The organism is Afipia birgiae 34632 (assembly GCF_000308295.2).
Taxonomy (GTDB): Bacteria; Pseudomonadota; Alphaproteobacteria; order Rhizobiales; family Xanthobacteraceae; genus Afipia; species Afipia birgiae.
This window is the reverse complement of sequence record NZ_HG326652.1, coordinates 677,420-733,761: the sequence shown is the minus strand read 5'-3', so window position 1 is coordinate 733,761 and position 56,342 is coordinate 677,420. Positions and strand designations below refer to the sequence as shown.

Below are 56,342 nucleotides of genomic sequence, written 5' to 3'. Positions count from 1 at the left end.
CCCGGAGCCCTATTCTTCTGGTGACGTCATGAACGATGCATCGATTTTCAATCGCGTCCGCGGAACGATCGCGCACTTCCGCGATGCGCAAGGCGGCAACGTCGCCGTGATGTTCGGCATCGCAATCGTACCAATCCTGGGCTTCGTTGGGGCCGCCGTCGATTACGCTCGCGTCAACAACGCCCGCACCGCCATGCAGACCGCCCTCGACACCACTGCCCTGATGATCTCCAGGGACGCGTCGGGCCTCACGACCGACCAAATCAGCCAGAGGGCACAAGACTACTTTAACGCGCTCTACAAACACCCGGAGGCGCTCAACGTCGCGGTGACGGCCGGTTATTCCAAGAGCACCAGTCAGGGATCCAAGGTCGTCCTGACGGGGTCGGCCACCATGAAAACCGATTTCATGAAGGTCGTGGGGTATCCGAACCTCGATTTCGGCGCGAGTTCGACGACAGTCTGGGGTAACACCAGGATGCGCGTCGCCATGGCACTGGACATCACCGCATCGATGAACCGCGTCGGCAAACTCGACGCCATGAAAACGGCAGCCAAGAAACTGGTGGACACACTCAAGTCGTCGGCGAAAACCGTCGACGATGTGTATCTGTCAATCATTCCTTTCAACGTGATGGTCAATGTCGGCACCGCCAACAAGAACGCGGCCTGGCTTGATTGGGACAAAAGTTATGGCAGTTGCAGCCAATCGTCCAAGACGACGAAGAGTTCGTGTGTCGCAGCCGGCAAGGTATGGACCGCCAGCAATCTCAACAACTGGAAAGGTTGCGTGACAGATCGCACCCAATCTTATGACACGACCAAGGACGCGCCGACCACCGCCACCCCGGGGACGCTGTTTCTTGGCGAGAGTTATAACGACTGCGCTTCGTCGATCCTGCCGATGACGTCAGTGTTTACCGCCAACGAATCCGACGGATCGACGGACGACAGCACCATCAAGGGCAAGATTAATAATCTCGTCGCGGTCGGCTACACCAACCAGAGCATCGGCATGCAGTGGGCGTGGATGCTGCTGCAATCGACAGATCCGTTCCCGACGCCCGCCAAGGATGCGAACTACAAGTACACCGACGCGATCATCCTGCTGTCGGACGGAGCGAATACGCAGAATCGCTGGTACTCGTCGGCATCACCGATCGATGCGCGGCAGAAAATTCTCTGCGACAATATCAAGAACAAGACGAACGGAGCAACCGTGGTCTACACTATTCAGGTCAACACCGATGGCGATCCGGAATCCACCATTCTGAAATACTGCGCCGACAGCGGCAATTTCTATTCTTCGACCAGCGCAAGCGGCATCGCAGCCGCGTTCGATTCAATCGGAAACTCACTGTCGAAACTGCGTATCGCCAAGTAACGAACGGCGGATCATTCATCGCAATAAAAAAGCCCGGCGTTGAGCCGGGCTTTTTCGTGAGTGGAGAGAGCCTTGAATTAGTGAGCGGTCACCTTCGCGACCAGACCTTCGAAGGGCTTGAAAGCCTGCTTGGCGAGATCGGTGTAAAGCTCGCCGATCTTCTGCGACTCGGCAACGAACGTCTCGTATGACGTCTTGGCGTATTCGGTCTGCAGTTCGACCGCCTTTTCGATCGACTTCACGCCCGACAGCTTCTCAACGAAGCTCTTGGTGTCTTCGAACGACCTCTTGGCATACTCGCCGTAGGCATTCGCAATCGACTGAAGGCCGCTCGAGAACGTGTTGGCAGACGCAACTGCGGCATCGAACTGCTCTTTGCCGTACTGCTGAAATTCTTCAACCTTGACCATTACGGAGTGTCCTTTTCCCAGACTGTTGTCCTGCGCCGGGAAGTACCCGGCTCCCTAACCACGACTTTGGTAGTACTGCATCGCACAAATAAGTCAAGAATATTGTGCGTCGCACAATCGTCTTAAATCCGTGACAAAAGCTGCAAACTCCGGAAACCCTTGCTTAACCCTTTCGAAACCGTCGCGACCTAATTTGATTCCCTGCGCTTTTCACGTTCTCGAACGAATACGAAAAGCTGCGCGGTTCCAATACCTTAGCCGGATCACCGACTGTCCGGCTCCGGCCCTTTGGAGCCGCAGTTTCGCATGGACGACGCAGCCAGAAGATTGGCTGCGGCCGGACCAAATTTGGCCTCAGAACGAGGCGAATAAACTGGGAATCGGACGGGGAAATTCATGCTTGGGGTCAAATCGTCAGCGTCATCACGCACGCTTCGCCTTTGCCTTCTCGGCGTCGCCACCATCTCCGTGGCCGTAGCCTTTACCGTCGACACCGCAGACGCCCGGCGGCGTCACAAGCGCCACCACGCCGCAGTATCGAGTTACAGCCCCGCCTTCTCCTCCATCATCGTCGATGCCAACTCCGGCAGCACGCTCCAGGCCACCAGCGCCGACAGCCTGCGCCACCCCGCCTCGCTCACCAAGATCATGACCCTCTACATGCTGTTCGAACGGCTGGAGAGCGGCAAGCTCAAGCTCGATACCCCAATGGACGTATCAGCTCATGCATCTCAGCAGGCTCCGACCAAGCTCGGCCTGCGGCCAGGTCAAACGATCCGCGTCGAAGACGCGATCAAGGGTCTCGTCACCCGCTCCGCCAACGACGCCGCCGCTGTCATCGCTGAAACGATTGCCGGCGACGAGGATGATTTCGCCAAGTTGATGACGCGCAAGGCGCGCGCGCTCGGCATGAGCAAGACCATTTACAAGAACGCGTCTGGCCTTCCGGATAGTGAGCAGGTCACCACCGCGCGCGATCAGGCCACGCTCGGCCGCGCCATTCAGGACCGCTTCCCGAAATACTACCGCTACTTCGCGACCGAGGCGTTCAACTACAAGGGCCGCTCGATCCGCAACCACAACAAGCTGCTCGGCCGCGTCGAGGGCGTCGATGGCATCAAGACCGGTTATACCCGCGCCTCCGGCTTCAACCTCGTGACCTCGATGAAGCGCGGCAATCGCTATGTGGTTGGCGTCGTGATGGGCGGACGCAGCGGCGGCTCCCGCGACGCCATCATGCGCAACCTGCTCGCCGAGCATCTCGATGAGGCGGCAACCCGGCGCACTGTTGCAGCCATCACGGAACGCGGCAGCGACACGCAGGTCGCCAGCGCTGACGATTCCGAAGAGACAAAGATCGAAGCGAAAACCCGCGCCGCGCCGGTGGTTCAGGTGCAGGGCGCGATCAAGGTCGCATCGACTCCGCCGGAACCCGTCCCGCTTCCGGCGCCGCGCGCGCCGGTTGCACCGGTAAAGGTTGCGGCCGAAGCTCAGAACAAGCCAGCGCCGGCACCGCTCACCAGCGGCGTAATCGCCTCGCAGACTTTTGCCGCTATCCCGGGTTCCGCCGAACCGATGACTCCCGTGCGCGTGAAGACGGTTCAGGTTCGCATGGGTCAAACGAAGGTTGCGTCTGCTGCACCGGGTGCTCCCGCTCCGGTTGCCACCAGCGCCATTCCGGCGCCGCAAAGGGCCGAGGTCGCCGAGACTTCAAAGACTGTTGTCGCCAAGGCTGAAACCAAAGTCGAAACCAGGGTTGAGCCCAAGGTCGAATCCAAGGCCGATCGCCGCGCGGAACCATGGCCGGTCGCCTATAATCAGCCGCGTAGCGACTTCCCGGCACCGCTTCCCGCACAGCCCAATACCAGCAACGGCATTGGACAGGGCATCATCGGCTCCGCTCCTGCCCCTACCCCATCGACTCCGCAAGCGCAGACGCTGGCCTATGCAGACCCCGCACGCGGCGCACCGCCCACGACCCTGGGAGCACAGGCCGTCGCCCTTCAGACATCCGCGGTACCGCAACAGCAGCCGGCTCCGCAGCCGATACAGCAAGCCACCTTGCCGCCTGCGCAGCCGATGCAAACGATCCAGCACAACGGCGCGATCAAGACCGGCGCCCGCTCAGGCTGGATCATTCAGGTTGGCGCACTCGAAAGCGAAAACGAAGCCCGTCAGCGCCTCAGTGCCGCACGCGGCAGCGCCAGCAAGCTGCTCAGCGATGCAGAGCAGTTCACCGAGACGGTGTCCAAGGGCAACAAGACGCTCTATCGCGCACGCTTCGCCGGCCTCAACCAGGATTCCGCTGAAGCGGCATGCCGCACGCTAAAGCGCTCCGACATTTCCTGCATCGCTATTAGAAACTGATCGCAAGGCCATCCAGTCCGGATGAAGCGAAGCCCGCGGCGAAGCCGCGGGCTTTTTCTTTTCGGGTGGGGCCATGGGGTAACTTTTTGCGGCTCCACGCGCGCATGCAACCATTTTTCAAGACTTGGTCTCTAAAACATTAACTGCAGGATCGACCACGCCGGATAACGGCGGGCGTCCGCAGGGGCATTCAATACAGAGACGGAAAGGCTGCTCGCAGTTTGTAGCGTGATGTTGCGTGCTGGAGTCAGCGATGATTGCGAAGAAGAGTGTCCTTGGCCTCGTTCACACGGGCAGCGAGGTACGTCGAGCCCCCTTGGTCGGGATGAAGTTTCTTCATGAGCCCACGGTGCGCCCGGCTGATCTCATCACGCCCTGCGCCCGGCTTCAGGCCAAGGATCTGATAGGCCTCCTCCGCCGTCATTTTTCCGCTCGGCGCCGCACGGCGATCCTCGCCTCCACCCCGGCCTGCCCCTTCGCCCTGCGCGTGCTCACGCCAGGCGGGAAACCGGCGATCCAGATAACTTTCCAGAAGAGCCCAGCTCTCGGCATCGAACCCCCGCGCCAGAGCAATGAGTTCATCAAGCGTGAAGTCGTCCAGTACGCGCCCCGCTTCGGGGCCGGCGGTAATAAGCCCCTCAAGCGCCCCGGTGTCGTGGTCGAGCGTCATCTCTATAAACTGGGATCGTACCTTGGACTTCTGCCCGTTTGATTTCCACGCGCCGGGGCCGTAATTGCCCCAGGCCGAACCGAGCTGGGCGCCGAACGGCGACCAGCCCAGCAGGCCGGCGCCGAAAATTCCGAGCGGAATAGCCACAGCAAGCTCACCCCTCGCGCCGATAAACAGCGCCGCGGCCAGCGTGACAATGCCCCCGCCAGCGCGGACGACTTTCGCAAGCCACTTCGGATCGGCGCCCTTGACAATATTGAGGGCGACGTAGAGCAGCGCGACGGCGACGATGCCTGCGATCAGGGTCGGCATGGGTCAATCATTCTTCATGTTCAAGCGCGGTTCGCACGCGAAGGTGCGGCCTGACCGGTCAAGGTTCATGTAGGTGTCTAGCGTGCTTTGAGGAATGCCGACATCCGCGAATTTTTGCCGCTGGCGTTGGGGCAATGCCCCCGGCGAACCACCCTCGAGCGCTGCCGTGCATCCGCTACTTCATCTGCCCGAGCAGAGCCGCCGCTCCTGAGCCGTTCCTCGCCAGCCGCATCAACGCATCTCGCCCGCCGGCGGCATAGGCGGCTGCCGCGCGGAGAAGTTCGCGCAACTGCGCCGCCGAACCCATGTCGAAGCGGCACCACGCGCCGCCGGTCAGCCGCGCGATCTCACGGAATGCCGCCTCCGCCGTTGGATCATTGCCTTCCTGGAACATAAAGCACGGCACCTTCAGCAAGCCGAGTTCGCCCGCGGTGGCGCATAGCGCATCCACGCTCTCTTCCATCGCGTCGCCAACGAACACGATGGCACGCACGCCCGATGCGACAGCCTCGCGCCGTGCATCCGAGAGTACGCGGCCAAGCTGCGTCTGCCCGCCCCGGCAATCGATTTTGCCCATCAGCGTGGCGAGGTGCGCGGTATCGGATATCCATTGGCTGGCACGACACTCATTCAGACCGCGATAGTAGACGAGGCGAACTGAAAGGCCGCCGATACTTCCCGCCTCCCGGAACATATCCGCCTGAAGCTGGCACGCCATGTCCCACGTCGGCTGGCGGCTCATGGTGGCATCGAGAGCGAAGATCAGGCGGCCTGTCCCGGCCTTACCCGGCGTCATCGCACGAGCTTTTGCGACAAACGCCGCAATGTCCGCGGAGGCTGACGTCTGCGTGTCCGGCACGGTACGGGCGCGGCCTGAGACAGGCTGTTCGCCGGTTTTTGGAATGGTCGGATCGCGCGTCATCTTTGCTCGCGGTTAGTTGCGAGTCTTATGTGGAGCGCGGAGGACAATTGGTCAATTCATTCACCCCCCGAAAAGGCGATGGCCACCACCCTATTCGATTGGCACCGCGAGCCTTCCTATGAGCTGTGCTACCTCGCTCAACCGGCGATCGTCATGTTCGGCAACGGCACGCGCCAGACGCGACAGGCACTCGTCATCACTGACGACAGGCGGTGTCCGATGATCCGCCGATGGCGCGAGCGTGGGAGATCGGGAGAAACTACTGATGTCCATGACCGTCACCTCGTGGATTGAGTGATCTCAAGCGAGCAGAAAGTCATGCCACCAGCGTAATGTGGCGGTTTGAGGTAAGTCGACAGCTACCAACCGTTCTCACGCAAACGTGCAACCCGCCGGAAACAAACCCGGCGTGGACACCCGCGGTCAGAGGTTAGTTAATGGGGGGAGCAATCTGAGCCACAGAACCCGGATTCGGCACCACGATCTTCTTGGTGTCGACTGGTGCAAGCTTGCTCTCGGTCGCCAGGAACTTGTCGAGGACGCCCTGAATCGATGTCTTCACATTATCAGGTCCGCGATCGCTCATGTCTGTGTGCTGGAAGCCCGTGTTGACGACGGTGATCCCCGACTGCTCACATGTGTCATCATCCGGCACGACGCCGGGATCGGCCTTGAACACAGGATCTTTCGAACGGAACGACAGAATCTTGAATTTGCCCTCGGTGAGGAACGGCACGCGAAGATTATCGAGCGTGACGATCTTCTTCACATGCTCCGGATACATCTTGGCGAAGTACATCGAGATGTCGCCGCCATTGGAGTGTCCAACCAGCGTCAGATGATCATAGTCCGCATTCGGCTGGATCTTCGTCATCTGCTTCACGGTGAATTCGATATTCGCCACGCCGCGCTCATAGACAGGCAGGCGTCCGACATACAACTCGCCCACCTTGGTGACCAAGGGAGCATCGGTCGCCAAATCATGCTGGATGCTGGCGACAAAATACCCGCGAGCAGCGAGCACGTTGGCGAGAAAGGAGTACTCGGTGAATTTTACGGTGTTGCCGTGATTGACGATGGCAACAGGCAAAGTGAGCATGCCGGCGTTTGCCTGCATTTCCTTGTCACGGCGCACAGCAACCGCGACTTCAATCGGACGATCACGCGTTGAATCGTAGAGCGTCAGCGTCTCGTGACGGATCGCCCATTTGGTCGCGGTGAAGTATGCGACGACAACGATCGCAAACAGACCAAGCAGGATGAAAATTCCACGTTTCATCGCATCCTCGAAGTTGCCAGATCAGGCCAGAACCCCTCCGGGCCGCTCTGTCACAATACAGTGTTTTAGAATCCTTCGTACTTGTCCAGTTAGATGATGACAGGCGAGCGACAAACCAGCTTAATTTCCCGTCATGTGTCTGACATAGACCGGTTATTTGTGCGATGCATCAAATGTGCCAAAGCACCGGAAACGCATCGTTTGGTCTATGACGCGTGAATAACAAAGCGCGTAAACGGCAATAAGTTCACATTTTCAGCAAAGAATTGCTCGCTCGCAGTGGAACCGGCTCAGGAGCCGCCGAGGAACCAGGCTGCGATAGCCCTAAATCTAGGCTGTGAGACCGTGATTTTCCAGTGGACGGTCGACCTGGGCAAACCATTCGGCCCGAGTCGCGGCCCGGCGGCGGCCCCGTTCATCGATCGGGAGCTTCAGGTGGCGCAGCAGGCTCGTCACCTCCTCGCGGGCCGTCACGTGGGCCATGTTCGGACGGGTGCCCAGTGTGGCCTCGTCCAGGTCATCGAGCGCCGTCAGGCCACGCGGGAAGAACTCGCGGTAGACCACGCGCTCGGCGAAGCCATCAACCGGCCGGAAACCGAGCCGGAACGAGAGTTGGTCGAGTCCTTCCGCAATGAGCTGCTTGTTTCGCGACCCCAGCATCGACAGGCGATTTCGTACGACGATCCAGTCCGTGGTCGCGCCATCGAGATCGCGGCGCTGCTTGCGCGCGACCTTCACCATGGTTGCGTAATGGCTTTCGCCAATCACGGAATAGGTCGCCGGGTCCACAGAACCAAGCACGTCGAAATCGAGGAAGCTGTCGTTTATCGGCGTAACCAGCGTATCCGCCATCGAATGCGCCAACCGCATCAGGTAGCTGTCGGTGCCCGGCGTATCGATAACGATGAAGTCGTAGGTCCGCTCCACTGCACTGACCGCCGCGGAGAACTGCTCGAATTCCGACATCTCGTTGTCGTCGATCTGCATGCTCGAGCCCAGAGCGACACAGCAATGGTGCGGCACCTCAAGAGAGAGCCCGGTGCGCTGGACCCAGGCCCGCCGGTTCTCGATGTAGCGGGTGAAGCTCTTCTGGCGGGAATCGAGGTCGATGGTGGCGACGCGCTGCCCGGCCTTCAGCAGCGCAACCGCAACGTGAAGCGCTGTGGTGGACTTGCCCGACCCACCCTTCTCGTTGCCCAGCACGACGACATGCGCCGACCCGGACTGCCCCTGACTCGTCTGCAAAAGCATGCAAATCCCCTGTGGATATCTTCAGCCAAGTCCAGAAAGAATCAAGTGAAATTCGAATGGGCTGTGACTTCATGATGAATCTGCAGTCCGATGGGGTGCAAAGCCGTGCGTGGTCGTTGGCGCACACCACCGCCTTTGTTAAGACTGCGACCCACCTGACAATCACCCGTTGCAGACATCGGCACGAATGACCCGTTCCCCCATCATCGCCCGCACGCTTTCATCCCTTCACCGCGCCCGCGCCGAACTTGGCAAGCGCAATGCCACACTCGCACTTGTGCCGACCATGGGAGCGCTCCATGACGGCCATGTGTCGCTGGTCCGTCTCGCCAAACGGCGTGCACAGAAGGTCGCCGTATCGATCTTCGTGAACCCTACGCAGTTTGCGGCGCACGAAGATCTCGGCTCCTATCCGCGTACATGGAAGGAAGACCTCGCGCGCCTCAAGGCAGAGGGTGTCGATCTGATCTGGAATCCGGATGTGAAGACGATGTATCCGGACGGTTTCGCGACCCGCATTGCTCCCGAAGGTCCGGCGCTTGCAGGGCTTGAGGATAAGTTCCGCCCCCACTTCTTCGGTGGCGTGGCAACCGTCGTCGCCAAGTTGTTCACGCAGGTGCAGCCGGACATGGCCCTGTTTGGCGAGAAGGATTTTCAGCAGCTCAAGGTCGTCACCCGCATGGCGCGCGATCTCGATCTCGGCGTCAAGGTAATTGGCGGCGCGATCATCCGCGAGCGCGATGGCCTCGCGATGTCGTCACGCAACATTTATCTCTCGCCGGATCAGCGCCGGACGGCACCCGTGCTGTTTCGCACGCTCAAGGCGGCAGCGAAGCGGATGCGCGCTGGTGATGGCTTCGAGGTCGCGCTGTCCGATGGGGCGGACCACATTCGTCAAGCGGGATTTGCGCTTGATTATCTTGAGGCCCGGCACGCCGAGACGCTTGCGCCGATCGCATCCTTGAACGAGGGGCCGGTCCGGCTGCTGGTGGCGGCAAAAATCGGAACGACTCGCCTGATCGACAACATCAAGGCGTAGGGCGTGATTTTCTGAATAGTCACGCCCACACAAAAACTAGCCAAAGCAAGCCCAACTCACAGCAGGCCCAGCTCGCGCAGTTCGCGTCGCAGCGGCTCAGGCATTGCGGCCACGCTGGCAGCAGCCTTGCCGAGGTCCGGTGGCGCGCTCTTCGGATCGAGATAGCGCCAGCCCTGGAATGGCCGCATCGGCCGCGGTGACACCGCAATCAGCTTGGGCTCCATCACGAGGCGGCATCGCCCGATGCCATCCTTGTCGCGAAACGGCTCGATGCCGAGGATTTTTTCGCGCGCGGCGATTTCACCCTTGATGACCCAATAGATTGATCCACCGTCGAGAAGTTCATCGACGCGCTTGGGTGACATCCGGGTCACATGGATGTGGCGTGGCGGCAGGCCCTTCGCCTTGGCCTGCCTTACGCGCTCGGCGATCCAGCCCCTGAGATCCTTGATGGACGTGGCACCGACGCTAAGCTTGACGAGATGAAGCGGCATATTCGGGATCGCCAGCGCGACGCCACGGCATCACGCTTCAAATGGAGGAAGAGCGATCAGTTATCATCGCTCGCCGCGGGCGGTGCAAGCTGCACGGGTGCTTGTGCACGCGATTTCTGTGGCTGTGGCGGCGCGGCCTTTTTCGCGGCAGTGGGTGCCGGCTGAGGATTTATCACAGCAGCAGGCGCACTACGCGCAGGTGATGCAGCGGCAGGTTCCGATGGACGCCGTTCGGCCTGCGCGCCTTGCGCAGCCGGCTCAGGCGTCATGATGTTGATGGGAGGGATCGACGCTGCACTCGGAAAATCGCCCGACACAGGCTTCCCGGGCAGTGGCAGGGTACCCAGCACGGGGGCAGCTGCAGCACCAGCGGCCGTGACGACCGGCGGTGCATTCCACGACGAAGCATAGCGGCCGACAAAGTTGTCGTAGAGATTTTCGCTCATGTTGGACGAGATTTGTCCCGAGTTGGTGAGCGACTGAAAGAAAGGACAGGCCGCCGTCAGCGTGCAGCCCTCCCGCGTCTTGAGGACCTGGGCGACCAGTCCGTAGCGATCGCGCTCGATGGTCCGCCGCAAGGCGTTCAATTCAGGCGTCATCACCTTATTGGCGGTGGCGGCATTGCCGAAGGAGGCAAGCCGCGAAACCTGAGCAGCGGTGTAGGACACGCCGGCGGCGATTGAGTCAGCAGATGCGAACAGCGCTTTCTCACAGGCCGCCTCGACGCTCTCGCCGGCAAGCCCGTCAAGACATGCCAACGCCGGAAGCGACGCATTCGATTGTACGGCGGACTTGATGTCCCCGGAGATGGCACTGCTCCCAGCCGCGCGCATCATCGCAGTCACTGCAATGCCGATCGCCAGCAACGTGATAACAGTCAACGCGCCGTTTGCGACCGATCGATCGGCGCGAAACAGCGTGACCAGGAGAATGATTGCGAAGAAACCCGCTGCAGCGATGGTGAGCCACATCGGCAGGTTCGCCGATTGCCAAAAATTCTCGATCGATGATGCCCAGGCGCGGTCCATGCGAGGTCCCCTTCACAACGAACCAGACCAAGCGCCGCAACCGCGGCGAAATTCCGTCGCGGAAATATCTTAGGCGACGGCGAGTTGGCTTTCTTTCGCCACGCGCTCGAAGGCTTCGGTCGAACTCTTGATGCGGTACTGACAGTCGTCACCGTCTGTCGGCAGCAGGCGGATCACCTCGTAGGTTCCGCTCGCAGCTGGTCGCGCCACGTTGCTTGCCGTGAAATAGACAGTCTCTCCAACGATGTACTTGTGCTTCAACACCCACTCCATCACGCGATACGCGCATTTTGGCGGCCTGCCGTTGTCACGGCAAAACCAGTTTGACGCCCTGCGACGGTATAGCATGCCGGACCTCGATTTGCCAGATAAACCAACACACGGGAAGCGACACAATCCGTGTTATATTTCAATACCTTATAGCCATTTCTGAGGCCTTGCGTAGGCATCAAGGCAGGGTCCAGCGGTGTGCAACGCCGCAATTTTGCCTTCACTGCCGCTCCGAACAATTTCCCGGCAAGTTCAGTGTGTTAGTCTGGCAAGCTCACGCCGTGCGCGGCAGCGTACCTTGGGGGCTCGCTTGATCCACCGCCGTCGGTAAAACCTGAGCCAGGACGGTCGAAAGCTGGTCGACCGGGATGCCGAAGCGGGTGGCAAGTTTCCTGACGGTATCGTTCCCCAAAACGTCCTGCAGTTGCTGCGCACTGATCGGCAGATTGCTGCCAGTACCGATCCACGATCTCACCTGATCGCCAAATCCAGCTTGCTGCAGTTTGGCGACGATGGCGGTTAATCCGCTGTCGCTTCCACTGCCGAGAACCTCGCTCAGGATCACCGGAATAACAGCCGGGTCCAAGTCTCTTGCCGCCCTCGCCGCCATGACGCTGGTCAGCATGTCCAGAATTCCCATGGAGCAGTCCCTCGGCTCAGTCGACTTCGAACTTCTCGATGACCAGTGCTTCGGCCAGCGCAGCGCTGGTCCATTCCTGAAAGGCAGCATTCGCCAGCATCGTTTCCATGTACGCACGAACCGGCGGCGCTACGTCAATGGCATAAGTCCGGAAACGATGGACGACCGGCGCGAACATCGCGTCCGCGCCGCTGAAGCTGCCGAAGAGATACGGACCCTGCCCGCCGTGTTGCGCCCGGCACTCGGTCCATATCTGCTGGATGCGCGCGATGTTGGCCTTGGCATCGTCAGAGAGCGATTTCGAGCGGATCGGGCGATGAATGTTCATGCCGCATTCGTTGCGCAGCGCCATGAAACCGGAATGCATTTCCGCGGATATGGAGCGCGCGTGTGCGCGCGCGGCGACGTTCTGCGGCCACAGACGCGCGTCCGGAAATCGCTCGGCCGCGTACTCGATGATGGCAAGCGAATCCCAGACCGTGACATCGCCATCGATCAGCGCCGGCACCTTGCCCGACCGGGTCACGTCGAGAATGCGCTGCTTGTCGGCGTCGCCTGTGTAGAGCGGAATGACGATCTCATCGAAGGCAATTCCGGCCGCTTTCAGTGCCATCCACGGCCGCATCGACCACGAGGAATAATTCTTGTTCCCGATAACAAGCGTCAAAGCCATTGATTGAGATCTCCCTGCGGCACCGACCTTGCCATGACGGGCGCGCCGCAGGCAACCAGCCCTTGGGGAGCATCAAAACCGCTTCGCACCAGTCAGCTTCCTGTTCTATCGTATCCGGCATCCTTCGGAAGGCATCGAGTCGTGAACCTGTTTGCAACTGCCGACCTCGTGGCGATCGCATTCTTCGTCCTGGCGTGGATGGTCTACGCGATCACGCTTGAGCGCACAGGGCACGGACGCAACAGCCTCAACGCCCGCATGAGCATCTACCGTGAGGTCTGGGTGCGGCGCATTCTCGACCGTGAAACGCGGATGGTCGACATGCAGATCATGACATCGTTGCAGAACGGCACGGCATTCTTTGCATCGACGACTTTGCTGGCCATCGGCGGCGGATTGACGCTGCTGCGATCGACCGAGGAGGCCATGTCGGTACTCGCGACCCTGCCGTTCGGCATACGAAGCTCCCCTGCTTTATGGGAGATCAAATGCGTCGGACTCACCGTGATCTTCGTCTATGCGTTCTTCAAGTTCTCTTGGTCCTATCGCCTGTTCAACTATGTCGCCATCCTGCTCGGGGCAATGCCGTTCTCGGACAAGCGCGACACGCCCGAAGCGCAGTCGCATGTCATGCGAACCACGAAACTGTTCCAGTCGGCAGGCCGGCACTTCAATCGCGGCCAGCGGGCCTTCCTGTTCGCGCTGGGTTATCTCGGCTGGTTCATCAGCCCGTGGGTGCTGATCGCAACCACATTGGCCATCGTGATCGTGATGTGGCGCCGGCAGTTCGATTCCGACGCCTATCGGTCCATGTCGAAATAGGGCCTAGTGTCCTGAATTCGAAGTTCGCCTCATTGCGGTAGAAATGATGCGGACTTGCGAACCACCACACCAGCACGCTTGCCGCGCGGGCGGCGATGCGTCATGGCATGGGCATGAACAAATCCGATTCGAAGATCGCCGATGGCGGATCGCTGGACGACGCAATCCTCGCCGTGCTGGCACGGGCCGGCGCAAAGACCCTTAGCGCCCCTGAGATCGCTCACGCGATCGCTGCCGAGGACGAATGGCATGGGTTGCTGGTGCCGATCCGCAGGTCCGCCGTAGCGCTTGCACAGGCCGGCCGTCTCGTGATCTATCGCAAGGGCAAACCAGCCGACCCGAATGACTTTCGCGGGGTCTATCGGCTTGGATTGCCAAGGCACGATTAAGACCGGGCCTGATCTGGTCCGAAAACCGGTGCCCACTTTTCGGGGTCATGCCTAATTGGCTTTGCGCGGCCCCGGAAACAGCTCGCTGCTGCGACCTGTCGCCCAATAGGCGATCAGTCCGACCCACTCGTGAGCGGCGACGTCAGTGCGGGCGAGCCCCGCGCTTAATGTCGTAAAGGGCATCGTGGCATCGCTCCAGCCGCGCGTGCGCCAGTCCACCGGATGGGCTTCCACATCGAACCCCGCTTTTCGGAACGCGCCGATAGAGCGCGGCATGTGGAATGCCGAGGTCACGAGCAGCCAGCGCTCGCCTGGCTGCGGTGAAACCAGCTTGCGTGTGGAGGCCGCATTCTCGGCTGTGGTGCGGGAGCCGCTTTCCAGCACGATGCGGGCACGCTGCGTCCCGAAGTCCTCCAGCAGATCACCGGCAATTGGCGCTTCTGGCACAGGTTCTTCGAGCAGATTCGGGCTACCCCCGCTAAACACAATACGCGCTGAAGGAAAGCGGCGCGCAAGCTGCAGCATCGTGACGATCCGCTCGGCTGATGCGTCCATCTCGAGCGATCCCCGCGCCTGGCTATGCTCGGGATCTATCGAGCCTCCAAGGACGACAATGCCGTCCGGCGTCCGACCTCCCGCGCTCCACGCAGGAAAACGTTCGGTCAGCGGCAGCAGCAACAGATTGCCGAGTGACGAGTAGCCGCAGACCAGCAACAGCACGACGCCAGCAGCAAGAATGCGCGATCCGGCTTTACGGAAACGCGTCGCGAGCAGCACGGTACCCAGCGCGCAGAGTATCGCCACCGCGTTCGACGGCACAACAAAGAAACCGAGTATCTTGGACAAGGTGAAAAACATGAACGTCCTGAATGGGCGATCATCACGGGAAGATCAAGACGCCCTCAATCCCATTTGGGTGCGAAACCGAAATCGGTGATGCGGCCGCCGCGCGTCCCCATCGCAAAGATCTCGCCCATTTCATCATCGGTCAGGTTGAAATCGAAGACATCGAGATTCTCCGACAGGCGCTCGACTTTTGATGTGCGCGGAATCGCGACCACGTCTTGCTGAATCAGCCAGCGCAGGCAGACCTGTGCCGCAGTTTTTTCATAACGCGCGCCGATGCGGTTCAGCGCCTCCGCATTCTTGACCCGCCCTTTTGCGACCGGGCTGTATGCGACAAGCGCAAGGCCGTTGGCGCGACAGGCCGCCAGCACCTTATGCTGCTCCAGATAGGGATGATACTCGACCTGATTGCAGACCAGCGGCGCCGCAGCCTTTGCGACCGCCTCCTCCATCAGAGCCACTGTGAAATTCGACACCCCGATATTCCGGGTGAGACCAAGCTTCCGGGCCTCGACAAGCCCGCCCAGCGTCTCTTCCAGCGGCACCTGCGGATTAGGCCAGTGCAACAGAAGCAGATCGATGTCCGTCATGCGCAAACGCGCGAGGCTTTCCTTGGTCGATCGCAACAGATCATTTGGGGCGAAATGCGTCGTCCAGACTTTGGTCGTCACGAACACATCGGAGCGCTTGATGCCGGAGGCGCGCACTCCCTCGCCGACCTCACGTTCATTCTCATAGACCTGCGCAGTGTCGATATGACGATAGCCGAGACGCAATGCCTGTTCGACAAGACGCGCGCAAGCGCGCCCACGCAATTCCCATGTCCCGAGACCTATCGCCGGAATGCTGGCGCCATTCGCCTCAACCGTCTGCATGTCATGCCTCAGCGCGTCTTCCCGTCGTTGGACTCTGTGGAGATACCGTGAGCCGCACAGCAGCGGTTCAATCACTCCCTTCGCGCGAGCGCGGCAAAAACCATGTCAGGCTCATGCGCAATCACAGTCAGCAGCGCCCGCGCCGGCCCGCGTGGCGAGCGCTTGCCCTGCTCCCAGTTACGAATGGTCTCAAGAGGAACGCCGAGACGCGTGGCGAATTCGGCTTGCGTCAGTTTGGCGCGAAGGCGCAGATCGCGCACGGCTGGCACAGCAGTCGCTTTGAGCAATGGCGCGCTGTCGGGCATGTCGGGGACCAGCGGCGTTTCCCGCCCGTCCAGCAGCTCGACAATCCGCCCATCCGCCTTCAGCCGTAGCCGCTGCATGTGCACCCCTCCGCAGTTCAGGAGGGTCGGCCCAACGTGGTTAATCGCAGGTTAACAAAGAAGCCTTGCCGTCCGGAAAGTCGATCCCTCCGGACGGCTTGAGCCGGTAAGGCTATCGCATGCGGGCGGTGGCTTCGCGCCATGAACGGCGTCCGCCACCGTGGGCGAACCGCAGGCCCATTTCGCGGCCGCCGCCTGGATCGTAAGAAATATGGACGTGCTTCACCCGCCCTGCGTCGGTCGAGTAGCCGCCATCCCAGCCCTTGAGTTGCGCGTAGATGCAGCCATACGGACCGCGCACGTCGACGGCCTTGCCTTGAGCATGGAGCGACATCCGTCGCGTCCCCGCGATCCGCGTATGCCGGATGCCAGAGATCGCGTGCGTGCCCGGACATGCTGCCTGAATCGACGCGAGCTTGGCCTGCAACGGGCCGACGAGGCCTGAGGAGTATCCTTCCGATGCATGGGAGGCGCGTTCGGCCACTCGCGGTGACCGCTCAACGTTGCGCTGCGCGCGCTCAAGCGCCCGCTGCTGCCGCCTGCTCAAGCGAGGCGCGGCCGATTCCGCCGTGAAATATGCCGGTGCGGATTTGCGCTGGCTGCGCTGACGCGCGTGGACCGGATTGTCGACTCCGATGCATGGCATCGTGATGTTGCATTCGGGCGAAACCGCCGGCGTGCGAACGCGCGCTTCGGCGATTGACGACAACGCGCAAAGCGCCGCCACAGCGGTAACTGTTCTAATCAAAATTCTTAACTCCGGAGATTTTGCGTCGGGCCGGCCACGCACGGCACATCGCCCTGATCGCGATATTGTAAAAAGCCGCTGAAACATAGGCGTTTCGCGGCAAGCGACTCAGCGTGTTTTATTGGGGCAGATGGCGATAATGAGGCACAGATGTGGCCAGCGACCCGCTGAGCGCAGGGAACCTATGCGAAAAACGGGCAGCGTGAATCGTCATTGGAAGAAGCACGCCGCCAATAAGACTGTATCAGCGCAATCGAAGTCTGCCGAATTGCGTGTGCGTTTCCGCCATTGCGTAATCGACATAATCGAACGCAATGCTAAATGTGCGGCGCGCGAATATCGCATCCGGGAATTTGTCATGATCGTGCCTAGAATCGTGCTGCTCTCTCTCATCGCGTCGATATCGGTAGCCAACGCCGCCGACTGTCCGCGCAAGGACGCGCTCGGCACCTCCCGTGTCATGACGGTCGACCCGCGGGCATTTCCGCGTGTCGGCTTCAAGAGCTTCCCGCAATCCCTGCCACTGGCAGACAGGGAAGTCGTGCTGACGTTCGACGACGGCCCCTTCCCGCCGACAACGGCAAAGGTCTTGGCCACACTGGCCAGCGAATGCGTTCAGGCAACATTTTTTCTGATCGGCAGGAACGCAGAAGCCAATCCCGACATCGTCAAACGGATTGCAACTGCTGGCCACACCATCGGCCATCACACATGGTCGCACCGGCCACTCGATCGGATCGGCGAGTCACAGGCGATCGAGGAGATCGACCGCGGGATCGCTGCCGACGAAATGGCGCTGCACGGCGTAGCCCGGCGAATACCCTCCACGCCATTCTTCCGCTTTCCAGGCTTCGCCTCAACGCCCTCCCTGTTGAGCAGCCTTCAGTCACGCGGGATCGCGGTTTTCGGCGCGGATCTGTGGGCCAGCGACTGGAATCCCATGACTCCGGAGCAGCAATTGAACCAGTTGATCGAACGCCTCGACAACCGGGGCAAGGGGATCATTCTTCTCCATGACACCAAGGCACAGACAGCCAAAATGTTGCCCGCGTTCCTGCAACATCTCCGGCGCAACGGCTACAAGGTCGTTCATCTGGTCGCGCCGCGGCCGGTCAGGAGTTCCTTGAATGACCGATAGCTTCCGGGGCGCCCGAATTAATACGCTGTTCACAGACCTGACGGTAAGCCCGTCAGTCTCACGCCGTGCCCACAGGTTTTCAATGCGCCGAACCACCTCCGGAATCCGCACCGCGATCCTGACGACGGTCATCACTGCCGCAGCTTGGCTCGGCACCCCGCCGGCTCACGCTGCAGACTGTCCCGGCAATCCAACTGCGCTCGGCACGTCGCGCACTATTGTCGTGGACCCGAAAGAGCACCCGCGTATCGGCACCATGCAGTATGGCGAAACGCTGCCGCTCGAAGACCGCGAAGTGGTCCTGACCTTCGACGACGGTCCGCTTCCGGCTCACACCAATGCCATCCTCGACGCTCTCGCCGCACAATGCGTGAAGGCGACGTTCTTCGTGGTCGGCCGCATGGCCAAAGAGTTTCCGCAGGGCGTTCGGCGCATCCACGACGCCGGGCACACCATTGGCACGCACAGCGAGAACCACCCGTTCCAGTTCGGCAAGCTGCCACCCGAGCGCATGACTGCCGAAATCGATGACGGCATTGCCCACGTGGCCGCTGCCCTCGGCGATCCCTCGCTGCTTGCGCCGTTCTTCCGCGTTCCCGGGCTGCGCCGGAGCGCCTCGGTCGAGGCGGCACTCGACAGCCGCGGAATCATGAACTGGAGCGCCGATTTCCCCGCTGACGACTGGCGTCGAATTTCGCCGGCACAGGTTGCCCATTTCGCACTGTCGCGGCTTGAGGCAAAAGGCAAAGGCGTTCTGCTGCTACACGACATCCAGGCGCGAACCCAAGCCGCCCTGCCCGTGATCCTCCAGCAACTGAAAGAGCGCGGCTATCGCATCGTTCACGTCGTTCCCGCGACACCGGACCGGCCAAAGACCATCACCGACCCCGCTCAGTGGGTTCCGTACTGGATCCACGGCCCGAACGTTGCCGCGAAAACGCCGGGCGGCTTCATGTTCGGCGCGGCAGACACTCCGCCGCATGACGCTCCGCGATCCATCCGTTCGGTCTGGCTAATGCAACAGAAGCAAGCGGGGCGAATGTCTGTCGTCATGTTGCAGACGCCGCCCAACATGCCGCTCTCCAGCAAGACCCGGCGCACTGACATCTCCGCCGCGGGCAGACATCGGAGCCTGGCACGCCTTCCGGGCAGCCACCCGGTGCGGGCCAGCAATGGAACATTCCGGCCGCTCACGGCGCCGATCAAGACCGGCAGCCGCACGGATGCACCCCTCGGGCCGAATATCCGCTGAGCGCCGGCGGGCCCGGAGGCTAACTGGATTGCGCGGGCGCCCGCCGTGACCAGGAGAGCGCCAGAGGTCCAAGCATGATTCCGGCGGCCAGCAGGACAAAGGCGGCGGTCCATGCGGACGCGCTGGCCGGCCCACCGGCAACATCGAGCGCCATCCCAACGCCCCATGATCCCAAAGCCGACAGGCCAAATCCGACCGTCGAATGCATCGCCATGGTGGCGCCGCGATAATCCGGATTTGCCGCCATGGTCATGCCGGAGGTCAACGCGCCGGAGTCGGCAGGAACCGTCAGTGCATACAGGGCGATGAGCGGCAGCAGAATCCACGGCGACTTGTCGGCAGACAATCCAATCGCCAAGGCAACACCGGCCGACGCGATCATGATGGCCATGATCGCACGATGGCGACCGAACTTGAGCGCCATCTCGTTGCCTAAAATGCTCGCCGGCATGGCTATGATCGAAAAGGCGACACTGACGGCGACCGGCGACAGGATCGCAGAGCCGGCATTCTGCATGGAGACAAACGTCCAGAACGCAACGAGCCATGTCCGGATGCCGTAGAGCTCAAAGCAATGCGCACCGTAGCCGAGCACATAGCCCATGGCCGGTCTGTTGCTGATCACAGGAGCGAAATCGAGCAGTCGCCCCGAGGCCGGTTTTGGCGCCACGGGCCGCAGAAACAGGCATACCGCAATCATCGCCAGCGGGCCCACCGCGGTAACGACAAACGCGCTGCGCCAGCCCCAGCGTTCCGCGACAAGCTGCGAGACCAGGAAAGAAAGTCCGACACCGAACGAGAAAGCCGACGTGTAGAAGGTCACGGCACGCGATGAATCGCCGGGCGCCAGCCGGTCGGTCAGCGCCTTGAGGCCCGGCATGTAGGCTCCGGCAAAGCCGATGCCCGCGATGCCCCAGATGGCCGCCCCTGACCACAGTCCTTGTGCGAAGACCCCGAACATCATCGTCGCGAACGCACTGAGCAGCGATCCGGCAATAAGGATCGTGCGGGCGTCGATGCGGTCGGTTAGCGTGGCAAGGACCGGCACGGCGAGCATGTAACCGGCGGCATAGGAGCCCGCCAGAAGCCCGGCTTCGGCGCCGCTGAGACGCCATTCGGGAATGAGAAACTGCGCGAGCACGGACGGCACAACAACGTGCGGAAGCAGGCTCCCGAGTTGCGCCAGACACATCGCCCAGATCACCGGGCGCCCTTCCAGTCTCTTCACTCCCAGCACCTGTCGATACTAGCCGCAACCACAGCCGGATTTGCCATCCTGCTTTGCCGCAGCATCGTCCACACAGCAAGCATCGACGCCCGCCGGTGCGGTTCCTCCGCAGCAGCTGCCTCCGCCCGCGCCAGCCGCCGGTGCGCGACTGCACACACCCGTTTCAGGCAGGACAAGTTGAACCCGATTCGCGGCCTCGTGATCACCGGCAATCTCGGCTGCGATGGAGCGGACCTGCTCGTACCCCGTCAGCATCAGGAACGTTGGCGCTCGCCCATAAGACTTCATGCCGGCAAAATAAAATCCCGGCTCGTCCTGCGCCAGTTCGCGCGCGCCGTGAGGCCTGACCGTCCCGCAACTGTGCTCGTTGGGATCAATCAGTGGCGCCAGTGCAACCGGACATTCAATCGCGGGGTCGAGCTGAATCCTCAATTCGCGAACAAAGCTCAGGTCTGAACGAAACCCGGTCGCGACGATCAGTTCGTCGGCGATGACATTGCGGCCGCAGCAGGCAGAGCCGCCGCCGATCCGCAAACCATCCTTGTCCGCGCTCAGATGCGTCACGCGAAAATCCTTCTCGACCCGGATGTCTCCAGCGGCGACCAGCGCACCGAACGCTGAACCAAGCTCGCCACGGGCGGCGAGCTTGTCGTTGGCGCCGCCGCCGAAGGCTTTTGCCGGATTGTCACCACGCAGCAGCCAGATGACCTCCATCCCCGGCGACTGGGCCTTGAGCCGGGCAAGTTCGGTCAGCGTTCCGATGGCGGAATGGCCCGCGCCAAGCACGGCGACCCGTTTTCCAGCATAACGCTGACGATCGGCTCCCCATACGTCGGGCATGCCGTAAGCAATCCTGTTCTGGTTTTCCCGTTCGCCGATGGCACTCAGCCCGTTGGCGCCGGCAGGATTCGGGGCATGCCATGTGCCCGACGCATCGATGACGGCGTCAGCGCGTATCGTCTTCGGCCCCTGACCATTCTGGTAGCGGATTTCGAACGGTGCCGCCTCCCGGCCCCCTGTCTTGAGCTTGTCGAATCCGACACGGCTGATGTCCGTCACACGACTCGACGTGTGAATATGCGGCTTGAGTTCAGTCCTCTTGGCGAGAGGCTCCAGATAGAACTCCAGCAGTTCGCCACCGGTGGGATACTGATCGGGTGCCGGCGAATTCCAGCCGGTCGCGGCAAGCAGGCGCTGTGCAGCGCCGTCGATATTGTACTCCCACGGCGAAAACAGCTGGACGTGCTGCCACTGACGCACGGCATGGCCAATGTCGGCACCGGCCTCCAGGACAATCGGGGTCATCCCCCGCTCAAGGACGTGTGCGGCTGCGGCAAGGCCAACAGGCCCTGCCCCGATCACGGCCACTGCCTTTGCGTCACTCATGATCTTCTCCCATCAAACTAGAATTATCGAAATAACAGCCGCAAAGAATCAGGCCGCGGTTTTTGCATCCTTGCACTCGGCATCCGCGCAACACTCGGCCACGAGGAAATCGACCAGCTCCTGCATCACCGTGTAGTTCGCGTGGCAAACCAAGGTCGTCGACTCGCGGACCTGGGTGACCAGGCCGACCACAACCAAAGCCTTGATGTGATGCGACAGGGTCGAAGGCGCGATTTTCAGCTTGTCCTGCAAACGCCCCACCGGCATCCCGGCATCGCCCGCGCGAACAAGCGCACGATAAATTTTGAGCCGGGTCGGATTGCCCAGAGCTTCCAGGCGAGCGGATGCATCGTCGAGTTTCATGACCTTACATTCCTGCTCTTACATGCCGAAGTCAACTATATTTCTAGAATTATCGAAATATGGATTATGGTGCGAAGGTCTCAGAGGGACTTACAGCAATCGCTGCCCGTCGTAATGAGTCGGGGCCGCTGCATCGCCAAATACTTCGACCGCCGAAAAATTTGGCCTCAAACGTTGAATTGCCAAATCAGCAGAACGACGCCAGCCACTGCCGCACAACTCAGGCCCCAGCTGGCGACATACGCAGCCTCGTCAAGACCGGCGTCATTCATGTCTTCGGCCGGGCTTCCGAACAGCTGATGCCAATGATGAGCCATAGCAGCCTCCAATATTAGGGAGCCTGTGGAGATAATGCCGAGTTTCCCCTGTAGTTCCGCTCCGTCAGATGCAATCGCGACCGCGACGCGGTGAAGAAGCTGGCAAGGGCCGAAACGGACACATCTAATTCCCTCACCTACGCACGGCGTGCGGGCGCGAGAGCCGAAAGCTGAATGATTTCAAAGCTATTTTTTGAGGTGGTGCGCTCGGAGGGACTCGAACCCCCACCCTGTTACGGACTGCCACCTCAAGGCAGCGCGTCTACCAATTCCGCCACGAGCGCTAAAAGATCGGCCCCGGATTCACACCCGGCGCGGGATCAACCGGCGCCCATGTAACAAATCGAAGATGGTGGGACAAGGCCTTGGAGCAGCTTAGTCAAAGGCTTCCAAGACTATCTGTGGTCAGGCGTCCGGGGCAGCATTTGCTTGACTTCGACCGCGATCCGGTTGCGGTTGACGACCACCACACCGCTGGCAACCGGCAGGTTGTTGGCGAGCACCTTGACCTCGTCCTGCTCGGTCGCATCCAGTTCTATGATGGCGCCGCGGCTCAGCCGCATCACCTGATGGACCGGCATCGAGGTGGTTCCGAGAACCACCATCAGATCGACAGAGACGTTATCGAGGGTTGGCACTTTGACATCCGCATCCACAAATGAACGATAGCTTCAGATCACCACGGTTATGGTTACCCAATGGTTAATGTGCTCCAGGAGCGCCGCGAAGACCCTGCCCTGACGTCATTTTTCGCCCGATCCGGCCCACCCGCCGAGTGGCTGGTAACGGATTCGCCGGTGGCCTATCCCGAAGCTATCGACATCATGGAAAAGCGGGCGGCGGACATTGCCGCCGGCCACGCGTCCGAGCTTGTCTGGCTGTTGGAGCACCCCCCGCTGTACACGTCAGGAACCAGTGCAAAACCCGGTGACCTGATCGATGCACGCTTTCCGGTGTTCTCCACGGGCCGGGGTGGGCAATTCACCTATCACGGTCCCGGGCAGCGGGTGGTCTATCTGATGCTCGACCTCAAGCGCCGCCGTCCTGACGTCCGCGCCTATGTGGCCAGCCTTGAGCAGTTCACGATTCGCGCCCTCGCCGCCTTCAATGTCCGCGGCGAACGGCGCGAGGATCGTGTCGGCGTCTGGGTGGCGCGGCCTGAAAGAGGCCCTTCCCACGAGGACAAGATCGCCGCAATCGGGGTCCGCCTGAAGCGCTGGGTCTCGCTGCACGGCATCTCGATCAACGTCGAGCCGGATCTCACGCACTTTTCGGGTATTGTCCCGTGTGGCGTCGAAGATCCCAGCTACGGCGTCACCAGCCTTGTCGATCTCGGTCTGCCAGTCACGATGCACGATGTCGACGTTGCCCTGAAGCTGGCGTTCGAGGACATCTTTGGCGCCTGAGCGCTGCGCACCGCCCTGCCAGTGGACGCCGCCCATAGGGTGATCGGCAACGGATTCTCGATTTGGAAGGAAATCTCAACGCCGCCACGCAGGCTTGCCGCCAGATTCTTGATATCGAACCAAATCATGCGGATGCGTCGCAGCTGCTGAAGAAGCTCGACGCCGAGCGGCATCGCGCGGTACCGCCCGATATCACCGTGGCCAAGAGCCACCATCAGCGCGGGCAGATCGCGGAAGCGGAAAAGGCGTATCGGGCCATCCTGCAAGCAGAGCCGAAACACCCCGATGCGATGTATCTCCTTGGCGTAGCATTACTCCAGCAACGCAGATTCGAAGCTGTCGAGCAGCAGCTCCGGCTCGCGATCAGCCTGCAGCCGAACGTTGCAATGCTCCACTACAACCGGGGTCTCGCCCTCCAGCAACTCGGACGGCATCAGGAGGCGCTCACCAGCTTCGATTCTGCTCTCGCACTCAAGCCTGACTATGATTTGGCCCTGGCTCAGCGGAACAGTATTTTGAAGATTGTTCCGCACATCGGCGTCGATCGAAGTCTCTGAAGCAGAGACCTTCGAGGAGATCCTTGGAGTCCTCGAAGGTGCTGATCATAAGTTGGGGTCTACCTCAGGCTGCGGCGCTGCGCGGCGCGCTCGCCAGCTTGCCGGCGATATAGCGGCGTTCCTGGGTCAGGCCGCCGAACCCGTAAGCATCCGAGCGCGCATCATGGACGTAGATGTAGCTCTCGTTGTGCAGCGGGCCGAGCAGGTCATCCATCCGCTTGAATGTTGCTGCGATGAAGTCCGCCTTCTCGTCCTTGCTGTTGGTTCCGTCGGAGATGTGAATATCGACCCAGACGCTGGCCAGCTTTTGCTCGGCCAGCGATTGTCCGCCGGCGAACCAGTCGGCCGCATCCACGGATTGCACGATCACCGCGGTGACCTTGGGGTCCTTGTGCAGGATGTCCGCCGAGAGCTTGGTGACAGCAGCCGCGATATCGGCTTTCAGCGACGGAGCGTGACGGTGTGACGTGTACTGGACGTTGATGAGGGGCATGGACGTTCTCCTGAAATTGCGCGGGCAACGCATGGAGAGAAACTAGACCCTGGCGCATCATCTTGGTATCTTATGATATCAGATAACAATCATAACGATCTGTGATTATAAAATGAACGCCCTTGATATCCCGACCGTTCAGGCCTTCCTGCTGGTGGCCGAGTTGCAGAGCTTTACCCGCGCCGCCGAGGCGCTCGGCACGACGCAGGCTGGCGTCAGCATGAAGCTCCAGCGCCTCGAAGCCACGCTTGGAAAGCGGCTGGTGGAGCGCTCTCCCCGCGCGGTCCGCCTGACCGCCGACGGCGCAGCGTTTCAGGACAATGCCCGCGCACTGATCGCCGCCCACAACCGCGCGCTATCGGGGTCCATTCCGGTGAGCCAGCAACTGACCCTTGGCATCAGCGACCACGCCGCGGGCCCCGAACTGGTGCCCATTCTCGAAAAGCTGCGCGGCGCGGCGCCCTCACTGACACTGGCGGTGACCATCGATTTCTCGCGAACGCTGCTGGACGCTTTCGATGGCGGCGAACTTGATGCGGTTGTGGTGCGTCAGGAAGGAAGCCGGCGCGGCGGGGAAAACCTTTGCACCGATGACTTCGGCTGGTTCGCCTCGCCCGGATTCCACTGGGCCAAGGGCGAAATGCTGCGTGTCGCAACGCTGGCCTCGCCATGCGGAGTCCGGGCCACGGCAGCCCGAGTACTCGACAAGGCTGGCGTCAAATGGAATGAAGCTTTCATTGGTGGAGGAGTGACGGCTGTCGCCGCCGCTGCATCCGCAGGACTGGCGGTCGCACCGCTTGCGAAGCGGATCGCGCCCGCCGGCACGGTCGATGTCGGACCGGCGTTCGGATTGCCCCGGCTCAGCCCATCCAAAGTGATGCTCTATTCCCGCGTCAGCGACGCATCGAAGCGGTCTGCGCTACGCATTCTCGCGGCGACCTTCCGCAAGGAAGCCAGCGCGAAATAATACCGCATCAGATCGTTGGCAGAACCGAGAAGCGCTCACCGGTCGCGCGCAGTTTCAACATGTCTTCGCCAGCCGGTTCGTGATCGATCGCGGTCACGCGCGCCATGCCGGGCCCGTGCTGACATTTTTCGATCAGCCCAGCCACATCGGCTTCGGAACCGGAAAGCACCGCTTCCACCGTGCCGTCCCTGCGGTTGCGCGCCCATCCGGCGAGCCCCCGCTCAATCGCCTCGCCCTCGATCCAGGCGCGGTACCCCACGCCCTGTACCCTCCCTCGAACGATGATGTGGCGGATGATGTCGCTCATCACACTGGCCTCGTGGTCTAGTTCTTAAGCCCGAGGAAATTCTCGTTGCGTATCTTCATTTCCGCGCTGCGCATCACGCGGTTGGTCAACTCGGCTGACGGCAGTCCCTTCAAATCCTTCGGTGCAACGCCATCGCGCAACGCTCTTTGCGTTTCATAAACAGCCTGTATTGCCGCGGCGATCGGCTGATGCCCCTGATTGGCGACGCGCACCCGCTGGCTCGCCAAAAAAGCCATATCGGCAAGTTCGCCATCGGCGCTCCCCATGATAATGGGTAGTTTCGTTGCGGCGGCGATAGCCTGAAGCTCAGCACGGGTTTTCAAGCCGGTGAAAAACAGCGCATCGACGCCTGCAGCCTCATAGGCCCTGGCACGCGCAACCGTATCGTCGATGTTGGTGATGGACGCCGCGCCCGTACGGCCAACGATCACCAGCGACAGATCGGACCGGCCATCGAGCGCCGCCTTCATCTTGCCGACACCTTCGTCAATCGGGATCACCTGCGGTTTGGCTTGTCCATAAGCCTGCGGCAGCAGCGTGTCCTCGATGGTGAGACCAGCAGCGCCGGCGGCCTCAAGCTCCTGCACCGTGCGCCGAACATTGAGCGCGTTGCCGTAGCCGTGATCGGCATCGACCAGCACCGGGATGTTTCCGGCGCGGCAAATGCGCCGCACCTGCTCGGCGAGTTCCGACAGCGTGATCAGGAGCAGATCCGGATCGCCGATGATTGTCAGCGACGCCGCAGACCCGCCGAGCAGACCGAGTTCGAACCCGACGTCTTCAGCGATGCGCGCCGAGATCGGATCGTACACCGAGCCCGGCTTGATGACGTCCTTGCCCGACAGGATGGCCCGGAATGCTTCGCGCTTTTCCTGCGGGACCATTTCACCCTCACGCAAATTCGAGGATCAGTGCATCCACCGCCAATGTCGCGCCCGGCGTGGCAGCGATTTTCTTCACGACACCATCGCGCTCTGCACGCAGCACGTTCTGCATCTTCATTGCCTCGATGACCGCAAGCGTCTCGCCCGCCTTGACGTCCTGACCTTCGGTTACCGCGATCGAGATCACGAGGCCCGGCATCGGACATAGCACCTTCTTGCCGGTGTCGGCGGCTGACGTCACCGGCATCAGGCGCGCGGCGGTGGCTTCGGTTTCCGTAAAGACCTGCACAGGCAGTTCATAACCCTGATAGGCCAGCCGGAAGCCGTTCGGCATCGGCCTCACCTGCACCGCGACAGGATGACCGGCGATGGTGCCCTGCCAGACCGGATCGCCGGGCTTCCAGTTCGAGAGCAGCGTCACGGGCTGACCAAGGTTTCCATCGGCAGCAACCAGGCGAACAACGATCCCCTCGCCATCACGCGCGATTTCAAGCTGAACCTCGTTGCGATCAAGCCAGACCGAACGGCGGCGTTCACGCGACACGGCGCGGCCATTCAACTGACCGGAAATCTGCCGCTTGCGCTCGCCCAGAATGTGATCGACGGCGGCACCGACCGCGGCGATGCGATGCGCGGTCTCGCCTTCCGGCGCGCGCGGGCCGAAGCCCTTGGGAAACTCCTCGGCGATGAAGCCGGTCGACAGATTGCCCTCGCGCCAGCGCGGATGGTTCATCAGCGCCGACAGGAACGGAATGTTGTGGCGGATGCCGTCGATATAAAACGAATCCAGCGCCTGTGATTGCGCCTCAATGGCGGCGGCGCGCGATGACGCATGGGTCACCAGCTTGGCGATCATCGGATCGTAATAGATCGAAATCTCGCCGCCTTCCTGCACGCCGGTGTCGTTGCGCACGGTGATGTCGTCTACCTTGCTCTCCGCGGGCGGGCGATACTTCACCAGCCGCCCGATCGACAGCAGGAAATTCCGGAACGGATCTTCCGCATAGACGCGGGACTCGACCGCCCATCCGGTGAGCGTGACATCCTTCTGCGCCAGCGCGAGCTTCTCGCCGGCCGCGACGCGGATCATCTGCTCCACGAGATCGATGCCGGTGACGAGTTCGGTCACCGGATGCTCGACCTGAAGCCGCGTGTTCATTTCGAGGAAGTAGAAGCTCTTGTCCTGACCGGCGACAAATTCCACAGTTCCCGCGGAATCGTAATTGACGGCCTTTGCCAGCGCGACGGCCTGCTCGCCCATCTTGCGGCGGGTGGCTTCATCGAGCAGCGGCGACGGGGCTTCCTCAATCACCTTCTGGTTGCGGCGCTGGATCGAGCATTCCCGCTCGCCGAGGTAGATGACGTTGCCGTGCTTGTCGCCGAGGATCTGGATTTCGATGTGGCGCGGATCGACGATGAATTTTTCGATGAAGACGCGGTCGTCTCCGAACGACGCCTTCGCCTCGGCCTTGGCGAGGTTGAACCCCTCCTCGACTTCGGATTTCGAATGCGCGATGCGCATGCCCTTGCCGCCGCCGCCGGCTGACGCCTTGATCATGACGGGATAACCGATCTCGTCGGCGATTTTGACGGCATGCACGCCGTCCTCGATCACACCGAGATGGCCGGGGACGGTTGATACCTTGGCCTTGGCCGCCGCCTTCTTCGACTCGATCTTGTCGCCCATCGCGGCGATCGCGCCGGGATTGGGACCGATGAACACGATACCCGCCGCTTCGAGCGCGCGCGGAAACGCCTCGCGCTCGGACAGAAACCCGTAACCCGGATGCACCGCCTCCGCGCCGGTCTGGCGACAGGCCTCGACGATCTTCTCCATGACGAGATAGCTCTCGGCGGCCTGCGGCGGTCCGATGAAGACGGCTTCGTCGGCCATCTCGACATGGAGCGCGTCGCGGTCCGCATCCGAGTACACAGCGACAGTCTTGATGCCCATCCGGCGCGCGGTCTTGATGACCCGGCAAGCGATTTCGCCGCGATTGGCGATCAGTATCTTTTTGAACATGGGATTTGACTTGATCTTCTTGTCTTGAGGGCGGGACCGACCCCGGCCGGGGCACCTATTTGGCATGCGCCGGGGATTGTAACAATTCCGTTGTACAGGGAAACTACACCTGCCCTGGCCTTCGGCTTATCGGCTCAACCAGAAACTGGCCGGGTACGGGAAACCCCAATGCGCTGCACAATCCTATTGTCGGCCACCTGCGCCCTCGCCTTGTCGAGCATCACGGCTTTCGCCCAAAATGAGCGCCCTCGCAACCTCATTCTCTTCGTGCCGGACGGTATGCGGGCGCGGATGGTGAAGCCGGAAACCGCCCCGGCCATGGCTGCATTGCGCGACAAAGGCGTCAATTTCGCCAATCCGCACTCGCTGTTCCCGACCTTCACCACCGCCAACGCGTCCGCGATGGCCACCGGCCACTATCTCGGCGACACCGGCGATTTCAGCAACACGATCTATACTGGCTATCCGGTGGCGCACGCCAACGGAACGGTCGTGCCGTTCCTCGAGAACAACGCGGTCCTGGCCGAAGTGGACGAGCACTTTGGCGGCGACTATCTCAACGAAGAAACCGTCCTCAAGCTCGCGCGAGAAAAGGGATACAGCACAGCGGCGCTCGGCAAGGTCGGCCCTACCCTGATATTCGATCACACGGATCGTGCCGACCGATCGGGGCTGCATTCAATTGTGATCGACGATTCCACCGGAGGGAAAAACGGCGTTCCGCTCTCGCAGGAAATGCAGGACGCACTGACCAAAGCCAATTTGCCGCTGGTGACACCCTCGCGCGGTGAAAGCGGCAAGGCGGGAGATTTCAAGACGCCGGGCCCACGCGTCGTCAACATCGAACAGCAGGCCTACTTCGCCGATGTCGCCACGAAAATCATTCTGCCGATGTTCAAGGCGCGCAACAAGCCATTCGTGCTGGTGTTCTGGTCACGCGATCCGGACGGCGCGCAGCACAACCACGGCGACAGCCTGAACACGATCACGCCCGGCATCAACGGCCCCACCTCGCTTGCAGGTATCAGGAACGCCGACAACAATCTCGCGCAGCTCCGCAAGGCGCTCGACGAGCTTGGCCTGTCGGCAAGCACCAACATCATCGTCTCTGCCGATCACGGTTTCTCGACCATCTCGAAGGAAAGCAGGACCAGCCCGTCGACCAGGATCACCTATGACGACACGCCGAAAGGCTTTCTGCCCTTGGGCTTTCTGGCGATCGATCTTGCGAAGGCGTTGAACCTTCCGCTGTTCGATCCGAACGACAAGAATGCGCGCGTTCCCGATAATGCCCATCCGCGGGCCGGCAACGGTCTGCTCGGATCGAATCCTGAAAAGCCCGACGTTGTAGTCGCGACCAATGGCGGCTCGGATTTGATCTATCTTCCGGGGAAGGATCGCAAGCTCGCCGGCCGCATCGTCAAGGCGCTGCTTGAGCAGGATTATGTCAGCGGCATTTTCGTCGACAACGATCTGGGACGCTTTCCCGGAACGCTGCCTCTGTCGGTGCTCAGCCTGCGCGGCAAGGCCGTGACGCCGCACCCGGCGATTGTTGTCAATTTCCGGTCCTACTCATCCGGCTGTGACGAGCCGACGGTATGCTCGGTTTCGGTCGCCGACACAGTGCTGCGGCAGGGCCAGGGCATGCACGGCAGTTTCAGCCGCGGTGACACCATGAACTTCATGGCGGCGATCGGCCCGGATTTCAAAACCGGCTACACCGACACCCTTCCGGTCAGCAACGCCGATGTCGGGGTCACCGCCGCGAAGCTTCTCGGCCTCGACCGCAAACCGAAAGGCGCGCTGGTTGGCCGGGTGCTGACGGAAGCCATGCCCAACGGCGTCTCGCCCAAGGGCTTTACCGGAACGATCACAGGCAAGCCTGCCGCCAATGGCTTGCGCACGGTGCTGCAATTCCAGCGCGTGCTGGATCAGCGCTATTTCGGTGCTGCGGGATTTCCGGGGCGGACGGTCGGCCTTCCGGAGACAGTCAAAACAGCAGGCGCAAGGTAGCGACTGCCGCTTTGACGTAAGAGCCTGCCTTACATTCCGAGGTCGAGGAAGTTCGGCAGCGTGTGGGCCAGCGGCAAGGTCGCCGCGCCGATCAGGGTAGCGACCAGCCGCATCAGCGCGCGATTGTTACGGCGCGTGCCGCGCATCTGCTTTGCGATCCATTCCAGCACCTCGGTGTTCACACCGACAGCCGTGGTGGGCGCCCAGCTCTCGATCGAAGTGTCAGGTGACAGCGCAACGGAGCGCGGCGGAACCGGCAGGCCGGAAGCCGCTGCAGCATGATGCACGATCGCCTTGGCGAAAAGATCGTCGAAACGGCCATCGTCGCTGCGCTCGGTCGCGGCCTTGTTGATCTCGAACAGGGTCTCAGCTTCGGCGCGGCTGACCGGCTGGTTGGTGTTCGCCGCAGCGGTCAGGATCCGTACGCACCAGGCGGCGTCATCCGCATCCAGCGCCCTGGAAAAATGAACCCGCCCAGCGGTGGTGGGCCCCTCGCCCGTGATCACGCCATCGCGCACGAAAGCGAGCGCGTAAGCGGACACGTCGCGGTCGGCAATGGAGCCGGTTTCGATTTTCCGGATCAGTTCGGAAAGCGGTGCGTTCGAGGCGATCGAGGCGGACGTCATGTTACTTTTCTCTTTTTGTGTCCCGCAGCATTTTCATGCGGGTGTAAACGAAGCGTTAATGAAGCGATTCGGAGCACGCTTCTTTCTCTTATGGTTGCGGATTGGTCGCAGTGACCGCCCGCGAGGTTCACCAATGACAACGGGAACCGGCGGCGTTGCGGCGCATCAAAGTCAAATTCGGGGCATAGCGAAAAAGTGAGCAAACACCGGAGAAGGCATTACATTTCCGTAATCCGCAGGAAGGCAGCAGGGATTTTCTGAAGCATGGCGGTGCGCGAGAAGGTTATTGCCCTTTTCGCTACACGGTTTCGTTTCCGGATCTTCGCCGCTATATCTCCACCGCGAGATTTTCTTCGCAACTCTAGGTACGTGAGGGCAAAGACATGACAATTCAGATTGGCGCGGAGGCGCCCGATTTCGAGGCTGACACCACCGAGGGACGCATCAAGTTTCACGACTGGATCGGCAACAGCTGGGCCCTGCTGTTTTCGCATCCCAAGGACTTCACCCCCGTCTGCACCACCGAACTCGGGACGCTGGCGCGGCTGAAGCCGGAGTTCGACAAGCGCGGCGTCAAACTGATGGGCCTGAGCGTCGATCCAGTCGAGAACCACACCAGGTGGGGCGACGACATCAAGGAGACGCAGGGATTTGCGCCGAACTATCCGATGATCGGCGACACCGATCTCGCGGTGGCAAAGCTCTACAACATGCTGCCGGCGAGCACGTCGGGCGACGCCAACAGCCGCACCGCTGCCGACAATGCCACGGTGCGCACCGTGTTCGTCATCGGCCCGGACAAGAAGGTGAAGCTGGTGCTGGTCTATCCGATGACCACCGGGCGCAACTTCGACGAAATCCTTCGCGTGATCGACTCGTTGCAACTGACGGCGAAGCATCGCGTCGCCACCCCTGCTGACTGGAAGCAGGGTGAAGACGTCATCATCGCCGGTTCGGTCACCGACGACGAGGCCAAGACGATTTATCCGGGTGGCTGGAAATCGCCGAAGCCCTATATACGGATCGTTCCGCAGCCGAAATAACGGCAACAACACCGCAAGGAAAAGGGACGCGCCGCGTCCCTTTTTTTTGTCGCTGCGGTCAAATCCGTGGCATCGGCCAGTTTGCAATCAGCAGCCCCGGAGTGGACGACATCGCCGTGACGAACGTGCCCCACGCAACATCCACAAGCACCACCGGCCACGTCCAGTGCTTGCAGCGACAGCGACGTTGCAGCGACAGCGACGTCAGTTCGAACGTCACGTAACAGAACAAGCCGAACGGCACGCCATAGAGAAGCGTCGAATGCCATTCCGCTTCAACTGATCCTCCCGGACGGCAATCGCGTGTAGCAGGAACTACGCACGATTTCCGATCCGATTGCACTTGCGGTGCAATCCAGACGAACAAACCTCAGGCCGCTCTCACGCCCTCGAGAAAACGCCCGACCTCAGCCTGGAGGTGCAGGCTTTCGCCGCTCAGAACCTGCGCCGATTTGAGGATATCGTCCGACGTCTCGCCGGTCCGGTTCGCGCCGTGAGCCACTTCCCCGACATTGGCGGCGACCTCGGTTGTCACGCTCGCGGCAGCCTGAACGCTTTTGGCGATTTCCTGCGTCGCTGCCCCCTGCTGATCCACCGCAGCCGCAATCGATGTGGCAATCTTGTTGATGTGTTCAATGGTCTGCCCGATAGCCTTGATCGCGGAAACCGATTCCTGTGTCGCAGACTGCATGTTGACGATATGGCTGCTGATCTCGTCAGTAGCTTTCGCGGTCTGTCCGGCCAGAGTTTTGACTTCCTGGGCCACCACGGCGAAACCTCGTCCAGCCTCGCCTGCCCGCGCCGCTTCAATGGTCGCATTGAGCGCAAGAAGGTTGGTTTGTTCGGCAATCGACGTGATGAGTTTTACGACATCGCCGATGCGGTCGCCCGCTCTAGACAGTTCCGCCATCCGCTCATCGGTGGCGGCGGCCTGCTTCACAGCATTGGCGGCAATTCCGTTCGATTCCTGAACCCGGCGACTGATCTCGGCGATAGAACTGGTGAGTTCCTCTGATGCCGCAGCCGCGTTGCGGACATGTTCTGATGCCCGCGTCGACGCATCGGCGGAGGCCCTGGAAAGATGCGCCGTACTGCGCGCGGTTTCTGTCAGATTGCGCGCGGCGCTTTCGAATTGGCCCGACGAGTTCATCACCTTGTCGATGATGCCACCGACGGTGGACTGGAATTCGTCCACGAAGCTTTGCAGTTCAGCCTTTCGGCGCTGCACGGCCTCTGCTTCGGCGGTCTTTCGCTCCGCTTCGAGCCGGCGGCGCTCAAGCGAGTTCGCCTTGAACACACCGATGGTCCGGGCAATGGACCCGATCTCGTCGTAGCGATCGACGTGTTCGATCGTCACGTTAGGCTTGCCTTCCGCGAGCGCCGTCAACGTATCCGTGACGGACCGGAGCGGACGCGTCACACTGCGCACGATCAACATCGTCAAAGCGAGCACCAGCAGCGCCCCGATCACCGCAGCAATCGTCATCATCGTCATCGCGTGCCGGAGCATGGCATCGAGCGGCGCCGTTGGAATTCCCACGTAGAGAATTCCGATGATCTTCCCGGCGGCGTCAAACACGGGCTGATAAGCGGTCATGAAGCTGTTGCCGAACAGCACGGCGGGTCCTTTGTAGGCTTGGCCGTTTCGGATGACCGCCTGCGCCGGATGATCCGCCGCCAATTGGGTCCCGACGGCGCGGTCGCCGTTCTCCTTCTTCACGTTGGTGGTCCTGCGGACGAACTGCCTGGTCGCCTCATCGTAAACAAAGACCGTGGCGTTTCCGCCGACATAGGCCGTCGCACGATCGACCGTCTTGTGATCCTTGAAATCCGGCATCGCCGGAATCTCGGCCCGGCTCACGTTCCCGTCCTTGATCGCGATCTTGGCGTCGCCATAAGTCTCGGCGAATGCGAGAGCCAGTGTCCGAAGGCTGGTTTCGATGTCGGATTTGCCTCTGGCCTCGAACTCCGAACTCAGCGACCAATAGGCCGCCCCCACCACCATCGAGGTGGTTGCAGCGATCAACACCGCCGCACAGATTGTTGCCTTGGTTCCGAGCTTGAATTTCAGGAAACTGAAAGAATTCTTCCCCAACCCGAGTGCCATCGCGTCGTCTCCGAAAATGCTTTCCGATCAAAATCGGCAAATTTTGACAGTATATATTTACCGCGCCATTAACGGTTCGCTGGGCGGTCAGGCACAGCCGCTAAGGTCAGGATCGCCAGCGCAATGACAGGTTCCTTGGTTTCCCCACTGATCGTCTGGTTCCGTGACGATCTGCGGCTATCCGACCATCCAGCCCTGTACGCAGCCGCGTCGAGCGGCGCGCCGCTGCTTTGTCTTTACGTGCTGGACGAAGAGAGCGGTTCCCTGCGCTCGCCTCGCGGGCGTCCGATTGGCAGTGCGTCACGCTGGTGGCTCGCGCAATCGCTACGGAGCTTGCAAGCGAGCCTCACCGCACGCACCCAGACACTGGTGCTCCGTCAGGGCCCAGCCGCAAATGTCGTCGCAGGCCTCGCACGGGAAATTCAGGCATCAGCCGTGCATTGGATCGAGAGCGATATCGCAAACCAGGCGGCCGTCGAGCGAGGCGTCAGCGCGGCGCTCGAAGAGATCGGCGTCGCAGCGCGCACCTTTCCGAGCGATTTGCTGGTGAAGCCAACAAGTCTTCGCAGCAAGGAAGGCCGTGGGCTGCGCGTGTTCACGCCATTCTGGAAACGTGTTCTGAGTTTGGGCGACCCGCCGCAACCCTTGCCCGCGCCCAAGACCCTGAAGGCCGGACCAAAGGTTCCCAGTGACGATCTCGCGTCGTGGCGCCTTGAGCCTACACGCCCCGATTGGGCTGCGGGGCTGCGCGACACATGGGCGCCGGGCGAAACCGCTGCGCAAGAACGGCTTAAGGATTTTCTCGACGGCGACATCGCTGACTACGCGTCGTTACGCGACCGCCCCGATCGCGACGGCACCTCTCGGCTATCACCGCATCTGCGGTTTGGCGAAATCAGCCCGCGTCAGGTCTGGCATGCCGCCAATTTCGCTGCGGCAAGAAAGCCGGCCATTGCCTCAGGTGTCGGCAAATTCCTGAGCGAGCTTGGCTGGCGCGAGTTCTCGCGGCATCTGCTGTTCGATCTTCCGCAACTGGCGGAGAAAAATCTTCAGACATCATTCGATGCATTTCCATGGCGCAACGATCCGAAAGCCTTGCACGCATGGCAACGCGGCCAAACCGGATATCCCATTGTCGATGCCGGCATGCGCGAGCTTTGGCACACCGGCATCATGCACAATCGTGTGCGCATGGTGACGGCGTCATTTCTCGTCAAGCACCTGCTGATTGATTGGCGTCATGGCGAAAAATGGTTCTGGGATACGCTGGTGGACGCCGATCCCGGCAGCAACCCTGCGAGCTGGCAATGGGTTGCCGGCACCGGCGCCGATGCGGCCCCTTATTTCCGCGTCTTCAATCCGATCCTGCAGGGCGAGAAGTTTGATCCGGACGGCGCTTATGTTTCGAAGTGGGTGCCCGAACTGGCACGTCTTCCGGCCAGGCTGATCCATCAACCATGGGAAGCAACACCGATGGAGCTTGCCGCCGCCGGAGTTACGCTCGGAAAGATCTATCCGGAACCAATCGTCGATCACAAGGCTGCGCGCGCACGCGCGCTCGCGGCGTACGCCAAGACCCGCTCAACTTAAGACACCCTCACCTTAAGCCGAGCGTGCGGGAGCTGTATTCTTGTTCACAAGCAATACCGCCGCCGCACAGATCACCATGCCGATGATCGAGAGCAGATCCAGCCGCTCGTCGAACAGCACATAGGCCATGATCGCCGTGACACCGGGCACGAGGTAGAACAGGCTTGCGAACTGCGTCGCGGCGGAATGACGGATCAGCCAGTACAGCAGTCCGATCGACCCGATCGAAAGCACGACGACCAGCCACGCGAGCCCGAATACGAACGCATGATTCCAAACAATCACACGCGTCTCGAACAGCCAGGCTCCGATTGCGAACAACAAAGCCGCCGACAGGAACTGAATGAAATTTCCGGGACGCCAGTCGATCTGACTGCAGTAGCGCTTTTGGTAGAGTGTCCCGAGCGTAATGCTGATCAGGGCAATGCAGGTGGCGAGCCACCCCCAACCCGCCTGCCCCGAGATCGTCCGGCCGTGCAGCACGATCACCGTTCCAGCCAGCCCCATCAGCAGACCTGTCCATTGCAACGGTGTGACGCGCTCACCGAGCCAGCGGTTCGCCAGCGTGGAGGTCAGGATCGGTTGGAGGCCGGGGATCAGTGCGGATAGTCCAGCCGGCACCGAATGGTAGATAGCGACCGACGTCCCGCCGAGATAAAAGCCATGGACCAGAAGTCCGGCGACCGCGCTGTGAAATACATCGGCGCCCTTCGGCCATTTCGGCCGGTAAATCGCAGCGATCACGCCCATCAGCAATGCCGCTAACACCATGCGCACCGCGAGATAGGTCAGCGGCTCGGCTCCGCCCAGCACATACTTTGTACCGATAAATCCGGTACTCCACAGCACGACGAAGACCGCAGGCGCAGCCCGTGCGGCAATCGATTCGATTGTTGGCTCTGACGGCAAACGGCTCATTTGCGCAACTGCTTGCCCGATCCTATGGTATCGGGCAATCAGCAAATACGCCGGGCCATGCGTTCAAAAAATGCAGAGCCACGCCAAGCAAGCACAAAGGTTCAGTTCATGGATGTTCGCGCCGCCGTCGCCATCGCAGCCGGTAAACCGCTCGAGATCACCACCGTTCAACTCGAAGGCCCCCGCGAGGGCGAAGTGATGGTCGAGATCAAGGCGACCGGTATATGTCACACCGATGAATTCACGCTGTCCGGTGCCGATCCGGAAGGCCTCTTCCCCGCAATCCTTGGCCACGAAGGCGCGGGTGTCGTCGTTGACGTGGGCCGCGGCGTCACCAGCGTCAAGAAAGGCGATCACGTCATTCCGCTATATACGCCGGAATGCCGCCAGTGCCCGTCCTGCCTGTCGCGCAAGACCAATCTCTGCACCGCGATCCGCGCCACGCAGGGACAGGGCCTGATGCCCGACGGCACCTCCCGCTTCTCCCTCGGCGGCAAGCCGATCCACCACTACATGGGCACCTCGACCTTCGCGAACTACACCGTGCTGCCGGAGATCGCGGTGGCGAAGATCCGCGAAGACGCGCCGTTCGACAAGGTCTGCTACATCGGCTGCGGCGTCACCACCGGCATCGGCGCGGTCATCAATACCGCGAAGGTCGAGCAAGGCGCCAAGGCAATCGTGTTCGGCCTCGGCGGCATCGGGTTGAACGTGCTGCAGGGCCTGCGGCTCGCCGGCGCGGACATGATCATCGGCGTCGATATCAACAATGACCGCAAGGCCTGGGGCGAACGCTTCGGGATGACGCATTTCGTCAACCCGACGGAGGTCGGCAAGGATCTCGTCGCGCATCTCGTCAACATAACGAAGACGAAAGAAGATCAGATCGGCGGCGCGGATTACACATTCGACTGCACCGGTAATGTCACCGTCATGCGCCAGGCGCTGGAGGCCTGCCATCGCGGCTGGGGACAATCGATCGTCATTGGTGTGGCACCCTCGGGCGCCGAAATCGCAACGCGGCCATTCCAGCTTGTGACGGGGCGTGTGTGGAAAGGTACGGCCTTCGGCGGCGCGCGCGGCCGGACCGACGTGCCGAAGATCGTCGACTGGTACATGCAGGGAAAGATTCAAATCGATCCGATGATCACGCATGTGATGCCGCTGAACGACATCAACAAGGCGTTCGATTTGATGAAGCGCGGAGAGTCGATCAGAGGCGTCGTGACGTTCTAGACTTGCCATGCCACACGCTCAATGTCGTCCCCGCCTGCGCGGGGACGACGTGTTGAGATTTCCGATCTCTCCTTGACATGTCTCGATCTAGGATTATATTCTCAATCGTTCTGTTCGTGAGGGGCGCTTCTCGAGGGCGCTTTTGAAGCGGAGCAGGATGCGGCGCCCGCGCGCGTGTCTCGCACACACGTCGTCCGGGAGGCTGGGGTCAGCGTCCGGGCCAACTACGTGGCTCTGCCTTCAGTGGCTGGACGCGGACAGGATGAAGGCCGGCGAAAGCCAGCCGGATCGAGGCGCGTGTCGCGCTTGTCCTGTCCCGGAAGCACGCTCCCCTCGCCCAAAATCGCCGCCAAATAGCAGTCAAGCTTGCGCAGACTGCGTGAACTTGTCTGCGGAGCGCCGCAAGGCGATGCGCTTCCCTTCGCACGGGAAGCGAAACAACACATTTGCGCCTCGCGGCGCTCCATGCCCCTCACCCTTTGAGGGGGTAAGACCAAAGCTCACCTCGCGCGATGCGCGAGAGCGAATGCGCGTGCGTGAATGAACGGGCTGTTTGAAAACTGAATCTGAAGTCGAAGTGACGCGCGATGCGACAGAAGATCAGAAGAACTCTTCCGGGCACGGATCAACGATCTTCCACAGATCGCTTCCATTCTTGATCTTCTTCATCTCGTTGGTGAGGCCGCCGTTGCGGCTGATCCATGACTTCACAGACGGCGGGTAGTACGACATCAAATCCGATGTCCCCTCGCTGCTGTTGACCTTGATGCCAAAGGTCCAGGCCTTGTCATAGTAAGCCAGATGAAATCCAAGGCTGGCGCGCGGCGTCACGCAGATCTTGCTGATCGGAACGATGCCGAACACCATTGTGCAGGCCGAATTGCAAATGCCGTCGATGATGACGCGCTCGCCCCGCGCACGAATGCGCGAGTACTTTTCCTTGTACTCTTCAACGTAGCCGCCGTGGTCGCGCGTGATGCGCAGGTCCGCATGCGCGGGACCGCTCAACGCGATCAAAATCGTAGCTGGAACCCAAAATCGCATGCCGGAAATGACCTGGCGTCAACGGGACGGAACAGATGAAGCTCAACTTTGGCTTTGTTGTGTTGGAATTTCGTTAAGGGTGATGAGTGGTGCGAGGATGGCCCGCCGTTCGAATTCCGTTCGAACGCAGTGCAGATTCAAGCGACGCGTCATTACTGGTCTGCATTTCGTCGGCATAAGAGTAGCGAGCGAGCAATGTAGATGATAGCATCAAGCTGGATTACATTCTACCTTATGGTTTTGAGACTGTTGCTGTTATGCCCCCGCCTGACACCTCGCAATTGCTGACGTTTCGCTGCCCGAAAGAACTCGAAGGTCTGTTGCCGCCGCCGATCCCTGCGGCGCAGGGCTTGCCGGACTGGTTGAAAACCATGCCACAAGAGGTGTCCAGCGAGATTATGGGGGGCCAGAACGATACCGTGAAGCGTTGCCCGCCCTTCGTGGATGCGATGACGTCGGGTTTTCTGATCCCGCTGATCTGCGATGTAAAGTTCGAGAATGGCGAATTTACCTGGGATAATGATTTGCCGCCATGCGGTACTGTCAATTTCCCGCGCTCTCCGCTGGGGCTGCACGACAGTACTCAACTTACGGGCACGCCGCTCTTCGAATCCGACCGCTTCGTGATCAAGTTTCACAATCTCTGGACCATCGAAGCACCGGAAGGTTATTCCCTGCTGTTCACGCATCCCGTCAACAGGTTCGATTTGCCGTTTACGACGCTAACGGGATGGGTCGATTGCGACAACTATCGCGATGGCTGGATTCACTTTCCGACGCGATGGCGCGACACGAATTTCAGCGGCGTACTGCCGAAAGGAACGCCGGTCGCTCAATGCTTTCCGGTGAAGCGGGAAAAATGGAGTTTGCGAACCGCGGTTTTCACGGAAGAGGACACGCAGCGTACGCACGATCTCCTGGGCTTGATGTCTCGCGAGACCGGCGTTTACCGGCGTCAGTTTCGGGTCTAGTGGTCCGATTCTAACATTCGCATTACCGATGCGTGGTCAGCCGGGTAGCGAATGTCAAATCCCCTCCACCCGTAACGTTCAATTGTTTCGGGCGCGCAAAAAGTCCAGCGCCGCACTCGGCTGCAGGAAGATTCGCCCATGCGATGCAGATACCATCGCGATGACTGAAGGCGCGGCGAATTTGCTCAGCCCGTGGGCGGCTGTGCGAAAGAGCGCTTCCGCTTCCTCCCGCTGCCGGAGTTCAAGCAAGCATTTCCCGAGCCGGATCCGCGTATCATCCAGGGGCTTGATAGCTAGCGCGCGGCGGTAGAGGTCTGCGGCCCGTGCGTAGTCGCCATCCCAGATCATCGCCGCCGCAAGAGTCATCAAAGCGTCGTGGTGTGTCGGCTCCGCCGCGTGGACTTTGGCAAACACCTCCTGCGCCCGGATACGCTCGTTGCGTTCCACCAGAACATATCCCAAGGCAAGTTGCAGATCGGCCGATTGTGGCTCGAACGTCAGCCCGCTTTCGGTAACGGTCATCGCCTCGTCAAATTGTCCGGTCTTGCGCAACTGGAGTGCGAGTTCGACAAATGCCGGAAGGTAGGGCGGTCGTCGGGCGACGGCGCGTCGTAAATGATCCAGCGCTTCGTCTCGGCGGCCGACAGCGGCGAGCATGCCCGCAAGCAAAGTTTCGATCGATGGCTCGTCGGTCCTGCGCGCGAATTTGGCCAGGTGCAGGATGGCCTCGTCGAGGCGATTTTGCGCCAGAAGAGCGCGCCCCAGGATTTCTGCGGCAAGCGTGTTACCGCGATCGGATTTCAGGACTTGCGACGCGAGCTGCTCTGCGTCTTCAAGTTGCTGCATCTGCAATGCCAGCACCGCCTTTGCGAGCGCTGGATTGGGTGGCCTGTTTCGTTCCGGGGAAAGGCTCTTTGACATCGGTTTCATAAGGATCGCTGGAGATTCGAACTCCCGCCCCCCGGAATCGAAATCCGATGCTCTATCCAGCCGAGCTAAGAGCGCATGACGGTTTCAATAGGTTAGACCGGGTCACCGCGCAACCCACTTGCACAGTCTGGGTCGTCACCCCGATGCCTGCGACCTCGTCATTCCGGGCTGCGTCCTGGCGCAGACCCGGAATGACGGTGAAACAAGCGCAGCCTCGGTAAGCGCAGTGAAGGCCGAAACGACTCGCGCCACGCGCCAGACAAGGCGGTCGACTCACTTCGGACGAACTGCGTCCGCGGTTCCCTGAATAAAAGCGATGATCTTGACGACATCGTCTTCACTCAGCTTGCCAGTGAAATCCGGCATGCCCTTGTCGACATGGGGACCCTTGAAGACAAAATTCTTCAGGTTCGCGATCGTCTCGGGACCGACATATCCGAGGTTTCTAACGTTACCGCCCTTATCGACACCCGGCACGCCATGGCATGTGACGCAACTGCTGACGTAGAGCGCCGTCCCCGGCCCGACATCCGCCGGATCGTATTTCACGCCCGCGACAAGGCTCTCCATCTGATACTTTGTCATTTCCGGCAATGGAGCTTTGCCGCCGACGGCGAAGGTATAAACCCTGCCGGGGTTGTTGTTCTCGGTCGCACGTACCGCAATTCCGAATACGCCGCCCCACCCGACTGCGATGGACACATATTGCTTGCCGTCGAGCATGTAGGTTGAGGCAGCCGCTACGATGCCGGTGCCTGTCGGGCTTTCCCAAAGCTTTTCACCTGTCGTTGCGTTGTAGGCGATGAAGCGGCCGTCGGCTGTTCCTTGGAACACGAGGTTGCCGGCGGTGGTCAGTGTGCCGCCGTTCCACGGAGCAATGTATTCCTGCTTCCACGCTTCCTTCTGCTTGACCGGATCCCACGCAATGAGCCGGCCGAACGGCAGGTTCTTTGGCGGCGTCGCGTTCAGCACGAAGCCGGTATTCCAGCCGGTATTGCCGCCGAAGTCGCCCGGTTTGTTGGCGTTGTGCTTCCAGTCCTTTTGCGGAGTCAGATTCAGCGGCACGCCTTGGGCCGGCAGATAGACCAGACCGGTCATCGGATTGAACGACATCGGATGCCAATTATGGGCGCCGTACGGACCGGGGATACTGTCCATTCCCTTTTCCGGATCGCGCGCCGCTGCAACCTCGATTGGCCGCCCGTTTGCGTCATACCCCGTGGCCCAGTTCACATCGACGAAATTCTTGGCCGAGATGAACTTGCCGTTAGTACGATCGATGACGAAGAAGAAGCCGTTCTTCGGTGCGTGAAGAATGACCTTCCTCGGTGCACCGTCGATATTGATGTCCGCCAGGATCATCGGCTGGGTCGAGGTATAGTCCCAGTGATCACCCGGCGTTTCCTGATAATGCCAAACGTATTTTCCGGTATCCGCATTCAGTGCGACGATCGAGGCAAGATACAGGTTGTCGCCGCCCGCAGGGCTGCGGTGATGACGATTCCACGGCGAACCGTTGCCAGTCCCGATATAAACGAGGTTCAGTTCGGGATCGAAGGTGATGGTATCCCATGCGGTTCCGCCGCCACCGTTGACCCAGTACTTGCCCGCCGGATCCCACGTTTTCGCGGCCTTCTCCATCGATTCATCTTCGTAAGGCTTCGACGGATCACCTGGAACAACGAACCATCGCCAGGCCTGGTTGCCGGTTTCGGCGTCATAGGCCGTGACGTAGCCGCGCGCGCCATACTCCGCGCCGCCGTTACCAATCACCACCTTCCCGTTCACGACGCGCGGCGCGCCGGTGATCGTGTAGGAGTGCTCCTTGTCGATGAGAGTGTCTTTCTCCCAGACCTTCTTGCCGGTCACGGCATCGAGGGCAATCAGCCGCCCGTCATAGGCGCCGACGAAGATCTTGCCCTTGTGAAGCGCAACGCCACGATTCACGACGTCGCAGCAGCCCTTGTAGCCGATGCTGCGCGGCACCTCGGGATCGAAGGTCCAGATCTGCTTGCCCGTGCGGACGTCAATGGCATGCACAACGCTCCACGAAGCAGTAACATACATAATGCCATCGACAACGATGGGCGTCGCTTCGACGCCGCGAGACGATTCCAGATTGTACGACCAGACCAGACCCAGATTTTTGACATTATCGGTGTTGAGCTGGTTCAGCTTGCTGAAGCGGGTTTCTCCGTAATCGAGGCCAACCGTCGGCCAGTCGTTCGACGTCGCGGTATTGGCCTTGATGGAGTTTTGGTCGACCGCGGATGTGACCGCCTTGATGTGTTCGGGCGATCCCTTTGCCGGCGATTGTGCAAAAGCTGCGGAGAAGCTGGCGAGCGCCGCAACAGCGGACGCGATCATCAAAAAACCCAGCGATGAGCGCTGGGTTACGGCATTTATTGAAAGTTGTCGGCGAGCAAACGGGCTAGCAAGACGTGTCATGCATTCCTCCCACGGCCTCTCACGGGCCTTGTTGAATGTTAGACGCAAAAGAAGAAGCGTCAACGAAACCGTGTTGCGCATTGCAACGAAGATGCGCTGCATCTTGCAGCGCACGCACATCGCTTTTACCGGCCTTGAATCAAGGTCTGCATTTCGCCTGCCCCGCAGAGTTGACCGAAAAGGGGTCTAAGCCGGTTCGTTCCCCTAACCTCACGCGTCACCAGTGCGCAGGCGCACGGCAGGATATCCGGTTCCGTAACCGAGCCCGCGCGGCTATGCTGCGGTGAGTGGATGGGCGACGTTGGTTGGAAAGAGAACCATGCGTTTCATGCCTCGAGCCCCTGCCGAAACCGCTATTCGAATGAGGCGGCGCGATTTCATCGCACTCGTTGGTAGTGCGGCCGCATGGACGGTCCCGGCCCGTGCGCTGACTATGCCGGTCATCGGGTACCTTGGCTCCGAAACCCCAGAACGTTATGGCAGTCGCCTCACCGCCTTCCGAAGCGGCTTGGCGGAAACCGGTTACGCCGAGGGTCGCAATGTGACGATCGAGTTTCGATGGGCGGAAGGTCGGTACAGCCGGCTGCCCGCACTCGCAAAGGATTTAGCCAGCCGTCAGGTGACCGTGATTGTAGCAGCCGGCGGAGCTGAGGTCGCGCTCGCGGCAAAATCAGCGACTGCGACCATCCCGGTTGTCTTCGAGATGGGTGGCGACCCCATTGCGCTCGGCGTGGTGGACAGCCTGTCCCGGCCAGGAGGCAATCTCACTGGCGTGTCAAGCTTGAGCGTGGAGGTATCGCGCAAGCGCCTTGAATTCATGCGTGAGGTGCGCCCGGGTGCCAAGATGTTTGCCGTTGCCATCAATCCGACAAGCCCAACCTCGGAAACACAATTGAAGAACCTCCGTACCGCGGCGAGCAGTCTCGGATTGGAGTTGATCGTCCTGAAGACCAGCATGGAGGAAGAGTTTGGCAGCATGTTCACTGCTGTGAATGAAATGCGAGCGGGTGGACTTGTCTTCAGCTCAGATCCCTATTTCGCTTATCGCAGCCAGCTGCTTGCCGCGCTCTCGGTCCGGCATGCCGTCCCTGCAATGACCCAATCCCGCGACTTCCCTCTCGCTGGCGGCCTGATGAGCTACGGTGGAGATTTCAGTCAGTCGCACCGCCACACCGGGATGTATGCTGGCCGTATCCTCAAGGGCGAGAAGCCCTCCGATTTGCCGGTACAACGAGTCACCAAGGTCGAGCTGTTCATCAATCTGAAAGCCGCTAACGCCCTCGGCATAACCTTCCCGCCGTCGCTTCTGGGTAGTGCCGACGAGGTAATCGAATGACCTGGCCACCCGGCCGTCGCGCGAGATAGGACGATGTCCGATCCACTCGTCGCTCCACGTACATCACTTTTCAAGAAGTACTTTCGCGCCCTTTTTGCAGCGGCCGTGATACCGCTTCTGATCGCGGGTGGAAGCGAAGCGTGGTTCGGTTATCACGATCAGCGCGCCAGACTAAACGACCTTCTGAACGCAGAAGCCCGATTTGCAGCCGTAAATATCCAGGACTTCATCGAAAGTATCCGCGATCAGCTTGGCTGGACTGTGCAATTGCCGTGGCCGGATGATGCAGGCGACAGACGCAGGCTCGACGCCTTACGCCTGCTGCGCCAGGTCCCGGCCATCGAAAGCCTGAGCCTGGTTGATCCCGCCGGCAAGGAACGCCTGTTCGTTTCGCGCATCGGCCTGAACAGGATCGAAGGCGGAGAGGACCAGTCGGCGAAACCGGCTGTAATGGGGGCCCGTTCAGATCGAATCTGGTTTGGCCCGGTCACGTTCCACGGCGGCTCAGAACCATTCATGACCCTCGCAATCGCGGGCAACCGATCGGCGGACGGGGTGGCCATCGCCGAGGTCAATCTCAAGTTCATTTGGCAGGTCATCTCGGGGATTCGCGTAGGACGTACCGGCGAGGCCTTCGTGCTTGATAAGCCGGGCCGCCTCGTCGCGCATCCGGACATCAGCCTCGTGCTGCGCGCCGATGAAAACGCGCAGCGACCACTTCAAAACTTGCGGGCAGCCATTCTCGCTCAACCTGGCCAAGCGGCTGCCGGTCAGGACATCGCGGGGAAAACAGTGTTGGCGGCGATGGCGCAGATCCCTGGCGTCGACTGGAGTGTCATCGTCAAACAACCTGTCGCCGAGGCATTCGGGCCGATCTACGCTGCGCTTTGGCGCACCGCGGCGTTGCTCATTGCCGGCGCAGCCCTCGCGGCCATCCTCGCCTATTGGCTGACGCAGCGCATGATTGGACCAATACGCCTGCTCGAAGAAGGAGTCCCCCGAATAGGCGCAGGGCAATTCGACCACCGCATCAACCTTACAACGAGTGACGAATTCGAGCGGCTTGCGACCCGATTCAACGAGATGGCAAGCGAATTGGCGGTTTCTCAGGAACGCTCCGAACGCATAAGCCGGCTCAAGCGTTTTCTTGCACCGCAAGTCGCCGAACTGATTGACCGTACGGGTGACGATAGCGTTCTCGATGGGCGGCGCGTCGAAGTGGTCGCGATATTCTGTGATATGCGCGGCTTCACCGCCTTCTCGGCTCGCGTGGAGCCCGAAACTATCCTAAGCGTGCTGCGCGAATACTACGACGTTCTCGAACGGGTCGTCGGCGCCCACGAAGGAACGCTGATAAACTTCTCCGGCGACGGAGCGATGGTGCTGGTCAACGCGCCCGTTGCCTGTTCGGACCCCGCATTGCGGGCTGTCAACACAGCGATCGACATGCAAGTGAGCGTGCAGAAACTTCTGGCCGGTTGGCGTGCGCTGGATCACCGGCTTGGCTTCGGCGTTGGACTTGCAATGGGACCAGCTACGGTTGGGCGGATTGGCTCCGAGGGCCGCCTCCACTACAGCGCGATTGGCAACGTGGTGAACCTTGCATCCCGCTTGTGTTCAAGCGCGCAGGATTCCGAAATCCTCATCGACCGTGTCGCAGCTTCCGCGGTCGGATCGAGAATGCCACTCGTTGAACTCGACGCGCGGACGTTGAAGGGGTTCGACCAGCCCGTTCCCGTATTTGCCGTTGTAATTCAGACCGCCGTGTAGCTGGGAGTGGGATTTGGCGCGCCATTCAGAATAAAACTGCGAACTCATATGTCATTGAAATAACATTATAATTTCAATGGAGAACGACGGTTGATTGTGCAACAACCGCATAGGGGTGCTAACCGGCCGACAATCTGAGTGGATGCCAAGTCTGCTTCGCGCCGGAGGAAGCCTTCTGCGAGGCGCATGACCGCTCTTGCTTCGTAGGCGGACTTGCAATTGCCAACGCGGCATGTCGGGGAAGTGCCAAAACCGGAAGTCCCGGGGGCCGCTCTGGTCCACGTCCTCCCACTTCGGCTGTGCGCCAGAATTCAGAAATCGTAGTTCGTCATCGAACCGGCGCGGGACGATCCTCCTCAGTTCGCACTGTTCGCCGAAAGGAGCTGACCATCTCGCGCAAATCGAGGCGGAGAAGCGCTTGCAAGCCAAACCAGCCGCCGCATCAGGCTGGACAAAGCCGAGTCGGCCACTCAAGATCGGCCCCGGCGAATGCAATATTCTCCCTGCCTGGCCGGTGGTAAAGAGCGGTGGACGACGAATGCGGCAAAGGAGTTCTGTGTAGTGTGGGCCATAACCTCTTACTTCAATCCTGCACGGTTCAGGGGACGCCTGCCAAACTACAGAATTTTCCGCGCCAACCTCGGTGTTCCTCTCGTCGCCGTCGAACTTTCCTTTGATGGTCGGTTTGAACTCGAGGAAGGCGATGCGGATATTCTGGTGCAAATCTCCGGCGGTGCCGCGCTCTGGCAGAAAGAAAGGCTTCTCAACCTCGCCCTGAAATCGGTACCGCCCGCCGAAAATCACATCGCATGGGTTGATTGCGATGTGATTTTCGAAAGGCGCGACTGGATGCACGAGGCAGGGAAGCAACTTTCCGAATTCAACGTCGTCCAGCTCCTTTCGCATCAGGTCGACCTCAACCCGGAAGATCACCACACGAACTTCGAATACCGCCATACCCCTTCATCCGGGCAGGGGATCGTAAGCATGGTCACCGAGACAAAAGCGGAAGTCCTGCCGACGCCGGGACGTAACCGGCGTTCATTCGCGTGGGGACTGGCCTGGGCCGCACGGAGGGAAATTCTGCAGGGTCATGGACTGTACGACGCGATGGTGGTCGGCGGCGGGACGCGTGCGCTGGTCAGTGCGATGTACGGAGAGTTCGACAGGATCACCGAGGCGTTCCAGCTAACCCCGGCGCGGCAAGAGCATTATCTCAGATGGGCCCGCCCTTTTCATAAGGCGGTTAACGGCAGGATCAGCCACGTTCCCGGCCGCCTCTATCATCTCTGGCACGGCAAGCTTGAAAACCGCAACTACGCAGGCCGCTACCAGGGATTGGTGGATTTCGACTTCGAGCCCACCGATATCGCGATCGGCTCTAATGGTGCCTGGCATTGGGCCCGATCAAAGCCGGATCTCGAGAAATACCTGATGAACCATTTCGTCAACAGAGCCGAAGACGGGTAGGTTGTTTCGAGCACCTCTATCTATTGCACCAGCGCGCTGGTGTAGCCACGCTCATCTGGCTTTCCAACGACGGCCCGACATCTCGCCGGCAAGGCCCCGCAATGTTTTTCGACCTTACAACGAGACCGCTGAACGCAAACGCCTACAGCGACAGTCCCTTCGCGTTCTTGGATCAGGCGGCCCATAGCGACCTCGCCAACATTACGGCGATCAATCTCATCGAGAACGGCGAGCGCGAGGCGCGGGAGAACTGGCAAAACCGGCGGCTGACATTTCTGCTCCGACACGCACAGTCGCGTTCGGCGTTCTGGCGCAAGCGACTGCCGTCACGGATGATCAATCACGAGGCCATGAAATATGTGCCCGTACAGAGCCGCCAGGACATCGCCACGCAGACGGCCCTCGAAGGCTCGCTGATGGCAAAGGAAAGCAACGCGCCGGTTTCCAGCTACGCGTCCACCGGATCGACCGGCGCACCTGTGAAGGTCTATGTCTGCCCGGAGAATGGCTACTACAACGTGATCCGCGGCCTCGCTCAATACTTCATCAACGACCTGCCGCTCGGGGAAGACCGGGTGCAGATCATTCCAGCAATCAGTCTTGCCAAGCTGGAGCAGAAATCCCTTGCGGTGGAGTCGTCCGATTCCTGGGCAGGTCCCCTGAGCAAGGTCTTCCGGACCGGCACAGCGAAGAAGATCATCCACCAATACGACGATCAGGCGCTGATCGACGAATTGCTGAAGGCTCCGTTCGGAATTCTCGTCTGCGCAAACAGGTTTATCGACATCCTGCTCGAACATGGCGGCACTGAACTCATCAAGAAGCTCGGCTTCAAGCTCTGGCTTCACCTCAACGACTTTCGCGATCCAAAAATCGTCGATTCGCTTGCGGGCATCGGAGTGCGGTCGCTATCGAATTATTCGGCGGGCGAAGTCGGGCCAATCGCCTTCGAGTGCTCACGGTATCAGGGATATTTTCACGTCGCCCACACCAACGTCATCGTGGAGCAAGACGACGAGACGACGGTCTCCTTCAACGGCGAGGCGCTGGGGCGCCTGCTGGTCACCCATCTGCATTCGTATGCGACGCCAATCATTCGGTATGACGTCGGCGACTTCGGCCGGTTGGAGTCGCAATGCGCCTGTGGTCATGATGGACCGACGATTTCCCGCATCTTCGGGCGAGGAAAGCATTTTCTTCGCCACCCCGGCGGCAAGCTGCTGCCGTTTTACCTCTCGACCCGCACGCTTCTGGACATCGTTGATTTCAAGGAATTCCGTGTCAGGCAAGACGCGGTAGAAACAATCACAGTCGAGGTCGGCGGACTGGACAGTATCACCGCAGATGAAGAAGCAAAGTTGCGAAGCTACGTCATCAAGGCCACAGATCCGGCGTTCAACGTCGAGATCCGGCCGGTCAAGCAAATTGACTGGTTGGGCAATCCAAAGCGCCTCTTCTTTTCGAGCTCGGTCGCCTGAGCCGCGCCGCCGTACGGCTGCGCGCGCAAATCGCTCGAGCATGATCCGGAAAAGTGGATACAGGTTTTCCAAAAAAGATCATGCGCAAACAAAAAGATGGAGCGGGATGACGATTCGAAAAAGAGTCATCCCGCTCTAGGGTTGCCTGAACCTGTAGTTGACGCCGAAACGCAGGACATGATCGGTAAATCGTGTATCCCAACTATAGAAGCTGCCGCTGATCGGCTCTCTCCCCGAACCGCTCAGGGAGCCGAGGTCAACGAAGAGATACTCCATCTTCCAGGTCCAGTTCCGGGAGTCGAGGAAAGCCCCCTCCAGTCCGGCACCCACGGCGTAGCCAATCTTGACTTGCGAGCCGCCATAGCGGAACGACGCACCGGTGTTGTTGATGTCATCGACGACGGTGCCGAACGAACTGACTTTGCCATATGCCAATCCGCCCGTTCCGTACAGCCATGCTGTTGGCACCACCAGCCAGCCAACCCGCCCGCGAACCGTACCGAACCAGTGAATTTTCGCGTCACGCGACTGCCCGAGGTTGCACGTGGCCCCTTCGAAATCACAAACGTAGGTGGTCCCGAAAGCGGACCTGTCCCGCTCGGTAGTCCCCTGCAAGTCAGCCTCTAAACCAAGGACCCATCGGTTTCCGACCTGCCAATTATGGCCGAATTGACCGCCGCCCACGAAACCATTCGGCTTCAGGGGCACCGGAAACGATGACGGCAGGGCACCTCCGGGGCCAAAGCCAAAACCAGCGGCCAGGCCGGGATCGTTGAAATTGCTAGGGGCATGTCCCCAGCTCGCGCCGACATTGGCGCCGGCATAAAAGCCGGTCCAGTTGTAGATCTGAACGACTGGCGATGCCTGATAGACCGGAGCTGCAAACGCCGGCGTGGCGACCGTCAGCGCCGCAACCGACGCGCCCGCCAGAAACTCTGCTTTCATTCCGATGTACCCTTGTGCGCCGACCACTCGCGGCAGACCAATCCGCTATCTAAACTGATCGAATCAGTTCCTGCTATTGTAATTCAGATACAGTCAGCAGGAATGTATTCTTTAAAGGACAAGCCCAAAGATAAAGCCCCTGAAATCCCCCTGTCAGAATTGCGCCGACGCTTCAGCGGCGTCTTCGCTGTCGCAACCCGCCCATGTCGCAGAAGCTCGCTAGAGGATAGCTGGTCTTCCCAGTGCCACTACCATGTCCGCTTCGCGCCGATTGTGTTGAAGAAGTCGGACTGCGAACGGAAGTTGAGCTGACGAGCCAACGGATGTGGAGGTCCGGCTCTCCTATGTGGCCAGAGGTGAAGCCCGTGCCGGGATCAGCTTGGCCAATTTTCTCAGGTTTTGAGCGGTGGCAGCAAGCAAGAATTCGTCGCGAGCACCGCACGGCCCGCGAAGGCGCGGCTCCGGTCTATGTTGAGCCAGATCCAGTCTACGTCCGGCGTTGCTACTGGTCCTATGGTGAAGCTTACTGGGACGACTGGCAGGGGCGTTGGCGTCGCCCGCGAATGCGGGTCTGCGACTAGCTTCCGTAGTGTCTCGACGGCTGGCGTCATCAAGGATTTCGCAAAGGCATCAAGTCCAAAGGTGCTTGATCGGTCGCTGGCGAAACCAGCTTCGCCTATCCGACCATACAGCCCAGCCGGTCGCGAACAAAGCAAGCGGTACAAGTCCGGATGCGAAGATAATCAGACGACCGAACAGTCCGAAGGTTGCTCCGTTATGCAGCCAGAGCTGTTCGGTTATATAGCGATCGCCCATCGCCATCGAATCTGGCGTGCGGTCGTGCACCAAAGTACCCGTCCAGGGATCAAGCCAGATCCCTCCGCGCGAGCGCAACGCGGGATCCGCATGTGGCGGACGGAACAGGACACGCCAAGTATTACGCAGCCCGTCCGGGGGATTTAAGACAGCGATGACCCGCTCAGGCTGCGCCGCTCGTGCAATTGCCACAATGCGGCTGGCCGGTAAAGGTTGTGCTCCAACTGGCGCCGTGACAGTCGGTGCGGGGTACGGTGTGGCCGTCGAGACGAGTCCAACCAGCGGCCGCACGACATTGGGAAAGACGGTGCCGATGCCAGTGACGGCGAGGACGATAAGCGCGGGCATCGCCCAGAAACCCGCCGCATTGTGAAGATCAATCAAGCGTCGCCGCGGCGAGGCACCCTTGCGCAACGAAACGGAGCGCCAGAATCGGCCGTTTCGCGGCCACCAGAGGTATAGGCCCGACAGCGCTGAGCACAGAAGCCCTATCCCGATCACCCCAACCAGTTCTCGTCCCCACCATGGGTAGAGCAAAAGCGTGTAATGCAGACGATAGATCGTAAAGGCGAATGAGTTGGTGTAGTCGCGCCGACCGAGTACCCGCCCATTCGACGGATCCACCATGGTGGTCCACCGCGCCGGATAGCTGCCCTCCTCGCCCCGGTGAATGTGCATCACAACCCAGACCGGCCAAACCCGGTCAGGAGCAAGAATTGCTGCGATGCGCGCTGAATCAGCCTCGGCCGCGGCACTGAGCACGTCGTCAATGCTCGCGTCCCGCTCAGGGCCGGCTGGGCTGTAGAGCACGGGATTCAAAGCTGCGTCGATTTCCCGATAGAAGACATTGAAACTGCCGGTCAGCCCAATCAGCACCAGAAGGATACCGATTCCCAGACCGAGCCACCGATGCAGCCTCAACAATACGAACCGGGTGCGTCGCCGCCACGCTGCCGCGTGACGGGTGATGGCGCTCGGTATTGTGTTGACGTCTGTCTGATGCGCCCGAACGGACATCTCAAGCCATCCCTGTACCGCTCCGGCGCGAAGATCCATTGCGTGCAAAGACAGCCATACCAGTTAGGTTCTCGAAACTCACCGCAGCGCGAGGTTCAGAAAGTTGCCCGGAGGCCGACGGTGACCGATCGCCCCGGGCCTGGCACGCGCCCGATCGGACTCGTATCCACGCCCCTGAAATAATAGTTGGCGTCCAGGATATTATTGAGAGCGAGACTCAGTTCGGTGGTCTGCTGCGGCGTCGAAACGATCTGATACGACACTTTCGCATTCCAGAGCCAGTAGGCAGGTATCGGCCCTGTCGCCCCATCCTTACTCTCGACCGGGCTGTTCGCCGCGTCGGAAAATGCTTCACTCTGACGGGAAACGCCAGTCGCGAGCATCCAGGGACCAGTGCGATAATCAGCGGTCAGGTTGACAAGATGTTCGGACGAGAACGGCACGCGGCGTCCCTTATAAAGACCCGTCAACTGAGTCGCATGAACGTTCGTGTAGCTGGCCCCGAATCCGAGGCCAGGCAGAAACTGCGGACTCCAGCGACCAGCAAATTCGAGACCTTCGTGTTTGGTTTGGCCGAGATTGACGTAGAGTTGTTTGGCGCGATCGAATTCGATCTGATCCTCATAGTTGAAGCGAAAGGCTGTTGCCGTGAACTCAAGACCGTTCATCGGCGTAATGCGCGTTCCCGCCTCGTAGACGCGGGCAATTTCCGCCCCGACCGCGCCGCCTCGGGTCACTTGAGCAACTTGTGGCGGACGCAGGGAGCGATTGGTGTTGGCGAACAGGAACACTGCGTCGGTCAGTTTATAGCCGACCGCAAGCCCCGGCAGCCATTCCTTGCTGGTGTTGCCCGATGCGAACTGGGTGATGCTGTCCTGGAAATTGGTTTCCACCAGTTCAAAGCGCGTCCCAGGCGTGATGCTGAGCCTCTCATCGAAGAAGTTGAACGTGTTGCTGACGTAGGCCGCATAGCCATTCGTGCCAAAACGCCAATCTCGTTGCGGGATGGTTACTTGCGTCGCCAGCGAGGTGTTGTTGACGCTGAAATCGACGTCTTCGCGGACATAGCGAGCGCCAACCGTCAGCTTCTGAGAGATACCGAGAGTCTCATGGCCAACGATGAACTGCGGCTCGCTGCCCACGACACGAAAGGAACGCGGGCTGTTCGAAACCGACGTGGTTTTCACGGCCGGATCGAACGGCTGGGCGAAGGTGAATTCACGATTGAGAGCGTGGCCGAAATTGGTCCAGATGAAGCGCGCGTTCTCGCCGAAATCCTGGGTATAGGTAACTGCACCGCGAACGGCGTCACCTTTGACTCCATCATACGGCCGTTGCGACAATGTCGGATCGCGCTGATACGTTAGCGGCGTCAGCGCACCCGGCAATTCGGAATCGAGCCTGTAGTACTGTAGCTGAGTTCGTATGCGAGAGTTGTTCGACAAATTCACATAGCCGTCGGCCAGCACATTGATGACGCCGTTGTTCGAATGCTGGCGATCAGTCGAGCCGCCGATGAAATTGGCTTGAAGCTGCAGCCCGGCCTGGTCGTTGATGGGGCCGCCGACGCTCATGTACGTATCGGTCAGCGGTTTCCCACTCCGCGTCGCAAACGAAAGCTTCTCGCTCAACGTTGCCGTCGTCCGGTTCGGCACCTGCTTGGTGATGATGTTGATCACGCCGCCGATATTGTTTGGGCCGAAATGGACGGCGGCACCGCCACGCACCACATCGATCCGGTCGATGGATTCGAGTGTGACCGGGAACAGGGACAGCCCCGTGCCAGTGTAGGGCCCGGGAGCAATCGGCACGCCGTCGACGAGGACCATCGTCCGCTCGCTGCGCAGGGGATTAAGACCGCGCACCCCGATATTCGGCAGGATGCCGATGCCTGTTTCGTCGAAAATCTGGATGCCCGGCACGCGACGGAGAACATCCTCGACGGATTTCGCACCCGACTGCTTGATCTCTTCGGCTGTCACCAGGGTTCGGGCGCCAGGATAAGTGCGGACATCACCTTCGGTGGACAGGCCGAGCCAATTCCCTCGCACGTCGATCTCAGACAACGCAACACCGGCAGCCTGTCCGAGGCATATCGAGGTCGATGATAGCAGCGCAACCGCAGTGATGCTCCCGAGCAATCCGCCAATACTCGTTTTGGCACAGCGGATTGATTTCATTCCATTCCATGTAAGTGTCATTACGGCCCCCAATAGGAGGCGGTTGAGACCATGGGCTGGCGCTTGAGGTCAACAGCATATCCAAAAAAACAATTGTTTAGAACTATTAAAACTCTAAATCGACGAGCATGAGGCATTGTTTTGCGTCTGAAGGCGTCGAGATGAGATTCAGTACACGACCATCGCTTGCGCCGGCGACCTTGCCGATTGGAGCTGGGCTCTCAGAAGCTACGTTCGCCCGAGTGACCTGACGGATATTTTGGACCAGCGGGATAGAGACTATTGCATCTCCGGGCTCCGATCCAGATTAAGGATTGCCAGTGTTGATGTTTGCGGTGCAGGCGGTCGGTAGTTCAGCGATGAGTGAGGTCGGATCGTGTTGAAGTGCTTGCGCCATTGCTCGATGACGACGGTGGCCTCCTTCAGGCTGTAGAAGATTTCTCCGTTGAGACACTCGTCGCGCAGCTTGCCATTGAAGGACTCGCAGTATCCGTTCTCCCAGGGACTGCCTGGTTCGATGTAGAGCGTCTTTGCTCCGAGCTTTGCGAACCAGCTGCGCACGATCTTGGCCGTCATCTCCGCACCGTTGTCGGACCGAATGTGCTCCGGCACGCCTCTGGTGAGCATCACGTCAGCCATCGTCTCGATAACCCGAAGCTGTTGATGCGACGGGCCACCTTGATTGCCAAGCATTCGCGGCTGAACTCGTCGATCAACGTCATCAGCCGGAGCTTGCGCCCATCATGGGTCTGCGCTTCGACGAAGTCGTAGCTCCACACATGATTGCGATGCTGCGGCCTCAAACGGATGCAGGATCCGTCGTTGAGCCACAGCCGGCCGCGCGGTCGCTGTTTCCTGGGTACTTTCAGCCCCTCACGGCGCCAGATCCGCTGGACCCGATCACAGCCCACCTGCCAGCCGGCGTCGGCAAGCAGCGATGTGATCCGGCGATAACCGTATCGTCCGTATTGGGATGCGAGAGAGATAATCGCTCTTGTCAGTGCATCCTCATCAACCCGGACGATGGTGGCGTATCGTTGTGTCCCGCGGGGCTGGCCGACAATCCGGCAGGCGTGGCGTTCCGAGAGGCCATACTTCTCCCGAATGCCTTCAACCGCCTGCCGGCGCCGCTCGGGGCCTACAAGTTTCCCGATGCTACGTCCTTGAGCACCTGCTTCTCAAGCGACAGATCGGCAACGAGACGCTTGAGGCGGATGTTCTCCCGCTCCAGTTCCTTCATCCGCTTCGCCTGATCAAGCTCAAGCCCGCCGTATTCTTTCC

At 60.5% G+C, this 56,342-nt stretch carries 53 protein-coding genes, 2 tRNA genes and 1 pseudogene; 19 read left to right on the top strand and 37 right to left on the bottom strand.

Annotated features, from left to right (window positions below; genetic code table 11):
* Positions 1–28: 28 nt before the first annotated feature.
* Positions 29–1,384, top strand: a complete 1,356-nt coding sequence (locus BN32_RS03510) for a TadE/TadG family type IV pilus assembly protein (protein ID WP_019196721.1) — start codon at positions 29–31, stop codon at positions 1,382–1,384.
* Between the two features lie 77 nt (positions 1,385–1,461).
* Here the strand turns inward: BN32_RS03510 and BN32_RS03505 are convergent, their stop codons facing one another.
* Positions 1,462–1,794: a phasin family protein gene (locus BN32_RS03505; RefSeq protein WP_019196720.1), complete on the bottom strand. Its 333-nt coding sequence runs from the start codon at positions 1,792–1,794 to the stop codon at positions 1,462–1,464.
* A 396-nt stretch (positions 1,795–2,190) separates the two neighbouring features.
* On the opposite strand from BN32_RS03505, the gene BN32_RS03500 reads away from it, so the two are divergent.
* Entirely contained in the window at positions 2,191–4,161 is a 1,971-nt protein-coding gene (locus BN32_RS03500) for a D-alanyl-D-alanine carboxypeptidase (protein ID WP_019196719.1), read from the top strand.
* 247 nt (positions 4,162–4,408) lie between these two features.
* Here BN32_RS03500 and BN32_RS03495 read toward each other — a convergent pair whose 3' ends face one another.
* The 5 genes from BN32_RS03495 to BN32_RS03475 form a co-directional block, all read right to left on the bottom strand.
* On the bottom strand, positions 4,409–5,143 hold the full coding sequence (locus BN32_RS03495) for a DnaJ domain-containing protein (RefSeq protein ID WP_019196718.1): 735 nt from the start codon (positions 5,141–5,143) through the stop codon (positions 4,409–4,411).
* Between the two features lie 175 nt (positions 5,144–5,318).
* A complete protein-coding gene (locus tag BN32_RS03490) occupies positions 5,319–6,065 on the bottom strand; it encodes a vWA domain-containing protein (RefSeq protein ID WP_019196717.1) in 747 nt (248 codons plus the stop codon).
* Between the two features lie 90 nt (positions 6,066–6,155).
* A complete protein-coding gene (locus tag BN32_RS27530; RefSeq protein WP_082757980.1) occupies positions 6,156–6,338 on the bottom strand; it encodes a hypothetical protein in 183 nt (60 codons plus the stop codon).
* A gap of 157 nt (positions 6,339–6,495) precedes the next feature.
* Entirely contained in the window at positions 6,496–7,344 is an 849-nt protein-coding gene (locus BN32_RS03480; RefSeq protein WP_019196715.1) for an alpha/beta fold hydrolase, read from the bottom strand.
* Between the two features lie 330 nt (positions 7,345–7,674).
* Positions 7,675–8,595: a division plane positioning ATPase MipZ gene (locus BN32_RS03475; RefSeq protein WP_019196714.1), complete on the bottom strand. Its 921-nt coding sequence runs from the start codon at positions 8,593–8,595 to the stop codon at positions 7,675–7,677.
* Between the two features lie 187 nt (positions 8,596–8,782).
* Here BN32_RS03475 and panC point away from each other — a divergent pair, with 187 nt between their 5' ends.
* Positions 8,783–9,634 carry a pantoate--beta-alanine ligase gene (gene panC / locus BN32_RS03470; protein WP_019196713.1) on the top strand — a complete coding sequence of 284 codons (852 nt, stop codon included), beginning with the start codon at positions 8,783–8,785 and terminating at the stop codon, positions 9,632–9,634.
* Between the two features lie 56 nt (positions 9,635–9,690).
* On the opposite strand, the gene BN32_RS03465 is transcribed toward panC, so the two are convergent.
* The 5 genes from BN32_RS03465 to BN32_RS03445 all read right to left on the bottom strand — a co-directional run bounded on the left by BN32_RS03465 (position 9,691) and on the right by BN32_RS03445 (position 12,739).
* Positions 9,691–10,128 carry a DUF1489 family protein gene (locus BN32_RS03465; protein WP_019196712.1) on the bottom strand — a complete coding sequence of 146 codons (438 nt, stop codon included), beginning with the start codon at positions 10,126–10,128 and terminating at the stop codon, positions 9,691–9,693.
* Positions 10,129–10,184: 56 nt separating this feature from the next.
* The gene (locus BN32_RS03460) at positions 10,185–11,156 is read right to left on the bottom strand and encodes a hypothetical protein (RefSeq protein WP_019196711.1); all 972 of its coding nucleotides are present in this window, start codon (positions 11,154–11,156) and stop codon (positions 10,185–10,187) included.
* Between the two features lie 69 nt (positions 11,157–11,225).
* Positions 11,226–11,429 (bottom strand): hypothetical protein, encoded by a 204-nt coding sequence (locus BN32_RS03455; RefSeq protein WP_019196710.1) that lies wholly within the window; start codon positions 11,427–11,429, stop codon positions 11,226–11,228.
* A 271-nt stretch (positions 11,430–11,700) separates the two neighbouring features.
* A complete protein-coding gene (locus tag BN32_RS03450) occupies positions 11,701–12,066 on the bottom strand; it encodes a YidB family protein (RefSeq protein WP_019196709.1) in 366 nt (121 codons plus the stop codon).
* Between the two features lie 16 nt (positions 12,067–12,082).
* Entirely contained in the window at positions 12,083–12,739 is a 657-nt protein-coding gene (locus BN32_RS03445; RefSeq protein WP_019196708.1) for a glutathione S-transferase family protein, read from the bottom strand.
* A 141-nt stretch (positions 12,740–12,880) separates the two neighbouring features.
* On the opposite strand from BN32_RS03445, the gene BN32_RS03440 reads away from it, so the two are divergent.
* Entirely contained in the window at positions 12,881–13,561 is a 681-nt protein-coding gene (locus BN32_RS03440) for a DUF599 domain-containing protein (protein WP_019196707.1), read from the top strand.
* Between the two features lie 113 nt (positions 13,562–13,674).
* Entirely contained in the window at positions 13,675–13,950 is a 276-nt protein-coding gene (locus tag BN32_RS03435) for a DUF3253 domain-containing protein (RefSeq protein WP_430641879.1), read from the top strand.
* Positions 13,951–14,001: 51 nt separating this feature from the next.
* On the opposite strand, the gene BN32_RS03430 is transcribed toward BN32_RS03435, so the two are convergent.
* The 4 genes from BN32_RS03430 to BN32_RS03415 all read right to left on the bottom strand — a co-directional run bounded on the left by BN32_RS03430 (position 14,002) and on the right by BN32_RS03415 (position 16,802).
* Positions 14,002–14,808, bottom strand: a complete 807-nt coding sequence (locus BN32_RS03430; RefSeq protein WP_019196705.1) for a YdcF family protein — start codon at positions 14,806–14,808, stop codon at positions 14,002–14,004.
* A 44-nt stretch (positions 14,809–14,852) separates the two neighbouring features.
* Positions 14,853–15,671 (bottom strand): aldo/keto reductase, encoded by an 819-nt coding sequence (locus tag BN32_RS03425; protein WP_019196704.1) that lies wholly within the window; start codon positions 15,669–15,671, stop codon positions 14,853–14,855.
* A gap of 71 nt (positions 15,672–15,742) precedes the next feature.
* On the bottom strand, positions 15,743–16,054 hold the full coding sequence (locus BN32_RS03420) for a helix-turn-helix domain-containing protein (RefSeq protein WP_019196703.1): 312 nt from the start codon (positions 16,052–16,054) through the stop codon (positions 15,743–15,745).
* A gap of 112 nt (positions 16,055–16,166) precedes the next feature.
* Positions 16,167–16,802, bottom strand: a complete 636-nt coding sequence (locus BN32_RS03415) for a hypothetical protein (RefSeq protein ID WP_040425405.1) — start codon at positions 16,800–16,802, stop codon at positions 16,167–16,169.
* Between the two features lie 358 nt (positions 16,803–17,160).
* Between BN32_RS03415 and BN32_RS03410 the strand changes: the two genes are divergently transcribed.
* Complete coding sequence (locus BN32_RS03410; protein ID WP_040425922.1) at positions 17,161–17,940, top strand: polysaccharide deacetylase family protein; 780 nt, start codon at positions 17,161–17,163, stop codon at positions 17,938–17,940.
* 82 nt (positions 17,941–18,022) lie between these two features.
* Positions 18,023–19,192, top strand: a complete 1,170-nt coding sequence (locus BN32_RS03405; protein ID WP_019196700.1) for a polysaccharide deacetylase family protein — start codon at positions 18,023–18,025, stop codon at positions 19,190–19,192.
* A gap of 19 nt (positions 19,193–19,211) precedes the next feature.
* Here BN32_RS03405 and BN32_RS03400 read toward each other — a convergent pair whose 3' ends face one another.
* The 6 genes from BN32_RS03400 to BN32_RS03380 all read right to left on the bottom strand — a co-directional run bounded on the left by BN32_RS03400 (position 19,212) and on the right by BN32_RS03380 (position 23,124).
* Positions 19,212–20,384 carry an MFS transporter gene (locus tag BN32_RS03400; protein WP_019196699.1) on the bottom strand — a complete coding sequence of 391 codons (1,173 nt, stop codon included), beginning with the start codon at positions 20,382–20,384 and terminating at the stop codon, positions 19,212–19,214.
* 54 nt (positions 20,385–20,438) lie between these two features.
* A complete protein-coding gene (locus BN32_RS03395; protein WP_019196698.1) occupies positions 20,439–21,806 on the bottom strand; it encodes an NAD(P)-binding domain-containing protein in 1,368 nt (455 codons plus the stop codon).
* A gap of 48 nt (positions 21,807–21,854) precedes the next feature.
* Positions 21,855–22,169, bottom strand: a complete 315-nt coding sequence (locus tag BN32_RS03390) for an ArsR/SmtB family transcription factor (protein ID WP_019196697.1) — start codon at positions 22,167–22,169, stop codon at positions 21,855–21,857.
* 167 nt (positions 22,170–22,336) lie between these two features.
* Positions 22,337–22,486 (bottom strand): hypothetical protein, encoded by a 150-nt coding sequence (locus BN32_RS27200; protein WP_019196696.1) that lies wholly within the window; start codon positions 22,484–22,486, stop codon positions 22,337–22,339.
* A gap of 199 nt (positions 22,487–22,685) precedes the next feature.
* A tRNA-Leu gene (locus tag BN32_RS03385) sits at positions 22,686–22,770 on the bottom strand.
* A gap of 111 nt (positions 22,771–22,881) precedes the next feature.
* The gene (locus BN32_RS03380; protein WP_040425918.1) at positions 22,882–23,124 is read right to left on the bottom strand and encodes a FliM/FliN family flagellar motor switch protein; all 243 of its coding nucleotides are present in this window, start codon (positions 23,122–23,124) and stop codon (positions 22,882–22,884) included.
* A 60-nt stretch (positions 23,125–23,184) separates the two neighbouring features.
* Between BN32_RS03380 and lipB the strand changes: the two genes are divergently transcribed.
* Together lipB and BN32_RS03370 are read left to right on the top strand one after the other, a co-directional pair.
* Positions 23,185–23,892, top strand: a complete 708-nt coding sequence (gene lipB / locus BN32_RS03375; RefSeq protein WP_019196694.1) for a lipoyl(octanoyl) transferase LipB — start codon at positions 23,185–23,187, stop codon at positions 23,890–23,892.
* A 62-nt stretch (positions 23,893–23,954) separates the two neighbouring features.
* Positions 23,955–24,449: a tetratricopeptide repeat protein gene (locus BN32_RS03370; protein ID WP_019196693.1), complete on the top strand. Its 495-nt coding sequence runs from the start codon at positions 23,955–23,957 to the stop codon at positions 24,447–24,449.
* Positions 24,450–24,513: 64 nt separating this feature from the next.
* On the opposite strand, the gene BN32_RS03365 is transcribed toward BN32_RS03370, so the two are convergent.
* Positions 24,514–24,942 carry a tautomerase family protein gene (locus BN32_RS03365; protein ID WP_019196692.1) on the bottom strand — a complete coding sequence of 143 codons (429 nt, stop codon included), beginning with the start codon at positions 24,940–24,942 and terminating at the stop codon, positions 24,514–24,516.
* Positions 24,943–25,054: 112 nt separating this feature from the next.
* On the opposite strand from BN32_RS03365, the gene BN32_RS03360 reads away from it, so the two are divergent.
* Positions 25,055–25,909 carry a LysR family transcriptional regulator gene (locus tag BN32_RS03360; protein WP_019196691.1) on the top strand — a complete coding sequence of 285 codons (855 nt, stop codon included), beginning with the start codon at positions 25,055–25,057 and terminating at the stop codon, positions 25,907–25,909.
* A 7-nt stretch (positions 25,910–25,916) separates the two neighbouring features.
* Here BN32_RS03360 and BN32_RS03355 read toward each other — a convergent pair whose 3' ends face one another.
* Genes BN32_RS03355 through BN32_RS03345 form a run of 3 tightly spaced genes read right to left on the bottom strand, consistent with a single transcriptional unit; the run spans position 25,917 to position 29,123 of the window.
* On the bottom strand, positions 25,917–26,216 hold the full coding sequence (locus BN32_RS03355; protein ID WP_019196690.1) for an acylphosphatase: 300 nt from the start codon (positions 26,214–26,216) through the stop codon (positions 25,917–25,919).
* Positions 26,217–26,233: 17 nt separating this feature from the next.
* Positions 26,234–27,100, bottom strand: a complete 867-nt coding sequence (locus BN32_RS03350; protein ID WP_019196689.1) for an isocitrate lyase/PEP mutase family protein — start codon at positions 27,098–27,100, stop codon at positions 26,234–26,236.
* 7 nt (positions 27,101–27,107) lie between these two features.
* Positions 27,108–29,123, bottom strand: coding sequence for an acetyl-CoA carboxylase biotin carboxylase subunit (locus BN32_RS03345; RefSeq protein ID WP_019196688.1), 2,016 nt, complete (start codon positions 29,121–29,123; stop codon positions 27,108–27,110).
* Between the two features lie 168 nt (positions 29,124–29,291).
* Here BN32_RS03345 and BN32_RS03340 point away from each other — a divergent pair, with 168 nt between their 5' ends.
* Positions 29,292–31,136, top strand: coding sequence for an alkaline phosphatase family protein (locus tag BN32_RS03340; RefSeq protein ID WP_040425402.1), 1,845 nt, complete (start codon positions 29,292–29,294; stop codon positions 31,134–31,136).
* 29 nt (positions 31,137–31,165) lie between these two features.
* Here the strand turns inward: BN32_RS03340 and BN32_RS03335 are convergent, their stop codons facing one another.
* A complete protein-coding gene (locus BN32_RS03335; RefSeq protein WP_019196686.1) occupies positions 31,166–31,762 on the bottom strand; it encodes a hypothetical protein in 597 nt (198 codons plus the stop codon).
* A gap of 383 nt (positions 31,763–32,145) precedes the next feature.
* Between BN32_RS03335 and BN32_RS03330 the strand changes: the two genes are divergently transcribed.
* The gene (locus BN32_RS03330; RefSeq protein WP_019196685.1) at positions 32,146–32,805 is read left to right on the top strand and encodes a peroxiredoxin; all 660 of its coding nucleotides are present in this window, start codon (positions 32,146–32,148) and stop codon (positions 32,803–32,805) included.
* Between the two features lie 58 nt (positions 32,806–32,863).
* Here BN32_RS03330 and BN32_RS25930 read toward each other — a convergent pair whose 3' ends face one another.
* Positions 32,864–33,148 carry a DUF2177 family protein gene (locus BN32_RS25930; RefSeq protein ID WP_430641878.1) on the bottom strand — a complete coding sequence of 95 codons (285 nt, stop codon included), beginning with the start codon at positions 33,146–33,148 and terminating at the stop codon, positions 32,864–32,866.
* 27 nt (positions 33,149–33,175) lie between these two features.
* Complete coding sequence (locus BN32_RS03320) at positions 33,176–34,912, bottom strand: methyl-accepting chemotaxis protein (RefSeq protein ID WP_019196683.1); 1,737 nt, start codon at positions 34,910–34,912, stop codon at positions 33,176–33,178.
* Between the two features lie 123 nt (positions 34,913–35,035).
* Between BN32_RS03320 and BN32_RS03315 the strand changes: the two genes are divergently transcribed.
* Positions 35,036–36,502: a cryptochrome/photolyase family protein gene (locus tag BN32_RS03315; protein WP_019196682.1), complete on the top strand. Its 1,467-nt coding sequence runs from the start codon at positions 35,036–35,038 to the stop codon at positions 36,500–36,502.
* A 12-nt stretch (positions 36,503–36,514) separates the two neighbouring features.
* Here BN32_RS03315 and BN32_RS03310 read toward each other — a convergent pair whose 3' ends face one another.
* A complete protein-coding gene (locus BN32_RS03310) occupies positions 36,515–37,420 on the bottom strand; it encodes a DMT family transporter (protein ID WP_019196681.1) in 906 nt (301 codons plus the stop codon).
* Between the two features lie 108 nt (positions 37,421–37,528).
* Between BN32_RS03310 and BN32_RS03305 the strand changes: the two genes are divergently transcribed.
* Positions 37,529–38,656: an S-(hydroxymethyl)glutathione dehydrogenase/class III alcohol dehydrogenase gene (locus tag BN32_RS03305; protein ID WP_040425915.1), complete on the top strand. Its 1,128-nt coding sequence runs from the start codon at positions 37,529–37,531 to the stop codon at positions 38,654–38,656.
* A gap of 600 nt (positions 38,657–39,256) precedes the next feature.
* On the opposite strand, the gene BN32_RS03300 is transcribed toward BN32_RS03305, so the two are convergent.
* Entirely contained in the window at positions 39,257–39,700 is a 444-nt protein-coding gene (locus tag BN32_RS03300; protein ID WP_040425401.1) for a hypothetical protein, read from the bottom strand.
* Between the two features lie 257 nt (positions 39,701–39,957).
* Between BN32_RS03300 and BN32_RS03295 the strand changes: the two genes are divergently transcribed.
* Positions 39,958–40,671 carry a hypothetical protein gene (locus tag BN32_RS03295; protein ID WP_019196678.1) on the top strand — a complete coding sequence of 238 codons (714 nt, stop codon included), beginning with the start codon at positions 39,958–39,960 and terminating at the stop codon, positions 40,669–40,671.
* Between the two features lie 78 nt (positions 40,672–40,749).
* Here the strand turns inward: BN32_RS03295 and BN32_RS03290 are convergent, their stop codons facing one another.
* From BN32_RS03290 to BN32_RS03285, 3 genes are all read right to left on the bottom strand, one after another.
* Positions 40,750–41,592, bottom strand: a complete 843-nt coding sequence (locus BN32_RS03290; protein WP_283805238.1) for a tetratricopeptide repeat protein — start codon at positions 41,590–41,592, stop codon at positions 40,750–40,752.
* A gap of 13 nt (positions 41,593–41,605) precedes the next feature.
* A tRNA-Arg gene (locus tag BN32_RS26680) sits at positions 41,606–41,670 on the bottom strand.
* A 204-nt stretch (positions 41,671–41,874) separates the two neighbouring features.
* Positions 41,875–44,049, bottom strand: coding sequence for a PQQ-dependent dehydrogenase, methanol/ethanol family (locus tag BN32_RS03285; RefSeq protein ID WP_040425911.1), 2,175 nt, complete (start codon positions 44,047–44,049; stop codon positions 41,875–41,877).
* 361 nt (positions 44,050–44,410) lie between these two features.
* Here BN32_RS03285 and BN32_RS03280 point away from each other — a divergent pair, with 361 nt between their 5' ends.
* The 4 genes from BN32_RS03280 to BN32_RS03265 all read left to right on the top strand — a co-directional run bounded on the left by BN32_RS03280 (position 44,411) and on the right by BN32_RS03265 (position 50,103).
* Positions 44,411–45,385, top strand: coding sequence for an ABC transporter substrate-binding protein (locus tag BN32_RS03280; RefSeq protein WP_019196675.1), 975 nt, complete (start codon positions 44,411–44,413; stop codon positions 45,383–45,385).
* Between the two features lie 33 nt (positions 45,386–45,418).
* Positions 45,419–47,155, top strand: coding sequence for a cache domain-containing protein (locus tag BN32_RS03275; RefSeq protein ID WP_019196674.1), 1,737 nt, complete (start codon positions 45,419–45,421; stop codon positions 47,153–47,155).
* Positions 47,156–47,644: 489 nt separating this feature from the next.
* Positions 47,645–48,625, top strand: coding sequence for a hypothetical protein (locus BN32_RS03270; protein ID WP_152343904.1), 981 nt, complete (start codon positions 47,645–47,647; stop codon positions 48,623–48,625).
* A 101-nt stretch (positions 48,626–48,726) separates the two neighbouring features.
* Positions 48,727–50,103: a phenylacetate--CoA ligase family protein gene (locus tag BN32_RS03265; protein WP_019196672.1), complete on the top strand. Its 1,377-nt coding sequence runs from the start codon at positions 48,727–48,729 to the stop codon at positions 50,101–50,103.
* A gap of 135 nt (positions 50,104–50,238) precedes the next feature.
* Here BN32_RS03265 and BN32_RS03260 read toward each other — a convergent pair whose 3' ends face one another.
* The 4 genes and pseudogenes from BN32_RS03260 to BN32_RS03245 form a co-directional block, all read right to left on the bottom strand.
* A complete protein-coding gene (locus tag BN32_RS03260) occupies positions 50,239–51,048 on the bottom strand; it encodes an outer membrane protein (protein WP_051488432.1) in 810 nt (269 codons plus the stop codon).
* A 630-nt stretch (positions 51,049–51,678) separates the two neighbouring features.
* On the bottom strand, positions 51,679–52,881 hold the full coding sequence (locus BN32_RS03255; protein WP_152343903.1) for a PepSY-associated TM helix domain-containing protein: 1,203 nt from the start codon (positions 52,879–52,881) through the stop codon (positions 51,679–51,681).
* 95 nt (positions 52,882–52,976) lie between these two features.
* On the bottom strand, positions 52,977–55,061 hold the full coding sequence (locus BN32_RS03250) for a TonB-dependent receptor family protein (RefSeq protein WP_019196669.1): 2,085 nt from the start codon (positions 55,059–55,061) through the stop codon (positions 52,977–52,979).
* A gap of 279 nt (positions 55,062–55,340) precedes the next feature.
* A pseudogene (locus BN32_RS03245) lies at positions 55,341–56,342 on the bottom strand (IS3 family transposase); the annotation flags it as partial.

Coding starts and splice junctions, on each gene's coding strand:
- BN32_RS03510 (WP_019196721.1), top strand. CDS start 29: ATGAACGATGCATCGATTTTCAATCGCGTCCGCGGAACGATCGCGCAC.
- BN32_RS03505 (WP_019196720.1), bottom strand. CDS start 1,794: ATGGTCAAGGTTGAAGAATTTCAGCAGTACGGCAAAGAGCAGTTCGAT.
- BN32_RS03500 (WP_019196719.1), top strand. CDS start 2,191: ATGCTTGGGGTCAAATCGTCAGCGTCATCACGCACGCTTCGCCTTTGC.
- BN32_RS03495 (WP_019196718.1), bottom strand. CDS start 5,143: ATGCCGACCCTGATCGCAGGCATCGTCGCCGTCGCGCTGCTCTACGTC.
- BN32_RS03490 (WP_019196717.1), bottom strand. CDS start 6,065: ATGACGCGCGATCCGACCATTCCAAAAACCGGCGAACAGCCTGTCTCA.
- BN32_RS27530 (WP_082757980.1), bottom strand. CDS start 6,338: ATGGACATCAGTAGTTTCTCCCGATCTCCCACGCTCGCGCCATCGGCG.
- BN32_RS03480 (WP_019196715.1), bottom strand. CDS start 7,344: ATGAAACGTGGAATTTTCATCCTGCTTGGTCTGTTTGCGATCGTTGTC.
- BN32_RS03475 (WP_019196714.1), bottom strand. CDS start 8,595: ATGCTTTTGCAGACGAGTCAGGGGCAGTCCGGGTCGGCGCATGTCGTC.
- panC (WP_019196713.1), top strand. CDS start 8,783: ATGACCCGTTCCCCCATCATCGCCCGCACGCTTTCATCCCTTCACCGC.
- BN32_RS03465 (WP_019196712.1), bottom strand. CDS start 10,128: ATGCCGCTTCATCTCGTCAAGCTTAGCGTCGGTGCCACGTCCATCAAG.
- BN32_RS03460 (WP_019196711.1), bottom strand. CDS start 11,156: ATGGACCGCGCCTGGGCATCATCGATCGAGAATTTTTGGCAATCGGCG.
- BN32_RS03455 (WP_019196710.1), bottom strand. CDS start 11,429: ATGGAGTGGGTGTTGAAGCACAAGTACATCGTTGGAGAGACTGTCTAT.
- BN32_RS03450 (WP_019196709.1), bottom strand. CDS start 12,066: ATGGGAATTCTGGACATGCTGACCAGCGTCATGGCGGCGAGGGCGGCA.
- BN32_RS03445 (WP_019196708.1), bottom strand. CDS start 12,739: ATGGCTTTGACGCTTGTTATCGGGAACAAGAATTATTCCTCGTGGTCG.
- BN32_RS03435 (WP_430641879.1), top strand. CDS start 13,675: ATGAACAAATCCGATTCGAAGATCGCCGATGGCGGATCGCTGGACGAC.
- BN32_RS03430 (WP_019196705.1), bottom strand. CDS start 14,808: ATGTTTTTCACCTTGTCCAAGATACTCGGTTTCTTTGTTGTGCCGTCG.
- BN32_RS03425 (WP_019196704.1), bottom strand. CDS start 15,671: ATGCAGACGGTTGAGGCGAATGGCGCCAGCATTCCGGCGATAGGTCTC.
- BN32_RS03420 (WP_019196703.1), bottom strand. CDS start 16,054: ATGCAGCGGCTACGGCTGAAGGCGGATGGGCGGATTGTCGAGCTGCTG.
- BN32_RS03410 (WP_040425922.1), top strand. CDS start 17,161: ATGATCGTGCCTAGAATCGTGCTGCTCTCTCTCATCGCGTCGATATCG.
- BN32_RS03405 (WP_019196700.1), top strand. CDS start 18,023: ATGCGCCGAACCACCTCCGGAATCCGCACCGCGATCCTGACGACGGTC.
- BN32_RS03400 (WP_019196699.1), bottom strand. CDS start 20,384: ATGTGTCTGGCGCAACTCGGGAGCCTGCTTCCGCACGTTGTTGTGCCG.
- BN32_RS03395 (WP_019196698.1), bottom strand. CDS start 21,806: ATGAGTGACGCAAAGGCAGTGGCCGTGATCGGGGCAGGGCCTGTTGGC.
- BN32_RS03390 (WP_019196697.1), bottom strand. CDS start 22,169: ATGAAACTCGACGATGCATCCGCTCGCCTGGAAGCTCTGGGCAATCCG.
- BN32_RS27200 (WP_019196696.1), bottom strand. CDS start 22,486: ATGGCTCATCATTGGCATCAGCTGTTCGGAAGCCCGGCCGAAGACATG.
- lipB (WP_019196694.1), top strand. CDS start 23,185: ATGGTTAATGTGCTCCAGGAGCGCCGCGAAGACCCTGCCCTGACGTCA.
- BN32_RS03365 (WP_019196692.1), bottom strand. CDS start 24,942: ATGCCCCTCATCAACGTCCAGTACACGTCACACCGTCACGCTCCGTCG.
- BN32_RS03360 (WP_019196691.1), top strand. CDS start 25,055: ATGAACGCCCTTGATATCCCGACCGTTCAGGCCTTCCTGCTGGTGGCC.
- BN32_RS03355 (WP_019196690.1), bottom strand. CDS start 26,216: ATGAGCGACATCATCCGCCACATCATCGTTCGAGGGAGGGTACAGGGC.
- BN32_RS03350 (WP_019196689.1), bottom strand. CDS start 27,100: ATGGTCCCGCAGGAAAAGCGCGAAGCATTCCGGGCCATCCTGTCGGGC.
- BN32_RS03345 (WP_019196688.1), bottom strand. CDS start 29,123: ATGTTCAAAAAGATACTGATCGCCAATCGCGGCGAAATCGCTTGCCGG.
- BN32_RS03340 (WP_040425402.1), top strand. CDS start 29,292: ATGCGCTGCACAATCCTATTGTCGGCCACCTGCGCCCTCGCCTTGTCG.
- BN32_RS03335 (WP_019196686.1), bottom strand. CDS start 31,762: ATGACGTCCGCCTCGATCGCCTCGAACGCACCGCTTTCCGAACTGATC.
- BN32_RS03330 (WP_019196685.1), top strand. CDS start 32,146: ATGACAATTCAGATTGGCGCGGAGGCGCCCGATTTCGAGGCTGACACC.
- BN32_RS03320 (WP_019196683.1), bottom strand. CDS start 34,912: ATGGCACTCGGGTTGGGGAAGAATTCTTTCAGTTTCCTGAAATTCAAG.
- BN32_RS03315 (WP_019196682.1), top strand. CDS start 35,036: ATGACAGGTTCCTTGGTTTCCCCACTGATCGTCTGGTTCCGTGACGAT.
- BN32_RS03310 (WP_019196681.1), bottom strand. CDS start 37,420: ATGAGCCGTTTGCCGTCAGAGCCAACAATCGAATCGATTGCCGCACGG.
- BN32_RS03305 (WP_040425915.1), top strand. CDS start 37,529: ATGGATGTTCGCGCCGCCGTCGCCATCGCAGCCGGTAAACCGCTCGAG.
- BN32_RS03300 (WP_040425401.1), bottom strand. CDS start 39,700: ATGCGATTTTGGGTTCCAGCTACGATTTTGATCGCGTTGAGCGGTCCC.
- BN32_RS03295 (WP_019196678.1), top strand. CDS start 39,958: ATGCCCCCGCCTGACACCTCGCAATTGCTGACGTTTCGCTGCCCGAAA.
- BN32_RS03290 (WP_283805238.1), bottom strand. CDS start 41,592: ATGTCAAAGAGCCTTTCCCCGGAACGAAACAGGCCACCCAATCCAGCG.
- BN32_RS03285 (WP_040425911.1), bottom strand. CDS start 44,049: ATGACACGTCTTGCTAGCCCGTTTGCTCGCCGACAACTTTCAATAAAT.
- BN32_RS03280 (WP_019196675.1), top strand. CDS start 44,411: ATGAGGCGGCGCGATTTCATCGCACTCGTTGGTAGTGCGGCCGCATGG.
- BN32_RS03275 (WP_019196674.1), top strand. CDS start 45,419: ATGTCCGATCCACTCGTCGCTCCACGTACATCACTTTTCAAGAAGTAC.
- BN32_RS03270 (WP_152343904.1), top strand. CDS start 47,645: ATGCAATATTCTCCCTGCCTGGCCGGTGGTAAAGAGCGGTGGACGACG.
- BN32_RS03265 (WP_019196672.1), top strand. CDS start 48,727: ATGTTTTTCGACCTTACAACGAGACCGCTGAACGCAAACGCCTACAGC.
- BN32_RS03260 (WP_051488432.1), bottom strand. CDS start 51,048: ATGAAAGCAGAGTTTCTGGCGGGCGCGTCGGTTGCGGCGCTGACGGTC.
- BN32_RS03255 (WP_152343903.1), bottom strand. CDS start 52,881: ATGTCCGTTCGGGCGCATCAGACAGACGTCAACACAATACCGAGCGCC.
- BN32_RS03250 (WP_019196669.1), bottom strand. CDS start 55,061: ATGAAATCAATCCGCTGTGCCAAAACGAGTATTGGCGGATTGCTCGGG.